The organism is Micromonospora sp. NPDC051925 (genome assembly GCF_044548625.1).
Taxonomy (GTDB): Bacteria; Actinomycetota; Actinomycetes; order Mycobacteriales; family Micromonosporaceae; genus Micromonospora.
Map to the genome: position 1 here is coordinate 1 of NZ_JBIUCH010000031.1, position 57671 is coordinate 57671.

50 protein-coding genes, 4 pseudogenes and 1 riboswitch (1 of these 55 running past the window's edge) are annotated in these 57671 nt (G+C 72.6%); of the genes and pseudogenes, 31 read left to right on the plus strand and 23 right to left on the minus strand.

The window, feature by feature from the left end; all coding sequences use genetic code 11:
- From ACIG87_RS29835 to ACIG87_RS29845, 3 genes are all read left to right on the plus strand, one after another.
- The coding region (locus tag ACIG87_RS29835) for an ABC transporter ATP-binding protein (RefSeq protein ID WP_396854954.1) at positions 1-830 on the plus strand (830 nt) is incomplete at its 5' end.
- Positions 831-976: 146 nt separating this feature from the next.
- The gene (locus ACIG87_RS29840; protein WP_396854955.1) at positions 977-1240 is read left to right on the plus strand and encodes a hypothetical protein; all 264 of its coding nucleotides are present in this window, start codon (positions 977-979) and stop codon (positions 1238-1240) included.
- Between the two features lie 181 nt (positions 1241-1421).
- A complete protein-coding gene (locus ACIG87_RS29845) occupies positions 1422-1637 on the plus strand; it encodes a hypothetical protein (RefSeq protein ID WP_396854956.1) in 216 nt (71 codons plus the stop codon).
- Between the two features lie 17 nt (positions 1638-1654).
- On the opposite strand, the gene ACIG87_RS29850 is transcribed toward ACIG87_RS29845, so the two are convergent.
- Complete coding sequence (locus ACIG87_RS29850; RefSeq protein ID WP_396855006.1) at positions 1655-2695, minus strand: App1 family protein; 1041 nt, start codon at positions 2693-2695, stop codon at positions 1655-1657.
- A 226-nt stretch (positions 2696-2921) separates the two neighbouring features.
- Here ACIG87_RS29850 and ACIG87_RS29855 point away from each other — a divergent pair, with 226 nt between their 5' ends.
- From ACIG87_RS29855 to ACIG87_RS29870, 4 genes are all read left to right on the plus strand, one after another.
- A complete protein-coding gene (locus tag ACIG87_RS29855) occupies positions 2922-4529 on the plus strand; it encodes a hypothetical protein (RefSeq protein WP_396854957.1) in 1608 nt (535 codons plus the stop codon).
- Between the two features lie 22 nt (positions 4530-4551).
- Positions 4552-5340, plus strand: coding sequence for a peroxide stress protein YaaA (yaaA, locus tag ACIG87_RS29860; RefSeq protein WP_396854958.1), 789 nt, complete (start codon positions 4552-4554; stop codon positions 5338-5340).
- Positions 5341-5437: 97 nt separating this feature from the next.
- Positions 5438-6106 carry a hypothetical protein gene (locus tag ACIG87_RS29865; protein ID WP_396854959.1) on the plus strand — a complete coding sequence of 223 codons (669 nt, stop codon included), beginning with the start codon at positions 5438-5440 and terminating at the stop codon, positions 6104-6106.
- A 167-nt stretch (positions 6107-6273) separates the two neighbouring features.
- On the plus strand, positions 6274-7176 hold the full coding sequence (locus ACIG87_RS29870) for a TAXI family TRAP transporter solute-binding subunit (protein ID WP_396855007.1): 903 nt from the start codon (positions 6274-6276) through the stop codon (positions 7174-7176).
- Between the two features lie 3 nt (positions 7177-7179).
- Here the strand turns inward: ACIG87_RS29870 and ACIG87_RS29875 are convergent, their stop codons facing one another.
- From ACIG87_RS29875 to ACIG87_RS29885, 3 genes are all read right to left on the minus strand, one after another.
- Entirely contained in the window at positions 7180-8628 is a 1449-nt protein-coding gene (locus ACIG87_RS29875) for an ATP-binding protein (RefSeq protein WP_396854960.1), read from the minus strand.
- A 10-nt stretch (positions 8629-8638) separates the two neighbouring features.
- A complete protein-coding gene (locus ACIG87_RS29880) occupies positions 8639-9295 on the minus strand; it encodes a response regulator transcription factor (RefSeq protein ID WP_396854961.1) in 657 nt (218 codons plus the stop codon).
- 184 nt (positions 9296-9479) lie between these two features.
- A complete protein-coding gene (locus ACIG87_RS29885) occupies positions 9480-11234 on the minus strand; it encodes a CDP-glycerol glycerophosphotransferase family protein (RefSeq protein ID WP_396854962.1) in 1755 nt (584 codons plus the stop codon).
- Positions 11235-11687: 453 nt separating this feature from the next.
- On the opposite strand from ACIG87_RS29885, the pseudogene ACIG87_RS29890 reads away from it, so the two are divergent.
- A pseudogene (locus tag ACIG87_RS29890) lies at positions 11688-11780 on the plus strand (IS3 family transposase); the annotation flags it as partial.
- Between the two features lie 24 nt (positions 11781-11804).
- On the opposite strand, the gene ACIG87_RS29895 reads toward ACIG87_RS29890, so the two are convergent.
- Together ACIG87_RS29895 and ACIG87_RS29900 are read right to left on the minus strand one after the other, a co-directional pair.
- Complete coding sequence (locus ACIG87_RS29895) at positions 11805-13787, minus strand: DUF6077 domain-containing protein (RefSeq protein ID WP_396854963.1); 1983 nt, start codon at positions 13785-13787, stop codon at positions 11805-11807.
- Between the two features lie 233 nt (positions 13788-14020).
- Complete coding sequence (locus ACIG87_RS29900) at positions 14021-14656, minus strand: TetR/AcrR family transcriptional regulator (protein WP_396854964.1); 636 nt, start codon at positions 14654-14656, stop codon at positions 14021-14023.
- A 168-nt stretch (positions 14657-14824) separates the two neighbouring features.
- On the opposite strand from ACIG87_RS29900, the gene ACIG87_RS29905 reads away from it, so the two are divergent.
- The 4 genes from ACIG87_RS29905 (at position 14825) to ACIG87_RS29920 (ending at position 19945) form a co-directional block, all read left to right on the plus strand.
- Positions 14825-15718: an ABC transporter permease gene (locus tag ACIG87_RS29905; protein ID WP_396854965.1), complete on the plus strand. Its 894-nt coding sequence runs from the start codon at positions 14825-14827 to the stop codon at positions 15716-15718.
- On the plus strand, positions 15711-16529 hold the full coding sequence (locus tag ACIG87_RS29910; protein WP_396854966.1) for an ABC transporter ATP-binding protein: 819 nt from the start codon (positions 15711-15713) through the stop codon (positions 16527-16529). The genes ACIG87_RS29905 and ACIG87_RS29910 overlap by 8 nt, the downstream gene beginning before the upstream one ends.
- A gap of 169 nt (positions 16530-16698) precedes the next feature.
- Positions 16699-18207, plus strand: coding sequence for a D-ribitol-5-phosphate cytidylyltransferase (locus tag ACIG87_RS29915; protein WP_396854967.1), 1509 nt, complete (start codon positions 16699-16701; stop codon positions 18205-18207).
- A 25-nt stretch (positions 18208-18232) separates the two neighbouring features.
- The gene (locus ACIG87_RS29920) at positions 18233-19945 is read left to right on the plus strand and encodes a CDP-glycerol glycerophosphotransferase family protein (protein WP_396854968.1); all 1713 of its coding nucleotides are present in this window, start codon (positions 18233-18235) and stop codon (positions 19943-19945) included.
- Between the two features lie 527 nt (positions 19946-20472).
- Here ACIG87_RS29920 and ACIG87_RS29925 read toward each other — a convergent pair.
- Positions 20473-20664 carry a hypothetical protein gene (locus ACIG87_RS29925; RefSeq protein WP_396854969.1) on the minus strand — a complete coding sequence of 64 codons (192 nt, stop codon included), beginning with the start codon at positions 20662-20664 and terminating at the stop codon, positions 20473-20475.
- Between the two features lie 101 nt (positions 20665-20765).
- Entirely contained in the window at positions 20766-20981 is a 216-nt protein-coding gene (locus ACIG87_RS29930) for a winged helix-turn-helix domain-containing protein (RefSeq protein ID WP_396854970.1), read from the minus strand.
- Positions 20982-21427: 446 nt separating this feature from the next.
- Here ACIG87_RS29930 and ACIG87_RS29935 point away from each other — a divergent pair, with 446 nt between their 5' ends.
- Positions 21428-21718, plus strand: coding sequence for a hypothetical protein (locus tag ACIG87_RS29935; RefSeq protein ID WP_396855008.1), 291 nt, complete (start codon positions 21428-21430; stop codon positions 21716-21718).
- Here the strand turns inward: ACIG87_RS29935 and ACIG87_RS29940 are convergent.
- The 4 genes from ACIG87_RS29940 to ACIG87_RS29955 all read right to left on the minus strand — a co-directional run bounded on the left by ACIG87_RS29940 (position 21706) and on the right by ACIG87_RS29955 (position 25984).
- Positions 21706-22581: a C39 family peptidase gene (locus ACIG87_RS29940; RefSeq protein ID WP_396854971.1), complete on the minus strand. Its 876-nt coding sequence runs from the start codon at positions 22579-22581 to the stop codon at positions 21706-21708. The genes ACIG87_RS29935 and ACIG87_RS29940 overlap by 13 nt on opposite strands.
- Positions 22582-22815: 234 nt before the next feature.
- Positions 22816-22956, minus strand: a riboswitch (cyclic di-AMP (ydaO/yuaA leader).
- 328 nt (positions 22957-23284) lie between these two features.
- Positions 23285-24061: a hypothetical protein gene (locus tag ACIG87_RS29945; RefSeq protein ID WP_396854972.1), complete on the minus strand. Its 777-nt coding sequence runs from the start codon at positions 24059-24061 to the stop codon at positions 23285-23287.
- Between the two features lie 144 nt (positions 24062-24205).
- The gene (locus ACIG87_RS29950; protein ID WP_396854973.1) at positions 24206-24661 is read right to left on the minus strand and encodes a hypothetical protein; all 456 of its coding nucleotides are present in this window, start codon (positions 24659-24661) and stop codon (positions 24206-24208) included.
- 9 nt (positions 24662-24670) lie between these two features.
- Entirely contained in the window at positions 24671-25984 is a 1314-nt protein-coding gene (locus tag ACIG87_RS29955; protein WP_396854974.1) for an acyltransferase family protein, read from the minus strand.
- A gap of 181 nt (positions 25985-26165) precedes the next feature.
- On the opposite strand from ACIG87_RS29955, the gene ACIG87_RS29960 reads away from it, so the two are divergent.
- From ACIG87_RS29960 to pseI, 3 genes are all read left to right on the plus strand, one after another.
- Positions 26166-27491: a polysaccharide pyruvyl transferase family protein gene (locus tag ACIG87_RS29960; protein ID WP_396854975.1), complete on the plus strand. Its 1326-nt coding sequence runs from the start codon at positions 26166-26168 to the stop codon at positions 27489-27491.
- An 89-nt stretch (positions 27492-27580) separates the two neighbouring features.
- On the plus strand, positions 27581-28705 hold the full coding sequence (locus ACIG87_RS29965) for a glycosyltransferase family 2 protein (protein WP_396854976.1): 1125 nt from the start codon (positions 27581-27583) through the stop codon (positions 28703-28705).
- A 59-nt stretch (positions 28706-28764) separates the two neighbouring features.
- A complete protein-coding gene (pseI, locus tag ACIG87_RS29970) occupies positions 28765-29817 on the plus strand; it encodes a pseudaminic acid synthase (RefSeq protein ID WP_396854977.1) in 1053 nt (350 codons plus the stop codon).
- A gap of 159 nt (positions 29818-29976) precedes the next feature.
- On the opposite strand, the gene ACIG87_RS29975 is transcribed toward pseI, so the two are convergent.
- The 4 genes from ACIG87_RS29975 to ACIG87_RS29990 form a co-directional block, all read right to left on the minus strand.
- Complete coding sequence (locus ACIG87_RS29975; protein WP_396854978.1) at positions 29977-30351, minus strand: hypothetical protein; 375 nt, start codon at positions 30349-30351, stop codon at positions 29977-29979.
- Positions 30352-30571: 220 nt separating this feature from the next.
- The gene (locus ACIG87_RS29980) at positions 30572-31318 is read right to left on the minus strand and encodes an SDR family NAD(P)-dependent oxidoreductase (protein ID WP_396854979.1); all 747 of its coding nucleotides are present in this window, start codon (positions 31316-31318) and stop codon (positions 30572-30574) included.
- Entirely contained in the window at positions 31311-32657 is a 1347-nt protein-coding gene (locus ACIG87_RS29985; protein ID WP_396854980.1) for an AMP-binding protein, read from the minus strand. Before ACIG87_RS29985 ends, ACIG87_RS29980 begins: the two co-directional genes overlap by 8 nt.
- Complete coding sequence (locus tag ACIG87_RS29990) at positions 32654-32905, minus strand: phosphopantetheine-binding protein (RefSeq protein ID WP_396854981.1); 252 nt, start codon at positions 32903-32905, stop codon at positions 32654-32656. The genes ACIG87_RS29985 and ACIG87_RS29990 overlap by 4 nt, the downstream gene beginning before the upstream one ends.
- A gap of 88 nt (positions 32906-32993) precedes the next feature.
- On the opposite strand from ACIG87_RS29990, the gene ACIG87_RS29995 reads away from it, so the two are divergent.
- Positions 32994-33503: a GNAT family N-acetyltransferase gene (locus ACIG87_RS29995; protein ID WP_396854982.1), complete on the plus strand. Its 510-nt coding sequence runs from the start codon at positions 32994-32996 to the stop codon at positions 33501-33503.
- 60 nt (positions 33504-33563) lie between these two features.
- Here ACIG87_RS29995 and ACIG87_RS30000 read toward each other — a convergent pair whose 3' ends face one another.
- On the minus strand, positions 33564-35342 hold the full coding sequence (locus ACIG87_RS30000; RefSeq protein ID WP_396854983.1) for a hypothetical protein: 1779 nt from the start codon (positions 35340-35342) through the stop codon (positions 33564-33566).
- A 247-nt stretch (positions 35343-35589) separates the two neighbouring features.
- Between ACIG87_RS30000 and pseB the strand changes: the two genes are divergently transcribed.
- The 8 genes from pseB (at position 35590) to ACIG87_RS30040 (ending at position 44665) form a co-directional block, all read left to right on the plus strand.
- Complete coding sequence (gene pseB, locus ACIG87_RS30005) at positions 35590-36573, plus strand: UDP-N-acetylglucosamine 4,6-dehydratase (inverting) (protein WP_396854984.1); 984 nt, start codon at positions 35590-35592, stop codon at positions 36571-36573.
- On the plus strand, positions 36570-37727 hold the full coding sequence (locus tag ACIG87_RS30010; RefSeq protein WP_396854985.1) for a DegT/DnrJ/EryC1/StrS family aminotransferase: 1158 nt from the start codon (positions 36570-36572) through the stop codon (positions 37725-37727). The genes pseB and ACIG87_RS30010 overlap by 4 nt, the downstream gene beginning before the upstream one ends.
- 13 nt (positions 37728-37740) lie before the next feature.
- A complete protein-coding gene (locus ACIG87_RS30015; RefSeq protein ID WP_396854986.1) occupies positions 37741-38577 on the plus strand; it encodes a hypothetical protein in 837 nt (278 codons plus the stop codon).
- Complete coding sequence (locus ACIG87_RS30020; RefSeq protein ID WP_396854987.1) at positions 38574-40496, plus strand: class I SAM-dependent methyltransferase; 1923 nt, start codon at positions 38574-38576, stop codon at positions 40494-40496. The genes ACIG87_RS30015 and ACIG87_RS30020 overlap by 4 nt, the downstream gene beginning before the upstream one ends.
- Before the next feature lie 77 nt (positions 40497-40573).
- On the plus strand, positions 40574-41317 hold the full coding sequence (locus tag ACIG87_RS30025; protein WP_396855009.1) for a cytidylyltransferase domain-containing protein: 744 nt from the start codon (positions 40574-40576) through the stop codon (positions 41315-41317).
- The gene (locus ACIG87_RS30030) at positions 41314-42507 is read left to right on the plus strand and encodes a PseG/SpsG family protein (protein ID WP_396855010.1); all 1194 of its coding nucleotides are present in this window, start codon (positions 41314-41316) and stop codon (positions 42505-42507) included. The genes ACIG87_RS30025 and ACIG87_RS30030 overlap by 4 nt, the downstream gene beginning before the upstream one ends.
- 40 nt (positions 42508-42547) lie before the next feature.
- A complete protein-coding gene (locus ACIG87_RS30035; protein ID WP_396855011.1) occupies positions 42548-43153 on the plus strand; it encodes an alpha-ketoglutarate-dependent dioxygenase AlkB in 606 nt (201 codons plus the stop codon).
- A 183-nt stretch (positions 43154-43336) separates the two neighbouring features.
- Positions 43337-44665 (plus strand): uracil-xanthine permease family protein, encoded by a 1329-nt coding sequence (locus tag ACIG87_RS30040; RefSeq protein ID WP_396854988.1) that lies wholly within the window; start codon positions 43337-43339, stop codon positions 44663-44665.
- A gap of 156 nt (positions 44666-44821) precedes the next feature.
- Here the strand turns inward: ACIG87_RS30040 and ACIG87_RS30045 are convergent, their stop codons facing one another.
- The 4 genes and pseudogenes from ACIG87_RS30045 to ACIG87_RS30060 form a co-directional block, all read right to left on the minus strand.
- Positions 44822-47311, minus strand: coding sequence for a DNA topoisomerase (ATP-hydrolyzing) subunit A (locus ACIG87_RS30045; protein WP_396854989.1), 2490 nt, complete (start codon positions 47309-47311; stop codon positions 44822-44824).
- A 38-nt stretch (positions 47312-47349) separates the two neighbouring features.
- Positions 47350-47988: pseudogene (locus ACIG87_RS30050) on the minus strand (toprim domain-containing protein); the annotation flags it as partial.
- A gap of 6 nt (positions 47989-47994) precedes the next feature.
- Positions 47995-49464 (minus strand): annotated as a pseudogene (locus ACIG87_RS30055) (DNA topoisomerase); the annotation flags it as partial.
- Positions 49441-50886, minus strand: a pseudogene (locus tag ACIG87_RS30060) (ATP-binding protein); the annotation flags it as partial. The pseudogenes ACIG87_RS30055 and ACIG87_RS30060, both read right to left, overlap by 24 nt.
- Before the next feature lie 284 nt (positions 50887-51170).
- On the opposite strand from ACIG87_RS30060, the gene ACIG87_RS30065 reads away from it, so the two are divergent.
- Positions 51171-52427, plus strand: coding sequence for a hypothetical protein (locus tag ACIG87_RS30065; RefSeq protein WP_396854990.1), 1257 nt, complete (start codon positions 51171-51173; stop codon positions 52425-52427).
- A gap of 79 nt (positions 52428-52506) precedes the next feature.
- Here ACIG87_RS30065 and ACIG87_RS30070 read toward each other — a convergent pair whose 3' ends face one another.
- The gene (locus tag ACIG87_RS30070) at positions 52507-52722 is read right to left on the minus strand and encodes a hypothetical protein (protein ID WP_396854991.1); all 216 of its coding nucleotides are present in this window, start codon (positions 52720-52722) and stop codon (positions 52507-52509) included.
- Between the two features lie 9 nt (positions 52723-52731).
- Here ACIG87_RS30070 and ACIG87_RS30075 point away from each other — a divergent pair, with 9 nt between their 5' ends.
- The 4 genes from ACIG87_RS30075 to ACIG87_RS30090 all read left to right on the plus strand — a co-directional run bounded on the left by ACIG87_RS30075 (position 52732) and on the right by ACIG87_RS30090 (position 56145).
- Positions 52732-53952, plus strand: a complete 1221-nt coding sequence (locus tag ACIG87_RS30075) for a globin domain-containing protein (RefSeq protein WP_396854992.1) — start codon at positions 52732-52734, stop codon at positions 53950-53952.
- A gap of 55 nt (positions 53953-54007) precedes the next feature.
- Positions 54008-54871, plus strand: coding sequence for an alpha/beta fold hydrolase (locus tag ACIG87_RS30080; RefSeq protein WP_396854993.1), 864 nt, complete (start codon positions 54008-54010; stop codon positions 54869-54871).
- A gap of 101 nt (positions 54872-54972) precedes the next feature.
- Complete coding sequence (locus ACIG87_RS30085) at positions 54973-55596, plus strand: hypothetical protein (RefSeq protein WP_396854994.1); 624 nt, start codon at positions 54973-54975, stop codon at positions 55594-55596.
- A gap of 225 nt (positions 55597-55821) precedes the next feature.
- Positions 55822-56145: a hypothetical protein gene (locus ACIG87_RS30090; RefSeq protein WP_396854995.1), complete on the plus strand. Its 324-nt coding sequence runs from the start codon at positions 55822-55824 to the stop codon at positions 56143-56145.
- Between the two features lie 94 nt (positions 56146-56239).
- On the opposite strand, the gene ACIG87_RS30095 is transcribed toward ACIG87_RS30090, so the two are convergent.
- The gene (locus tag ACIG87_RS30095) at positions 56240-57136 is read right to left on the minus strand and encodes a DUF72 domain-containing protein (RefSeq protein WP_396854996.1); all 897 of its coding nucleotides are present in this window, start codon (positions 57134-57136) and stop codon (positions 56240-56242) included.
- Positions 57137-57262: 126 nt separating this feature from the next.
- Between ACIG87_RS30095 and ACIG87_RS30100 the strand changes: the two genes are divergently transcribed.
- Positions 57263-57671, plus strand: the 5' portion of a protein-coding gene (locus ACIG87_RS30100; RefSeq protein WP_396854997.1) for a DinB family protein. The gene runs 98 nt beyond the window's last position; the window shows 409 of its 507 coding nt (coding positions 1-409); it begins with the start codon at positions 57263-57265; its stop codon lies beyond the right edge, outside the window.

The window sequence follows — 57671 nt, forward strand, 5'->3', positions numbered from 1 at the left end:
CTTTTCCTTGCACCGCAACGGGTTCGGGCGTGTCCGCACCGACCACCACGGCGACCACCCACCGCACTCACGCCGTTACGCGGAAAGGCTCACTGGAGGAGAGCAGAGAAGGGGAGCAGAGTATGGTACCTGTGCAGGAAGGTTCATCTGTGGCCCTCGCCAAGGTGTCCAAGAGCTTCGTCTCCCACGGCGAACGCATCACGGTGCTAGACGAGGTGACTTACACGTTTGATGCCAGCACTCCGAGCTGTGTCGCAGGCCCGAGTGGATCCGGGAAATCCACCCTGCTGAACGTGATCGCTGGGCTACTCAAGCCAGATTCCGGCGTCGTAGCGGTCGATGGACGACCGGTAGACAGGCTTTCCTCTCGGGATCTGGTCGAGTACCGACGGCACGTCGGTCTGCTCTTCCAGGAGTTCCACCTCCTTCCGTCATTGACGGCACTGGAGAATGTCATGGTTCCCACAGTCCCCTATCGACGTCAACAATCCGACGTTCGGCAGCAAGCCCTGGCGTTACTGGACAGCGTCGACATGGCCCGCAAGGCCAACTCACGGCCATCGGAGCTCTCTGGCGGCCAGCAGCAACGGGTAGCCATCGCTCGCGCACTCATCGCCAGCCCTCGGTTGATCCTGGCAGACGAGCCGACCGGTAGCCTCGATCGCGCGAATGCCGAACTGGTCGCAGACCTATTGATCGAAAGCGCGGCGAAAGAGGCAGTCACGCTGATCATCGCGACCCACGACCCGTTATTGGTGGCGCGGTGTGGCCGGTCATTGGAGTTGCCCGACCGAACGGCAACTACCAGGGCAGCGGAGTCGCGGCGATGAGTTTCGGGGCAGCGCTGCACGGAAACACCGAGGTGAGTTCCTACCGGTGATAGAGCACCGTTCGACGGCTCCTGGGGCTACGGGGTCACCAGCCACGACTCGCCCGCCTCCGGGTTCGGCGACCCGGACGACTTCCGGCACCCCCGGTGAACCGACCATACGCCGCCGACATCGCCGGCGCTCCTCAGCGAGGAGGGAGCCTGGACTGGTATCTGCTGCACGATCCGGCTCAGGCCGGGGTGCAGCGGCCGACCTCACCGCCGCCTACGGGATGCCCCCGCGCTGTCGGTCAGGACACCAGCCCCGCCAGCTTCTGCTGGATCGCCGGCGTGGACGTCGACGTCGCCAAGAACACCGTCTCCTTCGTCCGGATCGTCCCAGACGGTGCTCTGGCTCCGTCGCGCGACTGAGTCCAGCCCGAAAGGCCCTTGTCGCGCATCTTCTCCTGTCGATACTCTGCACGCCGCACGCGGGGAGGAACAACGAGTGCAGGCGCCGCTGCGGGCGTGCTCTGCCTGGCCCTGCTCATCGGCTGACCCCGGATGTCGAGGACGACGAACGCCCTCCAGGCGTTGACGGTGGCCTTCGAGGGTGCGGTGGAGGCTGCGGCTGTCGACTCCACCGCCGCCTCGTGGCGGCATTCCTGGCCCGGTCCCCCCCGAACTGTTCACCACGACGGGCGAACCGCTGCCCCTCGGCGAACTGGTGGACCTGGCGGCCGCCCCCGCGACCGTGCCCGCCGCTCGGGAACGACTCGCCGGTCTCGGGATCCGGACGACCGCCGCCACCGCCGCGCCCACCAGCTGATCATCGACCGGAGCGGCTCAGACCAGGCCGGCGTCGCGGAGCAGCTTCCACAGGCCCGCGCCGTCGGGCGCGGAGAGCCACTTCTGCCCCACCGGCCCCGCCGACGACGGGCGGTCGGGCGGTACGGGCAGGCTGCCGGCGAGCACCGACTGGGTCGGGGAGAGCCGGCGGATCGCCACCCCGGCCACGTTCTCCGGGTGGGCGGCGGCGAACTCGCGGTAGATCTCCTGGTCGTGCTGACCGTCGTCGCCGATCAGCAGCCACCGGACGTCGGGGAACTCGGCGGCCAGCCGGGCCAGGGTGGCCCGCTTGTGCTCCCGGCCGCTGCGGAACCAGCGGTCGGCCGTCGGCCCCCAGTCGGTGAGCAGCAGCGGGCCGGCCGGATAGAGGTGCCGGGACAGGAACCGGGTCAGCGTCGGCGCGACGTTCCACGCGCCGGTGGACAGGTAGAACACCGGGCTGCCCGGGTGGGCGGTGACCAGGCGTTCGTAGAGCACCGCCATGCCGGGCACCGCCGTGCGGGCGTGCTCGTCGAGCACGAAGGTGTTCCACGCGGCCAGCATGGGCCGGGGCAGCGCGGTCACCATGACGGTGTCGTCGATGTCGGAGAGGATGCCCAGGCGGACCTCCGGGTCGATGACCCGGATCAGCGCCTCGACCGGTTCGGCGTCGGCGACCCGCAGCCGCACCGAGGCCCAGCCGGGGGTGAAGTCGGCCTTGACGACGGTGTCGACGAAGCCGCTGCGGTCGGCGTGGGCGGTGTGCACGCCGTCGCCGGCCTCGATGGTGATCTCGACGTGCTTGGCGGGCAGGGTGGCGAAGCTGCGCCAGCCCCGGACCTTCTCCGACCGGCCCGGCCGCCGGTCGGGGCGGCTGAGCAGCACCCGGCACAGCACCCGGGCCCAGCCGGGGGCGCCGTACCCGGCGTACGCGACGATGTTGGGCTGCCATCCGGTGCGCCGCAGCCGACGCTCCAGCAACTGGTGCAGGGCGTCCTCGATCCGCGCGGCCCGGTGCAGGGTGGGTACGGCCAGCTGGCTCGCGGTGGTGGATGGCACGGTGCAACCCTGCCACAGGTGCACGGCAGCGGCCAGGCGAGCGGCCCAGCTGGGCAGCAGGGTAAGCAGGCCGGGCGGACAGCCGGGCGGGCGGGTGGACGGCAACGGCAGCGACCGGGCGGGCGTCGAGCGAGCGGACACGTGGGGAGTCGACGGCCCCGATCCGGCCCGGGAGTCCCGGCCGGCGTGGCACACTCCGGTCGGGACGACGACGGGGGCGCTGGTCGTGTCGACACCTGTACCGCCCGACCGCGCGCGGCTCGACCGTCCGGCGCTGGTCGCGCTGCTGCTCGGGCTGGCCGGGGTGGGTTACCGGCTGGTCCTGACCCTGTTGACGGTGCCCGCCGCGAACAGCGACGAGGCGACCTTCGGGCTGGCCGCGATGCACATCGCCGCCGGTCGGGAACACCCGGTCTTCCTCTACGGGCAGCACTACATGGGCATGGTCGAGTCGTACCTGGCGGCACCGCTGGTGGCGGTGGCCGGGCCGGGTTGGCCGGTGCTGCGGCTGCCGCTGGTGGCGCTGTACGCGGTCTTCCTCTGGTTGTCGTACCGGCTGAGCCGGCAGCTCTACCGGCCCTGGTTCGCCACCTTCACCGTCGGGCTGCTGGTGCTCGGCACCGAACGGGTGGTCCGCGACCAGCTCACCGTGGTCGGCGGGCGGCCCGAGGTGAAACCGGCGGTGCTGGCGATCCTGCTGATCGCGCTCGGGCTGGCGGGGCGGCGGGTCCGCCTGCGACGGGCGGCGGTGGCACTGGCCGGGTTCCTCGCCGGGGCGGCGCTCTGGTCGGACTGGCTGATCGCGCCCTACCTGGCGGTCGCCGGCCTGCTGCTGCTCCATGCCGTCCGCCGGGAGCTGCTGGGCTGGTCGGGGCTGCTGCTGGTGGCCGGTTTCGCGGTCGGGGTGACGCCGCTGGTGTGGGACAACCTGGTCGCCCCGCCCGGCGCGGACTCGCTGTCGGTGCTGCGTCAGCTCAGTGCCGGCACCGGCCCCACTCCGCCGCTGGTGGACCGGGTGCGCGGCGGGCTGCTGGAGGGGGTGCCGCTGGCCACCGGCCTCTGCCCGGTCACCGGCTGCGCCCGCTGGCAGGAGTGGTTCGGGCTGCTCTACCCGGTGCTGCTGGCCGCCGCCGCCGGGCTCGCGCTGGTCGGCTACCGCCGGACCGCGGGCCGGCCGACGGCCGTGCGGGTCCGGCCGGTCACCCAGCTCACCCTGGTCGCCGGTGCCGCGTTGACCCTGCTGGCGTACGTCCGCAGCCCGCCCGCCGCGACCGATCCGCTGGCCAACGCCCGCTACCTGTCGGTGTTGCAGATCTCCCTGCCGGCGGTGCTCTGGCCGCTCTGGCTGGCGGCGGTGGCCTGCTGGCGGGGCACCGCCGGGGTGGTCGGCCGGCTGGTCGGGGCGAGCGCCACGGCGGTGCTGGCCGGGTTGACCACCACCGCCCTGGTGGCGACCGGGTTGTTCCTGACGGCGCTGGACCCGCCCATGGCCGACCAGCGGCGGGCCCGGGAACTGGCCGACGCGGTACGCCGCACCGGCCTGCGGGAGGTCTACGGGGACTACTGGACCTGCAACCGGTTGACCTTCGACACCGGCGAGCGGGTGGTCTGCGCGGTGCTCGACGGGCAGCTCACCCCGGGGCAGAACCGGTACGGGCCGTACTGGCGGCGGGTGGAGCAGGCGGGGCGGCCCGGGTACGTGCTGCCGGTCGACTCCCCGGCCGAGCGCCGGCTGCGGGGTCTGCTCGGTGACCGGGCGGACGCCGCCCGGCTGGTCGAGGTGGCCGGGTATCGCGTGTACCACCCGACGAGTGCCGTCCGGCCGTGGCGCTGATCCCGGCCCGTAGGCTTTCCGGGTGCTCATCCTGCTGCCGCCCTCCGAGGGGAAGGCCGACGCCGGCACCGGTCGTCGGCTCGACCTGTCCCGGCTCTCCCTGCCCGAGCTGAACCCGGCCCGGGAGGAGGTGCTGGCCGCGCTGATGGCGCTCGGCGCGTCCGAGGCCGAGGACGCCGCCCTGGCCGCCCTCGGGTTGACCGTCGGTCAGCGTGGCGAGCTGGCCCGCAACGCCCGGCTGGACCGGGCCGCCACCGCACCGGCGGGGCAGGTCTACACCGGGGTGCTCTACGAGGCGCTCGGTCTGGCCACCCTGCCACCGGGGGCGCTGCGGGCGGCCCGCCGCTCGGTGCTGGTCAGCTCGGGCCTGTGGGGCGCGGTACGACTCACCGACCGGATTCCGCCGTACCGCTGCCCGATCGGGGCGCGGTTGCCGGGGGTGGGGGCGCTGTCGGCGTACTGGCGCAGGGTGTTGTCGCCGGTGCTGACCGCGGCGGCCGGCGGCGGCCCGGTGCTGGACCTGCGCTCCGGCGCGTACGCGGCGACCTGGACGCCACCGGCGGAGCTGGCCGGCCGGACGGTCACCGTGCGGGTGCTGCACGAACGCCGGCCGGGGGAACGGACGGTGGTGAGCCACTTCAACAAGGCGACCAAGGGGCGGCTGGTCCGCGACCTGCTGGTCGCCGGTGCCCGGCCGCGCACCGCTCCCGCCCTGATCGGCACCCTGCGTGACCTGAAGTATCCGATCGAGGAGCAGCCGGTGACGGCGGGGCGACCCCGGCAGGTCGACGTCGTGGTGACCGAACTGTAGGAACGCAAGATTTCCTCAATTCCGGTGCCGATGGCTGGAGGCAGGGGGACCAGCAGGCGACGGTAAGGGAACCCCGATGCCGAGGAGAAGCGGTCCGATGACCCCCGAACCCTGCCTGCTCGACCGGCCACGCCTCCCGTCGTCCCCGCCGCCGCTGGACTGGTTGACCCTGGCCGACGCGTTCGAGGTGGCCTGCCTGGTGCGCTGCACCCCGGCACCGGCGGTCGCCACGCACGGCCCGACGCCGCCACCGCACCGGGGGGTGGTGGAGTTCAACCGGGAGGACGCGGCGCTGCGGATGCGGCAACTGCTCGCCCGGCTCGACGTGCCGGTCGAGCACGAGGTGGTCACCGGAGGTCTGCGCCGCCGGTACGAACTGCACCGGTTGCACGTGCCGGCGGGTCACCGCACCGGGTACGTGGCGTTGCGCGAGGCGGGCTGGCGGCAGGGGCGTCGGGAACTGCTCGGGCCGGCCGTCGGTTCCTCGACACCCCGGGCCGCCTGGCGGACCCGGCTCGCCTCGGCGGCCTGGCGCTCGGCGCTGCTGGCCGGCGGCCGGCACGTCCGCCGGCACATCCTCGGCATCCGGCTGGCCGACCGGGAGTTGGCCGCCGTGCTGGTCCGGTCGGCGTCCCTGCTGGAGGTGTCGGCGCTGCTGCGGCCGGGTGCCGGCTGTCTGGTGGTGAGCGTCGCGGACGGCCCGGACCGACTGCGGATCATGGAACGGGCCGCGTTGGCCCCCGCCCGGCTGCCCACCGGGGCGTGACGACCGACGACGTCGACCAGGGCACCGACCCGGGAGCCGGGCCCGACACCGGCCGTCCCTGACGCCGAGGTTGCGCCGAGGGCGGTGCACGGCGCAGAGTGCACCGGGTGAGCCGTAGCTGGACCGCGCGTAGCCGGCGGCCCGCCGTCGCCGGCACGGTGCTGCTGATGCTGCTGGTCGTCGCGCTCGGCGGGCTCGGGGCCTGCCAGGACTCCCCCGACGAGCCGGTCCGGATCCGGATCGCCACCGGCAGCCCGACCGCCGTCTACCATGCCTTCGGCCAGTCGCTGGCCACCGTCCTCAACCGCGAGCTACCCGGCGTGCGAGCAAGCGTGGTGGTCACCGCCGCCTCCGCCGAGAACGTCCGGCTGGTCGGCTCCGGCGCCGCCGAACTGGGCTTCACCCAGGCCGACGTGCTCGACACCAGCCCGACCAACCCACCGAAGGTGCTCGCGGTGGCCCGCGTCTACGACGACCTGCTGCACCTGGTCACCGCCGCCGGCGGCCCGGTCCGGGAACTCGCCGACCTGCGGGGAAGGCGGGTCTCGGTGGGTGCCTCCGGCTCCGGCACCGAGGTCACCTCGACCCGCCTGCTGGAGGTGGCCCGACTCGGTGGTGAGCGGGTCCACCAGGAACACCTCGGCCTGGACGCGTCGGTGACGGCGCTGCGGGCCGGCCGGATCGATGCCTTCTTCTTCTCCGGCGGCCTGCCGGTGCGCGGGGTGGAGGAGCTGGCCGACGCCACCTCGATCCGGCTCGTGGACCTGGGCGAGTGGACCGAGCCGCTGCGCCGCAACTACCGCGAGGTGTACGTCTCCCGGGACATCCCCCGCTCGGTGTACGAGGTGGAACCGGTCACCACTGTCGCCAACCCCAACTATCTGATCGTCCGGGCGGACCTGCCGAAGTCACTGGTGCGTGAGGTGACCCGGTTGTTGATGGAGCGCCGGGAGGAGTTGGCCGCCGCGCATCCGGCGGCCGGCCGGATGAGTCCCCGCTCGGCGATCGCCACCACCCCGCTGCCGCTACATCCCGGCGCGGCCGACTGGTACCGGTCCGCGAAGCCCTGACCCTCAGCCCGCCCCGGTGGGTTCGGAGGTCTCCGGGCCGTCGGCATCGGGCGGCTCCGCGCCGGTTGCGGGCAGGGCATCGGCAGCGGGCGGGGCGGGGAACCACAGCTCGGCGACCAGACCGCACGGTTCGGCGGGGTGCATGGTGAGCCGGCCGTCGGAGGCGTCCACCAGCACCGCCACGATGGTCAGGCCGAGGCCGGCACCCTCGATGTTCTGCGCGTCGGGGGCCCGCCAGAACCGCTCGGTGGCCTGGTCGAGCTGGCCCGAGGTCATCCCCGGGCCGGTGTCGCGCACCTCCAGCGCGGTGCCCCCGTCGAGGTGCCGGACCGCCACCGTCACCTGCCCGCCCTCCCCGCTGAACTTGATCGCGTTGTCGATCAGCGCGTCCAACGCCTGGTCGACGGCGGTCGGCACGGTGCACGCGTACGTCGGGCCGGAGACCAGCAGGCGCAGGGTGACCGACCGGTGCCGGGCCAGCGGCTCCCACGCGGCGACCCGGGACGCGGCCACCGCCGCCGCGTCCACGGTGACCCGCTCGTTCTGCTCACGCTCGGTGCGGGCCAGGGTGAGCAGCCCGTCGAGCACCAGCGCCAACCGGTCGGTCTCCTCCAGGGCCAGCCGGTGCTCGGCCCGGCCCTCCTGGTCGATCACGCTCGGCCCGAGTTCCTCGACCCGCAGCCGCAGCGCGGTCAGCGGGTTGCGCAACTGGTGGCTGGCGTGCGCGACGAAGGCCCGTTGCCGGTCCATCACGTCGGAGACCACCGCCGCCATGTGGTTGAAGCTGGCCGCCAGCCGACGCAGCTCGGGCGGGCCCCACCGGTCCTGCACCCGGGCGCCCCGGTCCCCCTCGGCGATCTCATGGGTCACCGCGTCCAGCTCGGTCACCGGGCGCAACACCCAACCGGCCAGCCCGAACGCGGTGGAGATGCAGGCCAGCACGGCGAGCAGGCCGATCCCGGCGAGCAGCAGCCACCAGGCGGTGACCGTGCGGCGGACCTTCGCCACCGGCGTGGCGGTGACCACCGCGCCGAGCACCTCACCGCCGTCGTTGATCGGCACCGCCACCACCAGCGGCTCGTCCACCCACGGCCAGACCGAATCCGGACCGTTGAACTGCTGCCCGGCCAGCGCACTGTCCAGTGCCGCCCGGGTGTCCCGGCCCGCGCTCCAACTGGTCGACACCACGAGCGTCCGGCCGTCCCGGTCGACGACCGCGGCCCCGATGCCGTACAGCTGGTCGTAGCTGACGAGTTCGCCGGTCAACGGTCCAGCGCCGCCGCCACGTAACGCCGGCCCGGCCAGCGAGGCGAACCGGGTCGCGTCGGCGAGCCGGTCGGCGCGGACCCGGTCGGTCTCCCGGGACGCCAGGGTCGCCGCGAGCGGGGTCTCCAACGCCAGGAGCACCAGCACCATCAACAGCAGGTAGCTGATCACCAGTCGACGACGCACCGGCCGCCCCTCACTCGCTCCGGAGCCGGTAGCCGACCCCGCGTACGGTCTCCACCAGCCGGGGGTCGCCGAGCTTGCCGCGCAGCGAGCCGACGTGCACCTCGACGGTGTGCCGGTCCGCCCAGGTGGTGCCCCAGACGTCGAGCAGGATCCGGTCCCGGGGCACCGCCGTTCCGGGCTGGCGGGCCAGCGAGAGCAGGATGTCGAACTCCTTCCGGGTCAGCGCCACCGGTTGGCCGTCGACGGTGACCGTCCGGGCGGACACGTCGATCCGGACCACGCCGACCTCGATCAGGTCCCGCGCCGGCACCGCGTTCGCCGCCCGCCGCAGCACCGCCTCGATCCGGGCCTGCAACTCCACCATCGAGAACGGCTTCACCACGTAGTCGTCGGCGCCGAGCCGCAACCCGAGCACCCGGTCGCGCTCCTCGCCCCGGGCGGTGACCGCGATGATCCCGAGCTGGCTGCTGCGCCGCCGCAGCTCCCGGCACACCTCGGTGCCGTCCCCGTCGGGCAGGGTGAGGTCGAGCAGGACCAGGTCGCAGGGGGCTGCGGAGAGCGCGGCGGCGACGGTGGCCGCGTGCTCGACCTCGTACCCACGTCGGGTCAGCGCCGAGGCGAGGGCGGCGGCCACCCGTCGGTCGTCCTCGACCAGCAGGATGCGCACCGGTGACCCCCTGTTCGTCGTACGGATGACGAGCGAATCGTGGCAGAAGCACCGGGCCGGAGGGAACGGCGGGGAGCCCCGGGCCGGCGGTGGCCGTCGACCTGACCGCCGATCCGGTGCCGTCGACCGGAAACGGTGCGGGGCCCGGGACGAGTGGCAGTCCCGGGCCCCGCACCGTGGTCGGTCAGCGGCAGAGCCGGCCGATCTCCTCCTGGAACCGGTCCATCGGGTTGGCCTCGGCCGGGCCGAGCAGGTACGTCTTCAGGTCCCGTCGGGCGTCGGTCATCGGGTCGTCGCCGGCCCGGGTCAAGGCGAGGATCTTCTCCAGCTCGCCGCAGTCCACCGAGAGCAGGTACGCCCCCCGGGAGGTGGGGAACTCACGCCGGAACTCGTCCTCCGGCAGCCCGCTCGGGTTGGCCACCACGTACGGCCGCTGGCTCTGCACGAAGTCGGAGACCACACTGGAGATGTCGCTGATCAGCAGGTCGGTCTGGTTGAAGCAGTCGAACAGCGCGGGCACCCGGCCGGTGACCACCCGGTGTCCGGGTCCGTCCAGCGAACCGGCGTCCGGATCGCCACCGGCGGCCCGGATCAACGACACCAGCCGCTCGTGCACCGCCTTGGCCTCCTTGGACCGGGAGCCGGTCAGCGGGTGCGGCTTGTAGACCAGTCGCACCTGCGGCGAGGCCAGCACACCCCTGACGATCCGTTCCCCCATCAGCACCAGCGAGGTGTGGTACGGGTCGTCCTCCAGCCACCCCTCCCAGGTGGGGGCGTAGAGGACGGTGAACGGACGGCCGGGGGCCGTGGAGCCGAAGGTGTGCACCCCGGCGAGCTGTGGCCGGCCGATCTCGACGATGTCGTCGTCGCGTACGCCCACCGCGGCCCGCGCGTACCGCTCCCGGCCGGCCAGGCCGGCGACCCAGACCTCGTCGTACACCTTGCTGTACGGGTTGACGCTGGCCTGCTTGTCGCTGTCGCCGTGGCCGACGAAGACGTGCTTCATGCCCGGCTCCCGCAGCATGTGGATGTTCGCGCCGACGTTCGCCGCGTACAGGGCGGCCCGTACCGTGCCCAGCTCGAGGTTCATGAAATCCGGCCCGGTCGGTACGCAGATCACCGGCAGCCGGGTGTCGGCCAGCTCGAAGAACGCCTCCTTGCTGCGCATCAGCACGACCGCCCGTTGGTGCAGCGCCTCGGTCGGGGCCAGCCACATGTTGGCCTGGTAGACGTCCTTGGCGGGGCCGGCGAAGTAGAGCGCGACCTCGGGCCGGTAACCGTCGAGCCAGCGCTGGAGCACCGGCAGCACCGGGCTCTTGCCGGTGCCCCGGCCCCGCAGCCAGGTCACCGCGACCACCGCGCCGATCAGGGCGGCGAGCCCCGCGGCCAGCGCGGCGACCGCCAGGACGGGAACGGCGTCGGCGCGGACCGCCGCGACCACGGCGGCCGGGATCAGCAGCACGTTGAGCACCGCGAGCTGGACGCCGGCCAGGTTGGCGATCCACTCCGGCGGGCGGGGCGCCGAGCGGATCGGGCCCAGCTCGATGTTGCGGACCAGCGCGGAGACCGGGTTCCGCCGCTCGATCATGGTGTTCAGGGCGCCCGCGAAGACCGCGATCACCCAGACCGCCGCCGGGAGCACCAGCAGCCAGGTCAACTCGACCCCGGTGAGCGGGACCGTGGCGGCGACCAGCAGCACGGTCGCCAGGTCGCGGCTCAGCTGCCGGTAGCCCCGGTTGAGGCCGACCTTCTCCAGCAGCGTCTCCGAGGGCGGCGACCAGCGGGTGACGGCGAATTCACCGACGACGGCGGCCAGTCCGGCCACGGCGAACAGGACCACCCATCCGAAGACGCCCGCGACGAGCATGACCAGGTAGGACAGCACCAGCAGCGCGCCTCGGGCGGCGGTGCCGGTGCGTTCCAGTAACGTGCCGAACAAGGAGGACGCTCCCTACGAATTGATGACCGGCCGAGAATTGGTCTCCGACGTGAACGCCGGACGGATCCGGCCGTCGGTTGGGGCACGGGGGACGCACCAGGTACACCATCCGTACCCGTAGCGCCACCGATCTTCGTGCATGCCACGTCCCCTGTCCGAATTCCTTGCACTGCTATGACGGGCGTGGCGGCCCGAAGTCCACGTGGCGGACGGCCAGCGGGTGACATCGACCCTAACGCGAGAGGACGTGGTTGCGTCGGCCGGGTATCGGGGGCCGGTACGGTCCAACCTCAGCCAGCAGGCGCGACCAGCGAGGACTACGTCCGGGACATGATCTTATCCAGGCGTCCGACGGGTGGGGGGCTCGACGCACGAGATCCAGAGCTGGCGGGCCGTACCTGGGAAGGTGCGGGCTGGGCCGCGGGTACGGGTGGCAGGTGGGCGCGGTGCAACTCCAGGATCGAGTTGGCCAACGCGATCTTCGAATACCTCGGGATCTTCCACAACCGGCAACGCCGCCACAGCTCACTGGGCATGCTCAGCCCGATCGAGGGGGAACATCACCTGCGGTCAGCCCGCAATGGTGCGATAACAGTACATACCGCCCGGGGACTTCCTGGAGGCGAACCTCTCGAGTCCCAAGTCGGGCGCGGCATCGGCGACGGCGACGTTGCTCTTCCACACGCAGACCACGCTGACGCCCACCCGGTGCATGGCATCCTTCACATCGGACACCGACACCGCCTCGGTGCCGTCCGCGAACTTGCCGAGCAGCAGTCGGTCCTGCGAGAACTGGCTCTCCATGTCGTAGTCGGTGAGGTAGAGATCGCGCGCCATCACCACTCGAACCCGCGTGGTGACCTGCGGCAGCGCCCGCATGACCGGCGTGGGGGCGAGGACCAGGCCCGGCGGACGGTCGAGTCTGACGATCCAGAAGGCCACGTTCTTCCGCGTCTCGGGCATCCGCCAACTCGGCTCGCTCTGCAGGATGTTCGCGGTCCACATCGGTACCCCCAGAGTGGCGAAGGCGAGCACCAATGCGGCGGGAAGACCGAAGGCGAGCACTCGATTCGTCACGTTCAGCCGGGGTAGCCGGATCACCGCCAGGATGCCGACGAGCGCCGGAACAGGCACGATCCACGGCACCCGCCACAGCACCGCCGTCAACCCGGTCAGGCCACCCGCCGTAGCCGCTACCCCGGGGATGAGCATGAGCGTGACGGTCAGGACCGCGCCGGCAACCAGCAACCGTGGGACACCACGACGAAGCAGGAGCGGAGCGCACCACATGGCGATGCCGCCGATGACGCCGAGAACACCCAACCACAGGGTGAGTTCGTAGATGGTTCGGGGCGGCCGGAGCTCGATGTAGGTCGCCACCGTCTCGTCGAGGCCACCGGTGGCGAACCTCGCGCCGACACCGACCAGGAGCGGGTACGCCGACGCGGCGGCGAAGCACAGCGCCGCGTCACGCAGCCGCCGGGTGACCAGAAGCACCAGCGCCGCCGCCACTGCCAGGCCGGGCAGCAGGATGACCGCAGTGGTGGTCAGCCCGACAGCGGCGACCGAGAGCAGGCCCAGCAGCACCAGCACCCGCCGTGAGCGGGTCTCGAGGAAGTCGGTGAGGTACACCCAGGCGAGTGGGATGAGCGCATGGACGAAGACGCTCTTGCCCTGGGTCAGCCGCGGTAGGTGGTAGGTGTTCAGCACGTCCGGATAGCCGGCCACCAGCACGATGTACGTCAGCGCCACACCGAACACCAGCAACGGGCGTCGCGGAGCCCAACGTTGCACCAGCCGCCACAGGGCGAAGATCGCGACGACGGCCAGCAGCGGCAGGATGAGGTACCAGGTGGTCGACGCCGCGTGCACGTGCAGGACCCGGGCCAGCGCCCCGATGAACACCTCGAAGGATGGGACCGGGGGGTTCGCCGATCCCGCCGGGAGAACGCCCTCGGTGAACAGGAAGTCGCGGTAGGGGATCTGGTCCCGTTCGGCCACCCAGACCGACTTGCCGACGTAGAAGACGTCGTCGAGGGACACCCGGGCGATGAAGGTCGAGAACACCGCGGCCGCCAGTGCGGCGAGACCGACCACGTATCCCTGGACGGGGGTGGTTCCTTCCGACCGCACCGGGGTGGTCGAGCGGTCGCTCACCGGCAGGGCCACCCATGCCGAGACGATCGCCACCAGCCCGAGACCCACTGCCAGCCACCAGCTCAACGGCCCGGTGCCGAGTGCGGCGAACAGTGCGGCACCGGCAGCGGCACCGACCGGAACGCCGTAACGACGAATCAGCTCCGCCCAGTCGGCCCCCACCGGCGTGCCGGGAGACGCCCCGGCCTCGTCCCCGCCTCCCCGCGCGACCTGGTCGCTCGTCCGGCGAGAGCCGACCCGCCAGCCCACGTGCGCCGCGAGCGGCAAGGTGACGACCCAGGCGGCGAACACGACGGACGGACGGAGGCCGAGGACGAGGTTGAGGTGATAGAGCAGCGTCCACAGGGCGAAGCTGACGACCGCCGCGTCGGTGATGAACACGGGCGCAGCCGCCACCGAGACGTTGATCCGACGCACGGCATTCGACGTGGATCTCTTCGCTCGGTCGGTTGGCACAGGCGCCACCACAGCGACTTCGGCTTCCGTCACGAGTTGTCCTTGTCGTCGTTCCGCACACGCACCGGATGGCGGTACCGGCATCCGCGCGGAAGGTGTCCGGATGGGCGGGGCAGCCTGTCGGGCGCTCCCTGAGGTCATCTCCGGCGGTGTTGCCCGGGGAATGTGGTCACTCACCCTACCGAAGGCTGCCGCTGGCGGGGCAGCGTGCCCTCGGCGGCCAGGCCGGTCGCCACCGACTCCACCAGCAGGTCCAGGTAGGTCGGCGTGAGCGGGGTACGGGCGATGGCCAGCCGCCAGTAGAGCGGCCCCACGATCAGGTCGACCGCCGCGTCGGCGTCGGTGTCGGCGGGCAGTTCGCCGCGCTCCACCGCCCGGACGATCAGCCGCCCGCCGATCTCCTGCTGTTTGACGCGCAGCAACTGCTGGAGGGTCTCGTCGATGGTCGGGTTACGGGCCGCCTCGGCGAGCAGGTCGGGGATGATCTGCGAGGCCAGCGGGTGGCTCAACGCGTGGGCGACCACCTGGAACAGCAGGGTCAGGTCGCCGCGCAGGCTGCCGGTGTCCAGCGCCGGCAGTTTGCTGCCGGCGGCGGCGACCACGGTCTCGATCACCAGGTCGAGCTTGGAGCTCCACCGTCGGTAGATCGCGGTCTTGCTCACCCCGGCCCGCCGGGCCACCGCCTCGATGGAGAGCCGCCCGTATCCGACCGCGGCGAGTTCCTGCATCAGCGCACGGCGGATGGCTCTGGTGATGTCGCCCCTCAGCACTGCGGCGCCAGCCGGGGCACGCCTCTTGTCGCTGGTCATCGGGGCCTCTTCGCACCTGTCACGTGGGCCAATGTAGCGCAACGACGGTACGGTTGCGTCCCGACGTGTTTTGGACTACCGTCCACGCAGCGACGAGGCTAACAGCCAGCCCACAGATTTCATCGTCGCGCGCATCCCGTTGGTACGAAAGATCGGAGCGCCCTACCCATGGCCACCACCGCGCTGGTCGACCCCGAAACGGGCCTGACCCAGGCGCAGCTGGCCGCTCGGCACGGATTGCGGGTCGCCGGCGAGCGCCCCTCCCTGGCCGAGTACAGCCGCAGACTGTGGGCCTACCGGCACTTCACCGCCGCGTACGCCAACGCCAAACTGGTCGCTTCGTACAGCAACGCCAAGCTGGGCCAGATCTGGCAGGTGCTCACCCCGCTGACCAATGCCGCGGTCTACTACCTGATCTTCGGCGTGGTGCTCGGGCAGGACACCATCCCGAACTTCATCGCGTACCTGACCACCGGGTTGTTCATCTTCAACTTCACCCAGAGCGCGGTGCTGGCCGGCACCCAGTCGATCAGCGGCAACCTGGGGTTGATCCGGGCGCTGCACTTCCCCCGGGCCTGTCTGCCGCTGGCCGCCACGCTGACCCAGTTCCAGCAGTTGCTGGCCTCGATGATCGTGCTGATCGGCATCGTGCTGGTGACCGGCGAGCCGCTCACCCTCGCCTGGCTGATGCTGCCCCCGGCGCTGCTGCTCCAGGCGTTCTTCAACGCCGGGGTCGTCATGGTGGTCGCCCGGCTGGGTTCCAAGGCCAGCGACCTCAAGCAGGTCATGCCGTTCATCCTGCGCACCTGGATGTACGGCTCCGGTGTGCTCTACAGCGTCAAGCTCTTCGACCGGCTGCCGGACTGGGCCTCGACGATCATCCAGTTCAACCCGGTCCTGGTCTACATCGAGCTGGCCCGGTACGCGCTGCTGGAACAGGCGCCGCTGCTCAACGAGTCACTGACCCAGCTCTGGCTGGTGGCGGCCGGCTGGGCCGTGCTGGGCGGGGTCGCGGGCTTCATCTACTTCTGGCGCGGCGAACAGGAGTACGGCCGTGGATGATCGGTTCGAGACGTCCAACGACGTCACGGTGACCATTCCCCGGGTCGTCGAACGGATTCCCACAGTGGTGGTCGACGACGCGCACGTGATCTACCGGGTGCACAAGGGCGCCGGCGGCGGGAGCACACCGGTGGCCGCGCTGCGCCGGCTGGTCAAGCGCTCCTCCGCGCCGAACATCCAGGAGGTGCACGCGGTCAAGGGGGTCTCCTTCACCGCGTACCGGGGTGAGGCGATCGGCCTGATCGGCAGCAACGGCTCCGGCAAGTCCACCCTGCTGCGGACCATCGCCGGGCTGCTCCCGGTCAACCGGGGTGCGGTCTACACCCAGGGCCAGCCGTCCCTGCTCGGGGTGAACGCCGCCCTGCTCAACGACCTGTCGGGCGAGCGGAACGTCACGCTGGGCTGCCTGGCGATGGGCATGCAGCCCGACGACGTGGCCCGGATGACGCCGGAGATCATCGAGTTCTCCGGGATCAACCAGCGGGGCGACTTCGCCAGCCTGCCGATGCGGACGTACTCCTCGGGCATGGCGGCCCGGCTGCGGTTCTCCATCGCCGCCGCCAAGAAGCACGACGTGCTGCTGGTCGACGAGGCGCTCGCCACCGGTGACAAGGGCTTCCGCAAGCGCAGCGAGCAGCGGGTCCGGGAGCTGCGCGAGGGGGCCGGCACGGTCTTCCTGGTCAGCCACCAGCTCTCCTCGGTCCGGGACACCTGCGAACGGACGATCTGGCTGGAGTCCGGCCTGATCCGGATGGACGGACCCACCGACGAGGTGATCCGGGCGTACGAGGCATTCGCCAACGGCAAGTAGTATTCCGGGCGCACGTACGGCATCGAACCGACGCCCGACGGACCGCGTCGTCCCGTTGGGGCGGCGCGGTCCGCGCGTTAAGGTTCATCCCGTCGCCATGCTGGCGCAATCTTCCGTTCAGGGCGACCCCCGGAACGCGTGCAGACATCCCCGAGAGTGAGGATCGGCAATGACGCAGGACCACACCACTGGCCCGGACGCCACACCGGAGACCCCGGCGCCGTGGCGGCCCTCGCGGACGGTGGCGGTGGTGCTCGCCGGAGGCACCGGGACCAGGTTGGGCCTGGGCATCCCGAAGCAGTTGCTGAAGATCGCCGGCAAGCCGATCATCGAGCACACCCTGGCCGTCTTCGAGGCCGCCCCGGAGATCGACGAGATCATCGTGCTGATGGCCACCGGCCACGTCGACGACGCCCAGCGGATCGTCGACAAGGCCGGCTTCCGCAAGGTCAGCAAGGTCATCTCCGGCGGCGAGACCCGTAACGCCACCACCCGGATCGCCCTGGACGCGGTCGGCGGGGGCGACGTCAACATCCTCTTCCACGACGCGGTCCGCCCGCTGGTCAGCGCCCGGATCGTGCGCGAGTGCGTGAACGCGCTGTGGAGCTACAGCGCCGTCGACGTGGCCATCCCCTCGGCCGACACGATCATCCAGGTCGACGAGGACGAGTGCATCACCGACATCCCGGTCCGGTCCCGGCTGCGCCGTGGCCAGACCCCGCAGGCGTTCCGGTCGGGCACCATCCGGGAGGCGTACCGGCGGGCCGAGGGTGACCCGGACTTCGCCGCCACCGACGACTGCGGCGTGGTGCTGCGCTACCTGCCCGGCACGCCGATCAAGGTGATCGACGGGTCGGACGAGAACATCAAGGTCACCCACCCGGTCGACGTGCACCTCGCCGACAAGCTCTTCCAGCTCGCCGCCGCCCAGGCCCCCCGGCTGTCGCACCGCAGCTACACCGAGGAACTGGCCGGTCGGACGATCGTCATCTTCGGCGGCAGCTACGGCATCGGTCACGACCTGGCCGAGCTGGCCCGTGGCTACGGGGCGCAGGTCTTCCCGTTCAGCCGCTCCAGCACCGGCACCCACGTCGAGCAGACCGGCGACGTCGAGGCCGCGCTGAAGACCGCCTTCGAGGCCACCGGCCGGATCGACCACGTGGTGGTCACCGCCGGCATCCTGGAGAAGGGCGCGCTGGCCGAGATGGACGAGGAGACGATGGACCGGGTGCTCCAGGTCAACTTCGTCGGGCCGGTCATCGCCGCCCGGCAGTCCCTGCCGTACCTCCAGCAGACCAAGGGTCAGCTGCTGCTCTACACGTCCAGCTCGTACACCCGGGGCCGGGCCCAGTACGCGCTCTACTCGTCGACCAAGGCGGCGCTTGTCAACCTGACCCAGGCGCTCTCCGACGAGTGGGCCGAGTTCGGGGTACGGGTCAACTGCATCAACCCGGAGCGCACCGCCACCCCGATGCGCACCAAGGCGTTCGGCGAGGAGCCGGAGCACACCCTGCTGGCCGCCGAGACGGTCGCCCAGTCCTCGCTCGACGTGCTGATCTCCGACCTCACCGGCCAGGTGATCGACGTACGGCGGGCCCCCGGCGAGCCTGCCCCGGTGCCGGCGCAGCCGACGGCAGCCGAGCAGGACCGGCTGCCCAGCGGCGTCGACGCCGGCTGACCCCACCTCCCGGAGACGGTACGACATGCGTGGTGACCTGGTCAGGAAACTGATCGCGCGATGCCTGACCACCGGCCTGGCCGTGGTCGCCTTCCTGGTGCTGGCGCTCACCGGCGTCACCGGCTGGGGCCTGGCCCTGGCGGTGGCCGCGCTGGTCGCGGCTGCCGCCGAGCGTCGGGTCCGCCCCGACGCCGACATCGTCGCCGAGACGGTGCTGCTGGCCGCCGGCATCCTGGTCGGCTACGCCCGCCGGCTCGACGCCGGGTTCGACCCGGTGCTGGCGTCGACCGCGCTGGTGCTGCTGGGACTGGTGCTGCTGGTCGGGCCGCTGCGCGACGCCGGCAACCTGGAGATCCGGGCGGCGAACCTGCCGGTGCGGGCGTGGACCCCGCTGGTGGCCGCCCGGCTCGACGGCGTACTGCTGGGGCTGCTGGCCGTCGTCGCGGTGGCCGCCGCGTTCGCCCTGCCCGCCGTGGTCGCGCTGGTCGCCGCCCTGGTGGTGGCCGCCGGCTGCGGCGCGGTCGGCCTGGACCTGGCCCGGCGGCGGTTCCGGCCGTCCGGCGGGGGCAGCCCGGTGACCCGGGCCCTGCGGGCGCACCAGCCGGAGTTCCTGCTCTACTTCTCCGCCCCGCCGGGCTCGGAGTACCAGGTCACCATGTGGCTGCCCTACCTGGAGCGGCTCGGACGGCCCTTCCTGGTCCTGCTGCGGGAGCCGGAGTTCCTGGCCACGGTCGCCGCCGCGACCCGCGCCCCGGTGGTCTACTGCCCCACCCTCAAGGCGATGGACGAGGTGCTGATGCCCAGCCTGCGGGTGGCGTTCTACGTCAACCACGGCGCGAAGAACAGCCACTGCATCCGGTTCACCCAGCTCACCCACGTGCAGCTGCACCACGGCGACAGCGACAAGGCCCCCAGCGCCAACCCGGTCTCGGCCATCTTCGACAAGATCTTCGTGGCCGGTTCGGCGGCGATCGAGCGGTACGCGCGGGCCGGCGTGGAGATCCCCGCCGAGAAGTTCGTCGTGGTCGGCCGCCCGCAGGTCGAGGCCATCGAGGTACGCCAGGCAGCCCGCCCGCTGACCGCCCCGACGGTGCTCTACACCCCCACCTGGACCGGCCACCACGCCGACGCCAACTACTGCTCGCTGCCGGTGGCCGAGCCGCTGCTGCGCCGGCTGCTCGACCGGGGTGCCACGGTGATCCTGCGGGCCCACCCGTACACCGGGCAGAACCCGGCCTCGGCCCGGCAGTTGGCCCGGCTCACCGAGCTGCTGGCCGCCGACCGGGCCCGCACCGGCCGGCAACACCTGTGGGGCGCGGCGGCCAGCCGCGAGCTGACCCTGACCGACTGCGTCAACCGCTCCGACGCGCTGGTCTCCGACGTCTCCGGAGTCATCTCCGACTACCTCTACTCGGGCAAGCCGTACGCGGTGACCGACCTGGGCGTCGACGGCGACGAGTTCGTGGCCCGTTTCCCGCTGGCCGCCTCCGGCTACGTGCTGCGCCGGGACATGTCCAACCTCGACGAGGTGTTGGCCGGGCTGCTGGACACCGACCCGTTGATGGCGGCCCGCTGGCAGACCCGCCGCCGCTACCTGGGCGACTTCCCCGCCGACTCGTACGCCGACGGTTTCCTCGACGCCGCCCGGCGGGAGCTGGAGCCGGACTGGAACCCGCCGGCCCCGCGTACCGCCGGCACCGCCACCTGGGACGACGCTTCGGTGTCCCCGCGCGGCTGAACCCGGAGTCGACCCAGGCCGGGGTGGTGGCGTGGTTCGCCACTCGGGCCCGACCCGGGTCGCCCGGTCCTCCACGGGCATCTGGTCGGCCCTGCTCGTCATCGCCTGCTGGACGTGGGCTGCCGCCCCTCGGCATGGGCTGGCGGTACGGTCGTCCCCTCGGCGTGGGCTGGCGTGCACGGACGCCCCCTCCGCGTGGGCTGGCGTGCACGGACGCCCCCTCCGCGTGGGCTGGCGTGCACGGACGCCCCCTCCGCGTGGGCTGGCGTGCACGGACCCCCCTCATAGGTGCCGTCTGCTGCCTATGGACCTGATGACGTAAACGAATCACGCCGCGAGTGCCCTCGCCTGACCGGGTGCCGGGCAACCATCGGCTCCGCCTGGAAGTACGTGCGGCGTCGGCACTGAGTCGTTGCCGTCATCAGCTCCGTAGGGAGCGAGGGTGGTATATGCACTCCCCGGACGATGCAGGCGTGGATGGTCCGGGGCGCGCCGAGTGGCACACGGCATTGGTGGTGCCGATGCCGTCAGTCCTCGTCGGCCGGGCCGCGGCGGTTCTCGGCGATCCAGGCCCGGACGGCCTTACCGTCCCAGACGCGACCCATCTTCAGGGTGACGAAGGGGTCAGGGAAGCCCTTGCGGCCCACGATAATCGTGGCGCGCTGCTTGCTGATCCCGCCAAGCAGATCACGGATCTCATCCAAACCCAGCAGTTCCACGATCCGACGGTACGACCCCAGCGCAGCGGGGCCTGGAGTTGCCCTGGCCCGGTCCCACCGCCGCCGCACGCTACTGGTCGAGCACGCCGCGCCCCGGTCCTTCAGTCCTTCTTGACGTACACGCCTCGGCCGGGCTGGCCGTACACCAGACCGCGAGCCTTGAGCTGGATCATCGTGAACCGGATGACGGTCTCGCTGACCTCGTAGATGTCGCAGAGCTGGCGCGTACTGGGCAGGCGGTCACCGGGCTTGAGTACGCCCGACTCGATCTGCCGCGTGAGGTCGTCGGCGATCTGTTGATACAGCGGCTCGGCCATCGGTTGCCCTCCCTGCAATGAGAAAACACGCAGGGGGACATCAGGCGCGACACGGGGTATCGTCAGTACACCCAGAGTACTGGGTAACGTAGGTTGGTGAAGGGAACTCTGATGGTCAGCTACGACGAACGCCTGATCGCCGCAGCACTCACCCTGGCCCGCCGGCATCGGCCGGTGTGGTCGTGGGTCAGGTGGCGGAAGGTCTGCCGGTGTGGCAGCGAACTCCCCTGCCGGTCGGCACGCCGCATCCCGGACAATCGGGGCTCCTGGCGCACGCCGACTGTCCGCGAGATGCCGTTGCTGGTGCGGTCGGCGTGGTGCTGCCTGGATCACCACCGGCACGATCGCTGCGGGAAGTGCACCGGGACCGGCTTCTGCCCGAGGGTGGAGGCCGCCCGCGCCCGGATCAGGGCGTGGCGCAGGTACCGCACCGTGTTCGGGTGGCGATGACCGCGCCGAGGGCGGGTGACCTGCTCCAGGTGACCCGGGCGGCCAGCGTGCAGTTCATCAGGCCGATCATGTTCCGGGTCATCCGGATACTGGACTGGCCCACGTACGACGGCTGGATCTGGTTGGAGGGCTACCAGCTCAACGCCAGGGGTGACGCCGTCGCGCGCCGGACGATCTTCGTACAGCCGGCGGGGTTGATCTTTCGACAGCGGACCGCCCCGGTGCCCGTGGTCAGGCAACCGAGGCGGTCCGGATCGCATTCGAGAGCAACGGGTCAGGCGGAATAGCCCCGGGTGGCGATCCAGTTCGCCAGGGTGGTCGTGCTGACCCAGTACGCCGGCAGCGACGCATCGGCCGAGTCGGCGATCCGTACGGTGCGACCGTCGTTCTGGTAGCCCACGACGGCGATGTAGTGGCCGCCGGGGAAGGAGTGCCACCCGCCGTCGGTGTCGGTGGCGTCCCCGACGACGTTCGCGACCACGGCCCGCTTGTCGGTGACCGCCGCGACCACGTCGGCCCGCAGCCGGTCGATCTGCGCGTCACTCGGCGTGCCAACGAACATCCGGGTGCGGTACGGGTCGCCCTTCACCACGGCGTTGAGCACCCGGGTGGTGTCCTCGGCCGAGTTGGTGCCCATCTCGGTGGTGCCCAACTGGGCGGCGAGGCTGTCCTGATCACGCTCGATGCCGGCCGCGCTGAGAGCGTTGCGCACCGCTGCCGGCCCGCAGTAGTAGTAGGTGCTCTGGGCCTGGTACTCGTAGCGGAGGACCTTCGACGACGGTGGCTTCGGCGTCGCCTTGCGGGTCAGGTCCGGGTTGACCGTGGCCTTGGCCGCGACCTTCGCCGTGGTCTTCGCCCTGGTGACGCTCGGCGACGGGCTCACCGGCGCACTGGTCGAAGGGCTTGCCGACGGGCTGGTCGGTGCGGGGGTGGCGACCCGGGCCTGGGCGCGGCTGGCCACGTCGTCGAGGCGGGGGCCGGTCTCGGCCACGGCGGCCGAACGCTGCTGGCCGGTCGCTGCGTCGTCGACGCCGGCAGCCAGCGCGGCGGCACCGGCGGCCAGGACCAGGACCGCCGCCGATCCGGCGGCCATCTGGTACGGGCGGTGGGTGGTCAGTCGTCGGAGTTGTCGCTTCAGGTGATGCTGCACGGGGTGTTCCTCCACGGGGCGAGGGTGGACGGGCACGCCGGACCGGCACGCGGCGGCACACCGCGCGCACAGCGGAATGGATCAGCGGCCCGTTCGTCGGGAGACCGCCCGGACAGACCGGGCGGCGGGGCGGACGGCCGGAGTCAGCGCGTCAGGCGCGACGTCCGGCGACGGCACCCCGGCACCGAGGTGGGGGAACTACCGAGGGGGTCGGGTCATGCTGCACGAGGATGGAACTCCTTCCGGCACCGCCGACCGGGTTAGCTGACGGATTCGGGCGGGAAGATCGCCCTACCACGGGCCGTGGCCCGTGGATTCACCCCAGATGCAGTGGGTCCCCGGTTCGTGACTCGCACGATTGAGCGGGTCGGCGCGGCGTCGCCTCTTGCGATCGGAAACCGCACCGGACGCAGCGACACTACTGGCCGCCTTTTCCCTCGCCAAGCCCCCTGAGCTGCGCAAACTCGCTCAGCACTGGCAACTTCCCGGTGCAGTCCGGCACTGACCTCCCGGACCGGGACGAGCGGTCGTCCGACCTCGTCCGGGCGACATCCGGACGGGCCGGCACCAACCACCGATGATCGTCACAGTCGATGTGACCGGGTGTGACCAGATGACCGTTTCCCCACCGGGGGTGACCCCCCTCACACCCGCCCAGATAACAATTCGGCCCCGAGGCACCGCCGGGCGGGCGTTCGTCCCACTACGGGGTGGGTGCGGCGGTCCTCACCCGGGCCGGTCGCCAGCGGGTGGCGAGCCTCGGGCGGGCCGCCGACATCGCGGGGCGGGGCAGCGGGAGCCGGCCTGGCCGCAGCCGCTCCGCCGCCGCGTACGCCTCGGCGGCCAGGGAACGGGCCGCCTCGGCGGCCAGCTCGGCGTCCCGCCACGCCGCCCGTTCCCGCCCGGCCGCGGCCCGGTACGTCGTACGCCGGTCCTCGCGGACCGCTCGGGCGAGCATCACCTCGTGCTCGACCGGGTGCCGACGCGGATCCCAGCCGTCGCGGTGACCGAAGACGTCCCGCAGCCGCTCCACCGACAACTCCCCCCGCCAGTGCGCCGCCACGGCGGCCTGGTGCAGCCACCGCTCCCGGCTGGCGTACTCGGCGGGGGTGCGGGGAGTGCGTGGGCTGGGCAGCGTGCCGGCGTCGGAGAACCGACGGGCCGCCGTCTCCGCCTCGTCGTACGCCTGCCAGGCCCGCTCCAGGTCGTCCTGAGCGGCCAACCAGGCGGTACGGCGACGGCGGGCGGTCTGGGCGGCACCGGACGCGGCCACGGCCACCTCCTCGGCGTACCGGCGCAGATCGGCGACCGGGGGTGGGGCGTCAGGCATCGGCTCGACGGCGGTGACGTCGGGCGGATGGTCCCGGTCGGGCCGGGCCACCAGCACGGTGAGCCCGGTCAGCGCGAGGACGAGCAGCGCGGACCAGATGGCGGTGGCGGTCGGGACCTCGATCAGGAACTGGTAGAGCACGGTGTTCACGGTCGACACCTCGCGGGCGGGATGCGGAAGCGGAGACCGTACCGGCGGCGGGTGGTCCGTGCCGGGGAACGTCCGGCCGGGCGGTACGGGAGTGAGGTTCGTCGCAGCAGCGGTCGCGGGTGGAATCGGCCCCCGCGTGGGCGGTCAGCCCTGCGGAGGTGCCCGGGAACCGGCGGCAGCGGGCGTCCGACCGGCCGGAGCCGTGGCAGGCGCAGCCGGGACGATCCGGGCGGCGTCGACCGCTGCCGGAAACTGGTCGGACCGCTGCGGCGCGGCGAACGCGGCGGCGTCGACCCGACCTGCGGCCACGACGCCGACCGGAGCGACGCCGACCGGTGCGAACCCCCGGTCGGCGGTGCGCACGTCGTCGGGGTTGCCGCTCGCCGGATCGAGGACCGGCGGGACACCGAACGACAGCGACCAGTCGATCGGCCGCGCGGCGGGCGGCCCTGGGTCGGGCAGCGCGGCGCCGGGCAGTGCGGGGTCGGACAGTGCCGGGCCGGCGAGAGAGAGGGCGATCGCGACCGCGAGGCCGGTCAGCAGCCGGGTGATCCCGCGCGCCACCCACCACAGGGGACTGGTGAGCGCAACCGGGAGCACGTGTCCACGCTACCCGCCGACGCGACCGGCCCGCAGTGCCCCCGGGCGTGTCGCCGCGCCGGCCACCGTGGACCCCGCTCCCGGCGCAGCGCCACCATGAACTCCCTGGTCGGATGGGGTCACCTGGCGGGGCCCGCTCAGGTGACCGGTGGATGGGAGTCCACCGGAAACAGGGTCGCCGGAAGCAGCGCCACCGGGCACAGCGGCTACGGGAGCAGCGCCACCGGGCACAGCGGGGACGGGCGGGGTGCGGCGGCGGGGGGCGAGGCGGCGCATCATCGGGGTCTCCACCCAGCGGTGCAGCGCGGCGGCCAGCGCCAGGTTGACCACCAGGAAGCCGAGCACGGCCAGCGGCCCCGACCAGCCGGGCAGTCCCACGCCCAGGCGACCGGTGAGCCGCAGCACGGTCACCATCACCAGCACGTGCACCAGGTAGAAGGCGAACGAGACCTCGCCGAGCCAGACCAGGGTGCGGTGTCGCCACGGTGACCAGCGGCCCTGCACGTCCGCGCGGGCCGCCGCCGGGATGACCAGGATGTACGCGGCCGACAGCAGCGCCGCCCACATCTCGGCCGGAATCCAGTGCGCCGCCACCCAGGTCGCCACGAAGATCAGGCTGGCCAACGGCAGGCCGGGGCCCCGCCAGTGACCACGGCGCAGCAGCTCGGCGGCGGCGACACCCAGCCAGAACTCGGTGGAGCGGACCAGCGGGAAGACCTGGGTGAACCACCAGTTGCTGCCCTCGGGCACCAGCTCCTGGCCGGGCCAGAGCGCCAGGATCACCAGCGGCACCGCCAGCACCACGGCCCAGAGCAGGCCGGAGCGGGCCCGCCGGATCGCCGGCAGCACCAGCGGCAGGCAGAGGTAGAAGAACAGCTCGCAGGAGAGCGACCAGCTCACCGTGTTGATGCTGTAGAAGTAGCCGGGGGTGGGATCCCACGCCTGGACGAGGAAGAGGTTCTCCAGCGCGGCGCGGGGCACCACCGGGTCGGCGAACCACCACATCACCAGCAGCGCCGCCGCCCAGGTCAGCACGTGGTTGGGGTAGATCTTGGCGAGTCGGCGACGCCAGAAGTCCCGCCGCCGGTCGCCGTCGCGGGCCGACCAGACCAGCACGAATCCGCTGAGGATGAAGAAGAACTGCACCCCGGACAGGCCGAGGGTGAACAACCAGTCGACCACCGCCTTGGCGTCCGGCTGGCCGACGATCCGCATGGTGCCGGCGTGGTAGCCGAAGACCAGCATGGCGGCGATCCAGCGCAGCCCGGTCAGCGACGGCAGCCGGCTCAGCGCGGGTGATGCGGTGGTGGGCACGCTGGTCACGCCGGGCACCCTACCGGCTCCCCCGGCCCCCGGTGACGAGCCGGGGTGGTGCGGATGTGAGGAAGGTGTACGAAATCCCTCCACTGCCCTAACATCGCGGGACCTGTCGGTGCCGACGCGCACCCGGGGGAGACCGGCGGCCCGTCGGAGGCGTCGGCGAACGAGGAACGGAGCGGAACTGGTGCACCAGCGGATCCTGATGCGGGCGAAGAAGGACCCGTTCGACGTACGCACCCCCGAGGAGGCGTACGAGGGGAACTGGATCGGGGAGAACAACGGCAACCTGGTCTTCAGTCACGCCGCCCACAAGCTGCTGCGCACCTCCACCGCGCGGATCACCTCCACCGAGTTCAAGGTCGACCTGCGCGACGTCGACCGGATCAACGAGCAGTACGACGTGTACGTCATCCCGCTGGCCAACGCCTTCCGGCGCAGCTACGCCCACCGCATCGAGGTGATGACGAAGCTGGTCGAGCGGCTGCGGATCCCGGTGGTGGTGTTCGGGGTCGGCGTACAGACCGATGTCACCGGCGATCGGGAGTACCTGCGTCCGATCGACGACGTGGTCACCCGGTTCGTGCGGGCGGCGCTCGACCGGGGGCCGAGCATCGGGGTCCGGGGCGAGATCACCAAGGAGTACCTGAACACCCTCGGCTTCTCCGCCGTCGACGTGATCGGCTGCCCGTCGATGTTCCTGCACGGCGACCAGCTCCGGGTGGAGAAGTCCGCGCCGACCCTCACGCCCGACGCCCGGGTGGCGCTGACCGTCTCCCCGTACGTCAAATCGATGGCGAAGATCATCGCCTCGCACCAGGCCCGCTACCCGAACCTGCGTTACCTTCCGCAGGACCTCAAGACGCTGGGCACCCTGCTCTACGGCGACGCCCCCGAGGACCGGGGCAAGACCAGCGCCATCCCGATCCACACCTCCCACCCGCTGTTCACCGAGGACAAGGTGCGGATGTTCCTCGACCCGTGGACGTGGATGGACTACCTCGCCGGGTTCGACTTCGCCTTCGGCACCCGCATCCACGGCACCATCACCGCGCTGGTCTCCGGCACCCCCGGCTACCTGTTCGCGCACGACTCGCGCACCCTGGAGCTGGCCCGCTACTTCGACATCCCGCACCGGCTGATGAAGGACGTGCCGGCCGACGTGGACGCCGCGCAGCTCTACGCCGAGGCCGACTACACCGCCCTGAACGCCGGGCACCGGGCCCGCTACGAGGTGATGCGGGCCTTCCTGGCCCGGCACGACCTGGGCAACGCGTTCGACGACGGGGACAGCGCCGCCCGCTTCGACGCACAGGTCCGCGAGACGGTCTTCCCCCCGGCGGTCCGGCCGGCCGGGGCCAGCTCCCCCGAGGTGCTGCTGGCCCGCATCCAGTGGCTGCGGGACCGTAACGCGGCGCTCGGCGGCGACGTGCGGGAGTTGCGGGAGCAGCGGCTGCGGGCCCGGGTCAAGCGGGCGGTCGGCGCACCGGTACGGCGGATTCTGAACCGTTAACCTGCCGCTCGGCCGCTGTTCAGGAACTCCATCTCCACCGGATACGTAAGGTTCCGTACCCGTCCATACCGGTGCACCAGGGTGGCGGGGTGGTCAACCCGCCCGCGCCCGCCCCGCTGCTCAGCGTCGTCGTCCCCGTCCACGGGGTGGAGGCGTACCTGCACCAGTGCCTCGACTCGGTGCGCACAGACGTGCCCGCCGACGCGGCGGGCCAGGTCGAGATCGTCGCCGTCGACGACGCCTCGCCGGACCGGTGCGGGGAACTGCTGCGCGCGTACGCGGCCACCCATCCGGGCGTACGCACGGTGCACCTGGACCGCAACGTCGGGCTGGGGCCCGCCCGCAACGCCGGGCTGGAGGTGGCCACCGGCGACTACGTCTGGTTCGTCGACAGCGACGACTGGTTGCCGCCGGGGACCATCCCGGCGGTGCTGGACCGGCTCCGTGCGCACCGCCCCGACGTGCTGATGCTCGACCACCTGCGGGTGCGCGACGACGGCCGGCGGGAGGTGGACGCGAGCAGTCACCTGCTGCGCGGGACCGCCGAGGTGGTCCGCCTCGCCGACCGCCCCGGGCTGCTGCGGGTACAGCACACCGCGTGGAACAAGGTGGTCCGCCGCGAGTACCTGGACGAGCTGGAGCTGCGCTTCCACCCCGGCTGGTACGAGGACATCCCGTTCAGCAACCCGCTGCTCATCGGCGCGGAGCGGATCTCCGTGCTGGACCGGGTCTGCTACCTCTACCGGCAGGGTCGGCAGGGCGCGATCACCTCCACCCGCAGCGGTCGCCACTTCGACGCCTTCGACCAGTACGACCGGCTGTTCGACTGGGTCGCCCGCCGGTACCCGGACGAGCGGCTGCGCGGCGAGCTGTTCGCGCTGATGGTCAGCCACATGCTGGTGGTGGTCGGCAACGACGGCCGGCTCCATCCGCACCTGCGCCGGGACTTCTTCCACCGGGTGGCCGCGCACTACCGCCGGCACCTGCCGCCGGGCGGCTACCCGCGGCCGGGCGGGGTGGCCGGGCTCAAGCACCGGCTGGTCGGCCGGGACAACTATCTCGCGTACGCGGTGCTGCGCCAGGCGCACCGGCTGGCCGGCTTGCTGCGCCGCCCGGCCGCCGTGCCGGAACCGGTGCCGCCGGTCGCCGGCCCGGCCCGCCCGGCGGACTCCCCCACCGGCCGGGACGCGCTGGCGGGTCGCGGCAGCCGGTGACCGGGCGACGCCCCGACGACCGGGTACGAGCAGGAACGCACAGGAAACAGGGGTCGGAGATGACGACGACAGTGAAGATCGGGCCGCACCTGGTGGGGGCCGGGGAACAGCCGTTCGTGGTGGCGGAGATGTCCGGCAACCACAACGGCGACCTGGGCCGGGCGCTGGCGATCGTGGACGCGGTGGCGGCCAGCGGGGCGCACGCGCTGAAGCTGCAGACGTACCGGCCGGACACCATCACCATCGACGTGGACACCCCGGCGTTCCGCATCTCGGGCGGACACGAGCTGTGGGGCGGGCAGAACCTGTACCGGCTCTACGAGCGGGCGCACACCCCGTACGAGTGGCACGAGCCGATCTTCGACCGGGCCCGGGAGCGGGGGTTGACCGTCTTCTCGTCCCCGTTCGACCCGTCGGCGGTGGAGCTGCTGGAGGGGCTGGACGTCCCGGCGTACAAGATCGCCTCGTCGGAGCTGGTCGACCTGCCGCTGATCCGGCTGGTCGCGGGCACCGGCAAGCCCCTGGTCATCTCCACCGGGATGGCCACGGTCGCCGAGATCGACGCCGCGGTGCGCACCGCCCGCGACGGCGGCGCCGGTGGCATCGTGCTGCTGGCCTGCACCGCCTCGTACCCGGCCCCACCGGCGGACAGCAACCTGCGCCGGATCCCGGTGCTGGCCGACGCGTTCGGGGTGCCGGTCGGGCTCTCCGACCACACCCCCGGCATCGGGGTGCCGGTCGCCGCGGTCGCCCTGGGCGCCTGCTTCATCGAGAAGCACGTCACCCTCGACCGGACCGACGGCGGGGTCGACTCCGACTTCTCGCTCAATCCCGAGGAGCTGGCCGCCCTGGTGGTCGAGTCGGCGCGGGCGCACGCGGCGCTCGGCGGCACCGCCATCGGGCCGACCCCGGCCGAGCGGGAGGGGCTGCGCTTCCGCCGGTCCCTGTTCGTGGTCACCGACGTGCGGGCCGGTGACGAGGTGACCACTGCCAACGTCCGGTCGATCCGCCCGGCCGGTGGCCTGCCCCCGGTGGAGATCGACCGGGTGCTCGGCCGCACCTTCACCACCGACGTCCCCCGGGGCACCCCGCTGGCCTGGGACCTCATCTAACGCAACCCCCTCCACACCCACACCGCCCGCCGCAGCTCCTCATGATCAGATGATGGAAATGCACACGACACGCCGGGAGAAATAGCCAGAATCGCAATCTGATCATGGCACCCGCCCACTGGGCGGCGGGGCGGGCGTCCGGGCGGGACGGGGTGACGCTCAGGGGGCGAAGGCGACCGTGACCACCAGGTCGGCCAGGCGCAGGGTGCGCCACACCGCGCGGGTGTGCGGGGGTACGGCCAGACCGTGCCGCCGCCACCAGCCGGCCACCGGCACGTCGGCCAGCTTGCACAGGCTCTCCGCCCGGGTCCAGCGGGCCCAGAAGTCGACCGGGCCGAAGCGCGCGGCCAGCGCGGGCGGGACGTCGGCGGCGGCCCGTTCGGCGTCGATCGCCACCCGCCAGCCCGGGGTGGCCGGGCCGTACCAGCCCACACAGCGCCCGTCGTCGAGGTGGCTGCGGGTCACCGCGTACCGCAGCTCGGCGGGGGTGCCGACGCGCAGGTGCCGTTCGGCGACGCCCAGCAGCGCCGGCACCGGACGCGGCCCTACGGGCCCGGCCCCGCCGCTCCTGTCGGTCCCACTCACCCCGGCACGGCCCGGCTCGAAACCGGCCGGCCCTCCGCCGGCCGCCACGAACCCCGCCGGACCGCACCCGGCCGGACCGCACCCGGCCGGGGCGCTGCCGGCCGCCACCCAACCGGGTGGACCGCCGCCGGGCAGCACGCCGCCGGGTCGGTGGTCGGCGCGGGTCAGGTCAGATCGAGGCGGCACCGTCGACCACGATGACCTGGCCGTTGATGTTCGTGTGGTCGCGCAGCAGCATGCGCACCACCGGCACCACCTCGGCCGGTTCGGTCAGGTGCCCGGTCGGGGTCCGGCGGACGATCTGGTCGAGCTGGGTGCTGCCCAGCACGGCGGACATCTCCGAGGCGAAGAAGCCCGGCGCGACGGCGTTGACCAGCATCCGCCCGCCCAACTCCCGGGCCAGCGACCGGGTCGCCGCGTCCATGCCGCCCTTGGTGGCCGAGTACGCGACCAGGCCGGGGAAGCCCCGCTGCGCGCAGATCGAGGTGACGTTGACGATCCGACCGCGCCGGCCCTGGCCGAGCATCCGCCGGATCACCAGGCGGGTGAGCTGCAACGGCGCGGTCAGGTTGGTCTCGACGATCCGGGCGATGTCGCCGGCGGCGGTGTGCGTGTGCATCGAGTCCTGCCCGACGGCGGCGTTGTTGACCAGGCCGTCGATCGGACCGAACCGCGCCTCGACCGCCCGGACGAAGCCCTGCGCGGCGGGGAGGTCGGTGACGTCCACCGCGCCGACGTGCACCCGGTCGGGGTGCTCGGCGGCCAGCTTCTCCAGTTCGGGGGTGACGGTACGGGCGAAGGCGGCCACCGTGAGCCCGGCGTCGAGCAGGTCGGTGACGATGGCCAGGCCCAGCCCCCGGGATCCGCCGGAGACGAGGACGACGGTGCTGGGTGGGACGAGCGGGGAGTCAGACATCGCTCTTCAGGGTCTCCTTGACGGGGATCTCGGTCAGCAGGCGGATCCGGCGCGGCACCGCGTACTCGGGGAGCCGATCGGCGCACCAACGCACCAGCGCGGCCTCGTCGAGCGGCGCAGCCGCCGCCCCGGAGTCGGCCGGCGCAACCGCCGAGACGGGGCCGACGCCGGTCGGGGCGACCGGGTGGGCGGCGGTCGGGTGGGCGGCGGTCGGGTGGACGGCGGTCGGGTGGACGGCGGTCGGGACGACCTCGGCGACCACCATCCGGCCGAGCACCGGCGCGCGGCGACCGGTCACCCGGGCCCAGGCCACCCGGGGGTGGGCGGTGAGCACGTCCCGCACCAGACCGGCGGAGACCTTGCTGCCACCGACGTTGATCTCGTCGGAGTCCCGCCGGCCGGTGATCAGGACCCGGTCGTCGACCACCTGCACCCGGTCGCCGGTGCGTACCGGCCCGTCGAGCCCGACCCCGTGGTGCGGCGAGGTGACCACCAGTTCGTCGTCGCGCACCGAGAGGACGGGCCGCCCGGGGGTCACCCGGTCGAGCCAGCCGACCGGGAAGCCGGCCCGCCCGTCGTGCACCACGATCGCCGCGCCCACCTCGGAGGAGGCATAGATCCAGGAGATCCGGGCGGCCGGGAAGAGCGCCCGGAGCCGGTCCAGGACGGCCTGGTCGACGGGTTCGCCGCCGAGGGTGAGCTGACGCAGCGGCACCCGGGCCAGCGCCTCCGGATCGCGGTGCAGGGTGCGCCGCCAGAAGGTGGGGGTGCCGGAGACGGCGTCCACCCCGTGCGCGGCGGCGATCGCCGGCCAGTCGTCCAGTTCGTCCGGGTCGACCACCACCAGGTGTTGACCGGGTTGGGTAAGCGACAGGGTGACCACCTGCCACCAGGCGTAACTGCCGGGGGCGTACGGGCAGAGCCAGGTCCGCTCCGGCTGGGCGTCGCGCACCGTGGTCAACGAGTCGAGGGTGTGCCCGACCCGCTTGGGGCGGCCGGTCGAGCCGGAGGTGAGCAGCCAGAGCCGGCCGGATTCCGGGGCCCGGAGCACGTCCGGTGCGACGGTCTGCGGCACCCCGTCGGCGAGCACGGTGACGGCGAAGCCGGCGGCGCGCAACTCGTCCCGCATCGTCGCGTCGACCCGGGCGGGACCGGCGAGCAGCAGTTCGCTGCCGTGTGCGGCGTGCTGCCGGGCGACGGCCAGCGCGTCGGCGGCACCGGCGACGAGGACCGCGCCGGGTGACGGCAGCGTCGGGGCGGGCAGATCCCGCCAACTCCGGGCCACCCCGGCGACGACGACCCGGTTGTCCAGCCCGGCCGGCGAGGTTGCGACGGTCACTGCCGCTGAAGTTCGGCGAGGAAGTCGAGGACGTCCCCGACGGTGGCGATCCGGCGCAGGCCGGGGGCGTCGAAGTTCAGCTCCTCCCCGGTGGCGTCCTCCACCCGCAGGGCCAGCTCCGAGAAGTCCAGGGACCGGAAGCCGATCTCCCGCAGGTCGGCGGAGTCGTCGTCGGGCAGGGCCCGGCCCTGGTTCTGCAACACCTGCGCCATGAGGTCGCGGATCTGCGCGCGACTCAATTCTTCCATGCGCCGCAGTGTACAGCCCGACAATTACCCGGCCCATTTACCCGGGTAGGGTCCGCAGGGTCCACCGGACGAATACAAAGGGGTACGAGTGCTGCGCGAGGCCACTGCGGACGACGTTAACCTGATGTTGTCCTGGCGTAATCAGGAAACCAACCGGCAGGTCAGCAAGACCAGTCACGAGATCACCGCCGCCGAGCACGCGGCGTGGTGGTCGCGGGTGCGCGTCGACCCGTCCCACCGACTCCTGATGTACGTCCACGACGACCTGCCGGTCGGCGTGGTGACCTTCTTCGACCTGCGCCTGAGCGGGCCACGCACCGGTTCCTGGGGGTTCTACCTGGACGCCGACGGGTTGGCCGACCGGGGGCTCACCCTGCCCGCCTGGCTGGGCGTGATGCGGGCGGCGGTGGACTACGCCTTCGACGTGCTCGCGCTGGACCGACTCGACGGCGAGGTGTTGGCGCACAACACCGTCGTCCGGCAGATGAACCGTCGTTTCCGGTTCGTCGAGGGCACCGAGCGGCGGGAGACGTACGGCGGTCAGGAAGTCACCGTCATCCCCATTTCCCTGGCTCGGGAGAACCGCCGCCGTCGATAATTTCGACAATTGTCCGGCAGCCATTCACATACCGGCCACCCCACGTTAACCGACCTCGGATCAGGTCCGCCGCCAGGCGGCCCAGTGCTGCTCCGGATTGCCGCCCAGCCGGACGAAACCGTGCCGGGCACCGTCCCAGTCGTCCGGCTCGCCGGGTGCCCACCGCACGAAGACCACGTCGGCGTCGGCCGGCGGGTTGTCCCGGAACCACCGCACGTCCGCCCAGGTGACCTGGTGGCTGAGGTTGAACCGCAGCACCCACTGCACACCGAGCGACGCCCAGACCCGGTCGTCGGGGCGTACCCCGAGGTCGGCCACCCGGGGGGTCGGCGCGGTCGCCGCGACCATCGGCCGGACCAGCCGGTCGGTGATCACCTGCATGATGGCGAGGTTCACCACCACCAGCACGGCGAGCACCGGCACCCGCAGCCGGGGCGACCGCACGGCGGCGACCAGCAGCAGGCAGCCGACCACCCCGACGGCCGCCCCGGTGAACGGCCGGAACTCCCGCCAACCACCGGTCAGCGCCATCAGGTCCGGAGCGCCGAACCCGCCGTAGCGCAGCTCGTGCCCCCGACTGGCCACCCAGGCCAGCCGGGCGGCGATCAGCGTCGCACCGGCCAGCAGCACGCCCACCGCGACCGCCGCCCGTCGCCACCGCACCCGAGGCGTCGCGGTCACCAGCATCCCCACCCCGACCAGCAGCCAGAACGGGGCGAGCATCTGCACGTACCGGCCGTAGATGGCGTCCAGCGGTTTGCTGGTGATCCCGGCCAGGATCACCGACGCGCCGGCGGCCACCCCGACGCTGGTCACCAGCGCCACGCCGAAGGTCCAGCGGGTCGCCTCGACCTCCGTCGCCGGCCGGTCCACCTCGGCGTCCGACGATGCGGGGACGGGGGTGGGGGCGCGACGGAACAGGACGCGGACCGCCCCGGCCCAGGCGACACCGGCCAGCCCGAAGGTGATGACCACCAGGTACCAGAGCTGGGTGGCGACCGCCGCGCCGACCCGCAGCAGCCCCGGCCCGGAGGCGACGGCCCGGACGGTGCCGTCGCCGGGCGGATCGCCCAGCAGGTAGACCCGGTCGCCGAGCAGCCGGATGACCGCCTCGTTGAGCAGCGCCAGCGCCAGCACCGGCAGCACCGCGGCGAGCACCTGCGCCGGGGTGATCCGACGCCGCAGGAACAGCAGCAGCACCAGCCCGGCGTGCACTCCCACGATCACCAGGCCCCGGGAGTGCAGCAGGTGGAACGCCCCGACCAGGGCACCGGCCCCGGCGGCGGCCAGCGGGCCGGGCCGGCGTACCCAGCGGTGCACGGCGAGCAGCCAGGCCAGCACCAACGGCGCCAGCACCGCGTCGATCATCGCCACCCCGGCGTAGAAGACGGTCGCCGGCAGGGTGGCCGCGACGGCGGCGGCGGCCAGGGCGGTCGCCCGGCGCACCGGCACCAGCCGACGGACCAGCAGGTACGCCAGCGGCAGCACCGTCGCGTTCACCGCCGCATTGATCAACTGCACCAGGCGGTAGCTGTCGGCGAAGTCCCGCTCACCGAGGAACGCCGGGGAGATCAGCAGTGGGTAGCCGACCCGACGCAGCGGGCCGTTCTCGCTGCTGAAGCCACCCGGACCACCGGCCAACGCGCGGGCGGTGTGCAGATAGCTGTCCTCGTCGGTGTGCGCGATGGGCAGCGGCACGTGCCGGGACAACCACATCCGCCAGCCGACGCCCAGCAGCCAGCCCACCGCCAGCAGCGCCGGCACCAGCCAGCGACGCGGGGACGCCGGCTGCCCGGTCGCCTCGACGACCCGAATTCTCACGTCGGTGCCGGACGCCATCGTCGTCTCCTGCTTCGTCTGGTGCTTCCCGGGGCCGCGCCGGGCCACTGTAGTCAGCGCCGTACCCGCAGGTCAGCCGGCAGTGGCCGGGGTGGTAAGTGTTCGCCTGCCGGGGGTCCGGCATTCACGGGAGCAGCGCGGGCGGTTAACCCGTGGGCGTCGGGGTGTTAACCCGACCTGGTTAGCGTCCGTCCGGTCGCCTGGCCCCGAGCCGGTGGCGCACAACCACGAGCTGGGGAGCACCAAATTGAGTGAGTTGAATGGGTCCTCCATTCTGATCACCGGCGGGACGGGGTCCTTCGGGAAGACCTTCCTCCGGCACGTCCTCAACGCGGCCGACCCGGCCCGGGTGGTGGTGTTCTCCCGCGACGAACTCAAGCAGTACGAGCTGCGCCAGCAGCTCGGCGAGGATCCCCGGCTGCGCTGGTTCATCGGCGACGTACGGGACCGGCACCGGCTCACCCGGGCCATGCACGGGGTGGACCACGTGGTGCACGCCGCCGCCCTCAAGCAGGTGGACACCGCCGAGTACAACCCATCGGAGTTCATCGCCACCAACATCACCGGCTCGCAGCACGTGGTCGACGCGGCCATCGAGGCCGGCGTCAAGAAGGTCATCGCGCTCTCCACCGACAAGGCGTCCAGCCCGATCAACCTGTACGGCGCGACCAAGCTCGTCGGTGACAAGCTGTTCGTCTCGGCCAACCACTACGCCGCCCAGCACCCCACCCGCTTCGCCGTGGTCCGCTACGGCAACGTGGTGGGCAGCCGGGGCTCGGTGGTGCCGCTGTTCCGGCGGCTCGCCGACGCGGGCAAGAGCCTGCCGATCACCGACAAGCGGATGACCCGCTTCTGGATCACCCTGGACCAGGCCGTGCAGTTCGTCCTGGACAGCTTCGACCAGATGCAGGGCGGCGAGCTGTTCGTGCCGCGCATACCCAGCATGCGCATCCTCGACCTGGTCGAGGCGGTCGCCCCGGAGGCCACCACCCACGAGATCGGCATCCGGCCGGGCGAGAAGCTGCACGAGGAGATGATCGCGCCGGACGACAGCCGCCGGACGCTGCGCGCGAAGGACCGGTTCATCGTCCAGCCGACGATCGCCACCTGGGGCTACCGGCCGCCGGTCGACTGCGAGCCGGTGCCGGACGGCTTCGCCTACCAGTCCGACGGCAACGACGAGTGGTTGAGCGTCCCGCAACTGCGCGACATGCTCGGCATCGCCGCATGACGGCGATGCTCCCGTACGGCCGGCAGTCGGTCACCGAGGACGACGTCGACGCCGTGGTCGCCACCCTGCGCAGCGACTGGCTCACCACCGGCCCCCAGGTCGACGGCTTCGAGGCGGACCTGGCGGCCTGGACCGGCGGGGCCGGCTGCGCGGCCGTGTCCAACGGCACGGCGGCGCTGCACGTGGCGTACGCGGCGGCCGGGGTGGGGCCCGGCGACGAGGTGGTGGTGCCGCCGATGACGTTCGTGGCGACCGCCAGCAGCGCGGTCGCCCTCGGCGCGACGATCGTCTTCGCCGACGTCGAGGAGGAGACGTACACCCTGGACCCGGCGGCGGCAGCCGCTGCGACCACCGCCCGGACGAAGGTCGTCGCCGCCGTCGACTACGCCGGCCACCCGGCCGACTACGACGCCCTGCGTACCGCCCTGGCCGGCACCGACGCGCTGCTGCTGGCCGATGCCGCGCACTCCATCGGCGCCACCTACCGGGGCCGCCCGGTCGGTTCGCTGGCCGACCTGACCACCTTCTCGTTCTTTCCCACCAAGAACCTGACCACCGCCGAGGGCGGCGCGGTCGCCACCGTCGACCCGGAGCTGCTCAAGCGGGCCCGCCGGTTCCGCAACATCGGGCTGGTCCGGGAACGCGACGAGCTGCGCGCACCGGACGAGGGCGGCTGGCACCAGGAGGTGCACTCCTTCGGGCTGAACTACCGACTGCCGGACGTGCTCTGCGCGCTGGGCCGCAGCCAACTGCGCCGGCTCGGTGACTTCCTCGCCGCCCGCGCCCGACTGGTGGCCCGTTACGACGAGGCGCTGGCCGACCTGGACGGGGTGCGCACCCCGTCCCGCCGGTCGTGGGCCGCCCCCGCCTGGCACCTCTACCCGATCCGGGTCCTCGACGGCCGCCGCCGCGAGGTGTACGACCGGATGCGCGCCGCCGGCATCGGCGTACAGGTCAACTACCTGCCGGTGCACTGGCACCCGGCCTTCGCGGACCTCGGCTACCGGCGCGGGTCCTGCCCGGTGGCCGAGTCGTTCTACGGTCAGCAGCTCTCGCTGCCGCTGTACCCGGGCCTCACCGACGCCGACCAGGACCGGGTGATCGACGCGCTCGGCGCGGCGCTACGCGGCGTCACGGCGCACACCGCCGCCTGACCGGGGGAACCTGATGCACCACGCGAACCATTTCTACGGGCACGCCCACGTGCTGGCCCGCTACTGCGGGCTGGGCGACGACCACCCGCCCCGGATCAACGGGTACGTCCAGCACGGCTGGAACATCGGCGACGGGCTCGCCCCCGGCCACCCGTACGCCGAGCGCACCCCCAGCCTGCTCTGGTCGGAGCAGACCCGGCGACGGGCCTGGTCGGTGGGGCGCCGCAACGTGGTCGTCACCGGTGCGCCCTTCGCCTACCTGCTCGACCTGCGCGCCGACGACCCGCCGGAGACCACCCGGGAGGGCACCATCTGGTACCCCTTCCACGGCTGGGAGGGCCAGCACGTCAAGGGCGACCACAAGGAACTGATCGCCCGGATCCGGGACACCGAACCCGGCCCGGTCACCGTCTGCCTCTACTGGCACGAGTACGGCATGCGCCGGGTACGGCGGCTCTACGAGAACGCCGGCTTCCGGGTGATCTGCCACGGCTACCGGGGTCACTGGTGGCGGGACACCGACCCGCTCTTCCTGGACAAGCAGCTCACCGAGCTGCGCCGGCACGCCCGGGTGGCGTCCAACCGGCTGACCAGCGCCATCTTCTACGGCATCGCCGCCGGCTGTGAGCCGGCCGTCTACGGCGACCCGATGATCCTGGCCAAGGAGGACCCCACCTTCGGCGGCACCGCCCGGATCCGCCGGCAGTGGCCGGAGCTGCACGGGGAGTCGGTGGACCTGCCGACCGCCGTCGACATCGCCCGCGCCGAGCTGGGCACCGACCACCGCTGTACGCCGGCCGAGCTGCGTGAACTGCTCGGCTGGGCGCATCCCGCAGGAGGAACGAGTTGACCACTGGAACCGCCGCCCCCGTCGTCCTGCCCGGTGGGGAGATGCTGGCCTGGTCCGACCTGCCGAAGCGGCGGCTGGCCGCCGGTGGGCCGCTGGGCGCGCTGGCCGCCCGGGTCGTACCGGCCGGGGCGCGGGTGCTGCTGGCCGGGCCGCACGACCCGGCGTTGCTGGACCGGCTCGGCCACGCCGAGGTGACCTGCCTGCTGCGCAGCCACCCCGACGCGGTGGCGCTGGCCGACCGGGCCGCCCGGGTGATCGTCGGCGGGCCGGCCGGGCTCGACCCGACCGACACCTTCGACGTGGTGCTGGCCGGGGCCGGGCTGGACGCCGTCGAGTCGGTGGAGGGCGTCCGGCTGGGCTGGGCAGGGGTGCTGGGCCGGCTGGCCGCCGCCCTGCGCCCCGGCGGCACGCTGCTGCTGCGGCTGGACAACCCGCTGGGGGTGTCCCGGCTGGTCGCCACCTCACCCTGGTACGCCGACCGGGCCGACGCGGCCTGGACCATCGGCGGGGTGCTGGACGCCGGCCGCCCGGCCAACCGGGAGCAGCTATGCGCCCGGCTGACCGAGGTGGGGCTGACGGCGGGCACCGGTTACGCCGCGTACCCCGATCCGGGGGCCGCCACGGCGCTGGTCGACCTCGACGCGCTGGCCGAACGGCCCACCTCCGGCCTGCTCGACGCGGTGCTGCACGGCGCCGCCGGCGGTTTCACCGCCGGCACGGTGCTCCAGGACCCGGCCCGGCTGGCGGTCGACGCGCTGCACGCCGGGCTCGGTGCGACGCTGGCCCCGGGCTGGCTGGTGCTGGCCCGCAAGGCCGCCGACACCGCACGGCCGGACGCCCACCCGGCCGCCGACACCGCACCGCCGGACGCCCACCCGGACGTCGACGCCGCCCGGCCGATGGTCGCGCCCGCCGACACCCGGGCCGGTCAGCCCCGCACACCGGGGGACGGCGGGACGCCGCTGCCGGTGGTGCTGGTGCAGACCGGGCCGCCCGGGGTAGGTGTGGTCGAGGTGGCCGACGGGCCGGACGGCTGGTGCTGGGCGGTCACCGGCGGCGGGGCCGCCCGGGGTCGACCGGCGCCCTTCGCCAGCCGGGAGGCGGCGCACCGCGACCCGGCCGCGCTCACCGGGCCGGTGCCCCCGGGGCGGCTGCTGCGTACCCTGCTACTCGACGGCTGTCTGCGCCGCGACCTGGACGCCCTGCGCCGCCTGCTGCGCGGCTACGCGGATTGGCTCGCCGGGCAGGCCGACCCGGACGGGCGGCTCACCGGCACGGTGGCGCTGGCCGACCCGGACAACGTGGTGGTCGACGGGGACGCCTTCGCCGTGCTCGACCCGAGCTGGCGGGCCGCCGCACCGCTCACCGTCGAGGTGACGCTGGCCCGGGGGTTGTGGCGGTTCGCCGTCGCCCTGCTCACCGGCGGATACGCCCACCCGTGGCCGTCCACCCTGGACGTGGCCGGGTTGACCGTGGTCCTCGGCGGCGTCGCCGGGCACGACCTGGACCGGGCCACCGTCGACGCGGCCGTCGAGACCGAGGCGGCGGTCGCCGCCGCCCTGCGCGGCCTGGACGCCGACGGGCGGGGGGCACTCGCCACCGAACTGCGCACGGTCACCCCCACCGACCCGCCCGTCGGGCCGCGCAGCTACCAGCAGTTGCGTGAGGCCTGGGTACGCCAGCGGGAGGAACTGACCCGGCTCGCCGCGCTGCTGAAGTGGACCGAGGAGCTGCTCACCTCGCGGGAGCGGGCGCTGCGCCGGGCCGACGCCACGATCAACCTGCTCAGCGGCTCCCTGAGCTACCGGGTGGGCCGGCTCGCCATCACCCCCGCCCGGTTGGCGAAGCGGGGCGCTCGGGCCGCCAAGCGTCGGGCCCGCGAGGCGCTCGGCCCGAAGCCGCAGGAGGAACAGCAGTGACCGGCCCGGGTGCCCCGGGGACGGGCCGGCCCGGCTGCACCGGCACCCCCGCACGCGGCGGGGTCGCACCGACCGGGCTGCCCGGTGCCGACCTCCGGATCACCGGGGTCGTGCAGGCCCGGATGGGGTCGTCCCGGCTACCCGGCAAGGTGCTGCGCCCGCTGGCCGGGCGCAGCGTCCTCGGCCGGGTGGTCCGGGCCGCCCGGGACAGCGGGGTCCTCACCGACCTGGTCGTCGCCACCAGCGTCGACCCGGTCGACGACGCGGTGGTCACCGAGTGCGGGCGGCTCGACGTCCCGGTCCACCGGGGCCCGGTGGACGACGTGCTGAGCCGGTTCGTGGGCGCGCTCGACGCCCACCCGGGGGACGCCGTCATGCGGTTCACCGCGGACTGCCCACTGCTCGACCCGGAGATCGTCACCCTGGTGGCGGCGGTGTACCGGGCGGTCCCCGGCCTCGACTACGCCAGCACCTCGATCGCCCGTACCCTGCCCCGGGGGCTGGACGTCGAGATCATCCGGGCGGACACCCTGCGTACCCTGGACCGGCTCGCCACCGACCACCACCGGGTGCACGTCACCTCGTACGCGTACACCCATCCGGAGCTGTTCCGGGTGCTCGGGGTGACCCTCACCCCGGACCGGTCGGCGCTGCGGCTCACCCTCGACACCGAGCAGGACTGGGCGCTGGTCAGCGCGGTCGTCGACCACTTCGGCGACGCGAGCGTGCCGCTGGCCAAGCTCGCCGACTGGTTGGACGGCCGGCCCGCCCTGCGTACCCTCAACTCCTCGGTACGCCAGAAGCGGCTGGAGGAGTCCTGAACCCGCCACGGATCGGGTTGCGCTGCGACGCCGGGCCCCGCACCGGCGTCGGGCACCTGGTCCGGTGTCTGGCCCTCGGCGAGGAGTTCCTGGCCCGGGGCGTCCGGGTCGAACTGTTCGGCACGGTGCAGCGGGTCGGCTGGGCCGCCGCCCAACTGGCCGCGTGCGGCATCCCGCTCCACCCCGGTCCGGACACCCCCGCCGGGCTGGTCGAGGCGGCCCACCGGCACGCCCTGGACGCGCTGGTGCTCGACTCGTACGAGCTGGACCCGGCCGGGGCCGGCGCGCTGCGGGCGGCCGGCGTGGTCACCCTGGCCATCGTCGACGGCGACACCCGAAGCCAGGACGCCGACCTCTACCTGGACCAGAATTTCGGTGCGGACACCCCCGCGCCGGCAGACCAGGACGTCGGCGGCACCGCCGACACCCCACCCACCGGTGGCGCACCCGACGGCCACCCGCCCACTGCCAGCACACCCGCCGACATCGCGCCCACCGGTGGCACACCTGACGCCGAAGCGCCCCCTGGACGGTTGCTGGCCGGGGTCCGGTACGCGCTGCTGCGCGGCTCGGTGACCGCCGCCCGGCCGGCCACCCCGCCCCCGGCCACCCCGACGAGCCGGCCCCGGGTGCTGGCCTTCTTCGGCGGCACCGACGCGGTCGGTGCGGCCCCGGTGCTGGCCCGGGTGCTGTTCGCCACCGGTCACCCGATGGAGCTGACCGTGGTGGTCGGGCGACCGGAGATCGAGGCCGAGCTGACGCAGGTCACCCCGGGGCGGGGGCAGTCCCTGCACCTCGTCGCGCCGACCGACGCCCTGCCCGCGCTGATCGGCGCGGCCGACCTGGTGGTCAGCGCCGCCGGCACCTCCACCTGGGAGCTGTGCTGTCTGGGTGCGCCCGCCGCGCTGGTCTGCGTGGTGGACAACCAGCGCGACTCGTACCGCCGGGTGGTGGCGCACGGGCTCGCCGCCGGGCTCGGTGAGCTGCCGGAGCTGGTCGCGCCGGGGCTGGCCGGCCGGACCGCCCGGACGGACGCGGCCCGGACGTTGCACGCGCTGCTGGCGTCGCCGGCTCGACGGGCGACGCTCGCGGCCCGAGCCTGGGCCACCGTCGACGGGCACGGCCGGGCCCGGGTCGCCGATGCCGTCCTCACCCTGATCGCCGATCGTACGCGTGTACTAAAACCCTGATAGGGTGCGGGATGTGCCGCAGGCCGCCTACCAACCATCGATGCTCGACCTCGACGACGCCGGCCCGACGCTGACGCCGCTGTCCGGGCTGCGTCGACAGGTGCTCGCCCGGGGCGCCTGGGTGGACCATCTGCCCGGTTGGGTGCACGGCTCCGACGCGGTGCTCGACACCCTGCTCACCGAGGTGCCCTGGCGGGCCGAGCGCCGCACCATGTACGACACCGAGGTCGACGTCCCCCGCCTGCTCTGCTGGTACGGCGAAGGTCGCCCGCTGCCGCACCCGCTGCTCACCGACGCGCGCACGACGCTGACCCGGCACTACGCGGCCGAGCTGGGCGAACCGTTCGTCACCGCCGGCATGTGCCGCTACCGCGACGGGCGGGACAGCGTCGCCTGGCACGGCGACACCCTCGGCCGCTCCGCGCACACCGACACCATGGTGGCGATCGTGTCCTTCGGGGCTCCCCGCCCGCTGGTGCTACGTCCCCGCGGTGGCGGCGAGACGCTGCGCTTCCCGCTGGGCCACGGCGACCTGGTGGTGATGGGCGGTTCCTGCCAACGCACCTGGGAGCACGCCGTCCCCAAGACCACCCGGCCGGTCGGCCCCCGGGTCAGCGTCCAGTTCCGCCCCGTCGACGTCGCTTGACAACCCTTCCCGCACTCCGGATCCACCGCGCGGGGCCGCTACCCGTCCAGGCCTGCCGTCTGAATCCACCGACGGCAGTCGTCCCCGGGGCGGCAGGGGGCATGGTGGGCGGGGTGGGGGCGTGCTAGAAACAGTTCCCAGGGTCGATCGGATCCCCGTCGGGCGAGGGCGTGGAGGCGCGGCATGATCGGTTCTCGCTGGTCGCCGTGGGTGGTGCACGGGGACGGTCGGACGGTCGGCCCCGGCGACGTGGTGCACCCCGGTGAGCGACTGTCCTGGCCCCGGACGGTCGGCGTCGGCGTGCAGCACGTGGTGGCGATGTTCGGCGCCACCTTCACGGTGCCGCTGATCACCGGTTTCCCACCCGCCACCACGCTCTTCTTCTCCGGCCTCGGCACGCTGCTGTTCCTGCTGATCACCGGCAACCGGTTGCCCTCTTACCTGGGGTCGTCGTTCGCCTTCATCGCCCCCGTGCTGGCGGCGAAGGCCGGTGGGGACATCGGCCCGGCGCTCGGCGGGATCGTCGTCGCCGGTGTCGCGCTGGCCCTTGTCGGGCTGGTGGTGCAGCTCGCCGGGGCGGGCTGGATCGACGCGCTGATGCCGCCCGTGGTGACCGGCGCGATCGTCGCGCTGATCGGCCTCAACCTGGCCCCGGTGGCCTGGGACGGTAACGGCAGCGGCACCGGCGTCAAGGCCCAGCCGTTGATCGCCGTGGTCACCCTGGCCGCGATCCTGCTCGCCACGGTCGCCTTCCGGGGCTTCCTGGCCCGGCTGTCCATCCTGCTCGGCGTGGGGGTCGGCTGGCTGTTCGCCGCGCTGGTCGGCGGCCTCGACCCGAAGACGGTCGACGGGCTGCGCGACGCCGCCTGGGTAGGGCTGCCGCAGTTGCACGCGCCGAGCTTCAGTCTCCGGGCGGTGGTGCTGGTCATCCCGGTGATCCTGGTGCTGATCGCGGAGAACGCCGGCCACGTCAAGGCGGTCGCGACGATGACCGGCCGCAACCTCGACCGCGATCTGGGCCGGGCGTTCATCGGCGACGGCCTGGCCACCGTGCTGGCCGGCTCCGGCGGTGGCTCCGGCACCACCACGTACGCGGAGAACATCGGGGTGATGGCGGCGACCCGGGTCTACTCGACCGCCGCGTACTGGGTGGCCGGGCTGGCGGCGGTGCTGCTCGGGCTCAGCCCGAAGTTCGGCGCGCTGATCCTCACCGTGCCGGCCGGTGTGCTCGGCGGTGCCACCACCGCGCTCTACGGCCTGATCGCCGTCCTCGGCGCCCGGATCTGGATCGAGAACCGGGTCGACTTCCACGACCCGGTCAACCTGCTGACCGCCGCCGTCGGGGTGATCATCGGCGCGGCCGACTACACCCTCACCGTCGGCGATCTCGCCTTCAGCGGCATCGCCCTGGGCACCACCGCCGCCCTGGTCATCTACCACACCATGCGGCTGGTGGCCCGGCTGCGCGGCACCACCCCGCCCACCCGCCCGGCCCCCGAACCCGAGCTCTGACCCACGGGCTTCCCGGCGCTCCCCCGATCACGCCGGGACCACCAACCATGATCGTCTACGCCACACCGTGGGCTACCCCGGCGTGTCGAGTCCCTACCACGTAGACGATCTTCGGCCTGGCCTGGCCTGGCCCTGGCCGGGCCAGGCCGGGCTTGGTCAGTCGCGTTCGATGAGGTGGCCGACGACGGTGGGGCCGAGCATGACGGCGAAGCCGGAGCCGTCGCGGCGCGGATCGGCCGGCGGCAGCTCCACCGGGTCACCGGTCGCGGTCGCCCCGACCGGCCGCGCGCCGATCCAGGCCACCACCAGGTCCGTCTCGCCCTTGAGGAACCGCTGCGCACGCACCCCGCCGGTCGCCCTCCCCTTCGCCGGGTACGACGCGAACGGCGTCACCTTGACCGTCGCCCCGGTCGAGGTGACCACCATCGGCTCCCCGTGTGCCGCATCGTCGGTGCGGATCCCGCCGAAGAACACCACCCGCGCCCCCGCAGGCAGGTTGACCCCGGCCATCCCACCGCCCTTGAGCCCCTGCGGGCGGACCAGCGAGACGGCGAACCGCAGCAGCGCCGCCTCGCTGGTGACGAAGGCCAGCGTCTCGGCGTCGTCGGCGAGCCAGGTGGCTCCGACCACCTCGTCGCCCGTCCGTAGCGAGATCACCTCGAACTCGTCCGAGCGGACCGGCCACTCCGGCGTGCAGACCTTCACCACACCCTGCCGGGTGCCCAGCGCCAGGCCGGGGGAGCCCTGCGCGGTCGGCCCGAGCGGGGCCAGGCCGATCACCGTCTCCCCCGGTTCCAGCGGGACCAGCTCGGCAGCGGCCATGCCCCCGCGCAGCGACACCGTGCCGGCCTGCTCGGGCAGCACCGGCAGCGGCAACACGTCGACCTTGAAGGCCCGGCCGGCGCTGGTGACCAGGAGCACCCGCCCCCGGGCGGTGGTGTGCGCGACCGCGCGTACCGTGTCGTGTTTGACCCGGCCGTTGCGCCGACGCCCCTCGGACGCCTCCTCCGACTCGGCCGCGGTGCGGGCGACCAACCCGGTCGCGGAGAGGATCACCTGGCACGGGTCGTCGGCCACCTCCAGCGGGCCGGCCGGCACGGACGCGGCGAGCACCTCCTTGAGGTCACCGTCGACCAGGGTGGTACGACGCGGCGCGGCGAACTGCTTCACCACTGCGGCCAGCTCGTCGGAGACGACCTTCCTGAGCACCTTGGGATCGTCGAGGATCTTGGACAGCTCGGCGATCTCCCCGCGCAGCTTCTCCTGCTCGGCCTCCAGCTCGAACCGGTCGTACTTCGTCAGTCGGCGCAGCGGGGTGTCCAGGATGTAGGTGGCCTGGATCTCGGAGAGCTTGAACTTCTGCATCAGGCCGTCCTTGGCCGCCTGGGCGTCCTCGCTGGCCCGGATCAGCTTGACCACCCGGTCGATGTCGAGCAGGGCGATCAGCAGGCCGTCGACCAGGTGCAGCCGCTCCTCCCGCTTGCGCCTGCGGTACGCGCTGCGCCGGGTCACCACGTCGTAGCGGTGGGCCAGGAAGACCTCCAGCAGCGCCTTCAACCCGAGGGTGCGCGGCTGGCCGTCGACCAGCACCAGGTTGTTGATGCCGAAGGACTGCTCCAGCGGGGTGAGCCGGTAGAGGTCGGCCAGCAACGCCTGCGGGTTGACCCCGACCTTGCACTCGACGACCAGCCGGGTGCCGCTCTCCCGGTCGGTGAGGTCCTTGACGTCGGCGATGCCGGTGAGCCGCTTGGTCTTGGTGACCTCGTTGGTGATCGCCGCGATGACCTTCTCCGCGCCGACGCCGTAGGGCAGCTCGACCACGGTGATCGCCTGCCGGCCCCGGCTGCCCTCCAGTGGGCCGATCTCGACCCGGCCGCGCATCCGCACCACGCCCCGCCCGGTCTCGTACGCCCGGCGCACCTCGTCCAGCCCGAGCAGCAGACCGCCGGTGGGCAGGTCGGGGCCGGGGATGTACTCCATCAGCTTGTCGAGGTCGGCGTCCGGGTGGTTGATCAGCCAGCGGGCGGCGGAGACCACCTCGCCGAGGTTGTGCGGAATCATGTTGGTCGCCATCCCGACCGCGATCCCGGACGCCCCGTTGACCAGCAGGTTCGGGAAGGCAGCGGGCAGCACGGTCGGCTGGGTCAGCGAGCCGTCGTAGTTGGGCTCGACGTCGACGGTGTCCTCGCCCAGCTCCCCGACGAGCAGCATCGCCTCCCGGGCGAGCCGGGCCTCGGTGTAGCGCGCCGCAGCCGGGCCATCGTCTGGGGATCCAAAATTTCCATGTCCGTCGATGAGAGGCGCGTTCAGCGAGAAGTCCTGGGCGAGCCGGACCATCGCGTCGTAGATCGCCGTATCGCCGTGCGGATGGTACTTTCCCATCACATCGCCGACAATCCGGGCCGACTTTACGTGCCCCCGGTCGGGGCGGTGACCCTGCTCGTGCATCGAGTACAGGATGCGGCGGTGCACCGGCTTGAGTCCGTCCCGGGCGTCGGGCAGGGCGCGGGAGTGGATGACCGAGAAGGCGTACTCCAGGTAGGAGTCGGAGACCTCGGTGACCAGTGGGTTGTCGAAGACCCGCGCGCCGGCCTGGTCGAAGGCGGACAGGTCCACCTTGGCGCGGTCGTCCTTACGGCGTGCCATCGTTCAGCTCTCTTCCGGGTCTGCGGCGGCCACGGTGCTCATGCGTCGATCGCCTCGCGGTCGACGCGGTCGGAGGAGTCGATCAGCCAGTTGCGGCGCGGTTCGACCTTCTCCCCCATCAGGAGTTCGAGGATGCGCTCGGCGGCGTCGACGTCGTCGAGGGTGATCCGGCGGACCGCCCGGGTGGCCGGGTTCATGGTGGTCTCCCACAGCTCGTCGGCGTCCATCTCACCGAGGCCCTTGAAGCGCGGGATCGGGGTGACGATCTGCTTGCCGGCCTTCTCCAGCTTGCGGACCGTCGCTTCCATCTCGGCCTGGGTGTAGGTGTAGATGGTCTGCGGACTGCGCCCCCTGGTGGTGATCTTGTGCAGCGGGGGCATCGCGGCGAAGAGCCGGCCGGCCTCGATCAGCGGTCGCATGTAGCGGGCGAAGAGGGTGATCAGCAGGGTCCGGATGTGCGCGCCGTCCACGTCGGCGTCCGCCATGATCAACACCCTGCCGTAGCGCAGCGACGACAGGTCGAAGGTACGCCCCGAGCCGGCCCCGAGCACCTGCACGATCGCCGCGCACTCGACGTTGTCCAACACCTGCTGGAGGTTCGCCTTCTGCACGTTGAGGATCTTGCCGCGGATCGGCAGTAGCGCCTGGTACTCGGAGGTACGAGCGACCCGTGCACTGTTGTGGACGAAGACTCCGGCTTCGAGGGCAAAATTGTGGTAGCCGTCAACCGTCAGGTCGTAGACGTCCGCTGTCTCGTCAAGCGGCTCGACAGACACGACACGGTGGTTCACCAGATTGACCGCCTCCCGGAGGCGGGCGTAATCGCTGTCGTAGAACGCCAGGAGTCGATCGAACCGGAGTCCTGTGCGTGCGGACCTCAGACGCTCGGCTTCGTACGCCGCGGCAAGCTCCGCATCCGTTAGCACCAGCAGCGGAGCGAGCCGCTTGAGCGCGGCCCGCCGCCTGCCCTCCTGTTGGCGACCGACCCGCTCGCCCTTTGGCACGTTGGCCACGTAGGCCGCCCGACCAGCCTGCGCCTTGGCAAGGTGACCGGTGTCCGGGTCCGCCAACCGCTGCTTCATCAAACGTGAGTGACGGGCCCCGAATTCAGGATTCTCCTCGTGCCAGGCCCGCACCGCGTTGCGCTGGCGTTCCCGCTCGGCAGGATCACCGAACTGTTCGATGGTCTTTCGCGACCGCCAGGCACGCAGCTCGGAGTTGTCCCACTGCCGCACCGAACGCGCCCGCCAGGCGGAACGACGAGCAGGGTCCGCGAAGTAGTTCCGGACGCGCTCCGCAGCGGCCTCACGGTGCTCGGGCTGTGACCAGTACTGGGCCTGCCGGTCCCGCATCCGATCGGCGTAAGCGGCCTTTTCCTCGTCATCGAGCGCGTCGTACCAGTCCTGAAATCCCTTGTTCAGCTTGGCCCGAAATTCGGGTGACTCGTTGAGCGCGAACAGCCGAGCGAGGCACGCCTCACGGAATGCGGGATCGCGCCACTGCGCACTGAGCATGGCCGACTTGAACTCCCGGCCGCCGTTGGCAAACCACTCCCGCCAGCCCGCGTGGACGTGTTCGCCCATCATCGCGGCGTGCAGTGCTGAGTGATCGGCCCAGGTCATCCGTTGAATGTTTCGCGGATCGTTGTTGCGCTTGTTGATGTCGATGTGGTGACGGACGTTGCCGTTGGTGGCGCTGTCACGATCGTGACGAGGATTCCAGGCGTCGGCGAGGTAGTGGGTGTAGACCCACTCCTCCCGGTCGTTCATCCAGATCCGTTCGTATCCGTGCAGCTTATGCCCCTCGGATTTACTGGAAACGCTCCGGTACAAGGGCATGAGCGATTCACCGGGGACCAGGGCATCGGCCCGTCGGTAGGAACCGTCACGCAGCCGGAAGAGGTGATCCGGTGTGCAACGCACCGACGCGCCGTTGTCGAGCTGCACCCGGACCAGCCGGGCAGCTCTCTTGGTGAGGCGTGGCTCCACCAGAGGAGCGACCACCACGCGCCCCGCCTTGTTGGTGGTATAGCCGAAATGGGTCACCCCCCGCTGCCAGTCCGCTGCCAGATCGGCAAAGGACCGGGCCTCGCCGGAGGCGAGCGCAACCATGGTGTCGCCGGTGAAACACCCCAGGGCGCTGTCCCCCTCCACGATGAACAGCTCGCTGCGGTCCACCCCGGTGGCGCGGCAGTCGACCAGCTTGGCCGGCATCGACGCGCCCTCCAGGGCGGTCTTGCGCCGGGCCGCGTCCTTCTGCTGCTTCTGGGTCAGCCGCACCCGGGCCGCGTCGACGATCTTCTGGAGCACCGTGCGCGCCTCGGCCTTGCTGCGCCGGTCCTCCAGCCACGCCTTGACGTGCTGCTCGACCAGGGTCTGCAGCACCTTGGTGATGCCGGCGGTGGACAGCTCGTCCTTGGTCTGCGAGGTGAACTGCGGCTCGGGGATGCGCACGTGCAGCACCGCCGTCATCCCCTCCAGGACGTCGTCCAGGGTGGGCGGGTCCTCCTTGGGCTTGAGCAGGCCCCGGGTGTTGCGGACGGCATCGGCCAGGGTACGGGTCAGCGCCCGCTCGAAGCCCTTGCGGTGGGTGCCGCCGTGCGCGTTGCGGATGGTGTTGGTGAAGCACTCGACGGTGCGCTCGTAGCCGGTGCCCCAGCGGAAGGCGATCTCGACCTCGGCCCGGCGCTGCACGTTGGACTGCATCACCCCGTTGGCGTCGGCGGCGTTCTCCCGGTACGTCCCCTCGCCGGTGACCAGCAGGGTGCCGGAGACCGGCCGGTCGCCGGCCGGGGCCAGGAACTCCACCATGTCGGTGAGCCCGTTGGGGAAGTGGAACCGCTCCTCGACCGGCTCCTCGGCGGTCTCGTCGCGCAGCCGGTAGTCGACCCCGGGGACCAGGAAGGCGGTGTTGCGTAGCTTCATCCGGACCGCGTCGACGTCCAGCCGCGCGCCGGTCTCGAAGTAGCGGGCGTCGTGCCAGTACCGGATCGACGTGCCGGTGCGCTGACCCCGCTTCATCACCCCGACGACCTGGAGGCCGGGCCCGGGGGTGAACGGGGCCTCCGGGCCCTCGCCGTCGAAGACGCCGGGCACGCCGTGGCGGAACGACATCGCGTGCACCTTGCCGCCGCGCCGGACGGTCACGTCGAACCGGCGGGACAGCGCGTTGACCGCGGAGGCGCCCACGCCGTGCAGGCCGCCGGAGGTCTTGTAGCCGGAGCCGCCGAACTTGCCGCCGGCGTGCAGCCGGGTGAGCACCAACTCGACGCCGGAGATGCCCGACTTGGCGTGCACGTCGGTCGGGATGCCCCGGCCGTCGTCGTCGACCCGTACCGAGCCGTCGGCGTGCAGGACCACCTCGACCGTGCTGGCGTGACCCGCGACACCCTCGTCGGTGGAGTTGTCCAGGATCTCGTTGACGAGGTGACCCACGCCACGACTGTCGGTGGAGCCGATGTACATGCCGGGACGCTTGCGGACGGCGTCCAGGCCCTCCAGGTGGGTGAGGTCGTCTGCCCCGTAGAGGGCGTCAGGCTGTGCGGTCAACTGGTCGTACTCCCCGGTCTCGGCGATGTGGTGCCGCTCACCGCCTCGATCTCCACGCGGCGTGCCGCAGCGAGCGTAGCCGTACGCCCCGACAGCGGCATGCAGCCCTGCGTCGGACGCCGACTGCGCGTCTCCGGGTGACAACACCGCCGACCACCGGAGCCTTCCCTGGCCGAGCGAGCGCCGAGCCGGAAACGACAGTTTCCGTCATTCGACGATCGTGTTAAGAGGCATTGACGCCCATCTCGCCAAGTGATCTGATCGCGGCCGTGAAGGATCTTTCACATTTCCATGGACAGATGGGGGACGTCATGTCCAGGTTCCGTCGGACCGCCCTCGCGGCGGCCCTCACCGTCGCCACGGCCGCCCTGCCGATCGCCGCCGGCCCGCCCGCACCGGCCGCCGCCGCCCTGCCCACCGCCGCGGTCGCCCTCGGCGACAGCTTCATCAGCGGCGAGGGTGCCGGGTCGTACGCGCCGGTGACCGACCTCAACGGGGTGGCCCAGCCCTTCCCGGGCTGGTCGGCGCCGAACAACAACGCCTACTTCTGCCACCGCTCGCCGAACGCCTCGCTGTTCAAGGCGGAGCTGCCGGGGATCACCGACCGGTTCAACCTCGCCTGCTCCGGCGGCCAGCCCTACGACATCGCCAACGCCTCGGCCAGCCGGGCCAAGGGTCGGCAGGTCGCCGCCCAGCTCGACCAGCTCCGCGCGGTCGGGCAGACCCACGACATCGACCTGGTGCTGGTCGGCCTCGGATCGAACAACAGCTCCTTCACCTTCGGCAGCGTGGCCGAGAAGTGCGCCAATCGGTTCATCGCCGACGCCTGGACCGGCTGGTGGGAGTTCTGGGCGTACCTGGGCGGGCCGGTCGAGCAGGAACCCTGCTCGGACGCTGACCTGGCCACTGCCGCCCAGGTCAGCGCGGCCACCGCGGAGACCACGGCGGCGGTCCGGCAGATCCTGACCACGCTCGACCAGATCGACGCCGATGGCCAGCACCGGATCGTCTTCCAGGACTACACCAACCCGCTGCCGCCGGAGCTGGCCTCGACCTACTGGGAGGAGGACAGCCGGGACGACACCCGGGACAAGTTCCGCGACCTGGGTGCCGAGCGGTACGCCGCCGGCTGCCCGATCCACCGGGCCAGCCTCGCCCCCGGCCAGCGCTTCTCCCAGGGCCTGGGCACCCTGGTGAACTCGGTGCGCAGCACCCTGTCCGCCGAGTTCCCCGCCGCTGACCTGGTCTACCTCAACGTGCAGCGGGCCTTCGACGGCGCCCGGCTCTGCGAGTCGGCGGGCAGCCCCGGCAACGCGCTGGCCACCCCGATCCGGCTCCAGGACGGCACCTCGGGCGTCTTCGTGACCAGCCTCTCCGGCTACGACAAGCTGGACATCCAGCGGATCGCCAACACCTGCGGGACGTACTTCCAGACCTGCCAGGAGTCCTGGCACCCGAGCGCGGCCGGGCACCAGGTGCTCGGCCGGTGTCTGACCGGGGCGGCGGCGACCGCCGCCCGCGCGGTCTCCTGCGTCCGGTCGGCGGACGGCACGGTCCGGATCAGCTGAACCGACAGCCGGTGGGGGCGACCAGCCGGGTCGCTCCCACCGGCCGGTCCGCCCGGAGCACCGCTGCCGGCCGGACCGTTCAGGTCGCCCTCGCCGGTCCGGGCGGGGCGGGGGTGAGCAGCAGCAGCGGGGCCGCCGGGCCGTCGACCAGATCGCCCAGGGGCACCTCGTCGAGGACGGCGAGGAAGGCCGCCTGGGCACGGCGGAGCTGGACCCGCAGCCGGCAACCGGCGCGCAGGGCACGGCCGGACTCCTCGCAGGAGACCACCTCGCCCTCCCCCTCGAAGGCGCGCACGACCCGCCCGTGCTCTCGGAGTCGTCAGCCACCGTCGTCACCGCCACCCTGCCCGTGGTCCGGGCGCACGCCGACCAGATCACCGGGCGGTTCTACGCCCGGATGTTCGCCGCCCACCCGGAGCTGCTCAACCTGTTCAACCGGGGCAACCAGGCGACCGGCCGGCAGCAGGCGGCCCTGGCCGCCTCCGTCGTCGCGTACGCCGGGCACCTCACCGGCGACGACGCGTCGGCGTGGGAGGCGATCCTGGACCGGATCGCGCACAAGCACGCCTCGCTCGGCATCGCCGCCAGCCAGTACCCGCTGGTGGGTCGGCACCTGATGGCCGCCGTCGGCGAGGTGCTCGGCACGGCGGTCACCCCGCAGGTCGCCGCCGCCTGGGACGAGGTGTACTGGCTGATGGCCTGCGAACTCGTCGCCCGGGAGGCCCGCCTGTACACGACCTCGGGGCTACCCGGGAACGGTTCGGTGTGGCGCGACTGGCGGGTCGCCGGGGTGACGCCGGAAGCCACCGACACCGTCTCGTTCACCCTCGTCCCGGCCGACGGCGGTCCGGTGCCGGGCTTCGTCCCCGGGCAGTACGTCTCGGTCGCGGTGGACCTCGACGGTGGGCGCGGCCAGCAGATCCGCCAGTACAGCCTCTCCGGCCGCCCCGACGCCGATCACTGGCGGATCACCGTGAAGCGGGTACGCGGCACCGGCGGATCCCCGGACGGGCTGGTCTCCACCGCCCTGCACGAGCGCGTCGGCCCCGGCGACACCCTGCGGCTGAGCCCGCCCTTCGGCGAGGTCAGCGCGGTCGCCGGCGACGGGCCGCTGCTGCTGGTCAGCGCCGGGATCGGCCTCACCCCGGCGATGTCCGCCCTGGAACACCTGGCGGCCACCGCACCGGACCGGCCGGTGGTGCTGGCCCACGCCGACCGGGACGGCGCGGCCCACGCCCACCGGGCCGAACTGGCCGCACCGCACGCCCGGCTGCCCCGACTGCAGCTGCGACTCTGGTACGAGGAGACCACCGACGGCGACGACAGCCCGGCACTGATCGCCGAGGTGGCCCGGGGACGTATCGACCCGGAGCTGATCCCGCTCTCCCCCGACGCACACGTGCACCTCTGTGGGCCGCTGCCGTTCATGAACCAGGTCCGGGGCGGACTGCTGCGCCGGGGCGTACCGGTGGAACGGATCGCCTACGAGGTGTTCGGACCGGGGATGCTGCCGAGGGAGAGCTGAGCGGCCACCCCGCCCACCACCCGGGGCCGTTATTACCAGCCGGTAGGCTAGGGCGGTGAGCGGGGAAGCGGAGTACGCGCAGGAGTTCGTTGACGTCGACCGGGCCCGGCTCGGCATCCAGGTCTACCCGGAACCCGACGGGGCACCCGGTGGCCCGGTGGTGGTGATCTGGCCGGCGATGGGGGTCCGGGCCCGCTACTACCGCCCGTTCGCCACCGCGCTGCGCGACGCCGGGCTCGCCGTGGTCGTCGCCGACCTGCGCGGCACCGGCCTCAGCACTCCCCCACCGTCGCGTTCCTGCCGTTACGGCTACCGCGAGCTGGCCGCCGACGTCGGCGCTGTCCTCGAAGCGCTGAAGCCCCGGCTGGACGGCCGCCCGAGGCTGCTGCTCGGGCACTCCCTCGGCGGGCAGGCGGCCCTGCTGCACCTGGCCCTGCACGGTGCCGACCCGGTCGACGGGCTAGCCCTGCTCGCCGTCGGCGTGCCGTACTGGCGCAGCTACCCCGGCCTCCGGGGGTACGGCGTGCTGCCGTACACCCAGGGGATCGGGGCGGTCGCCGGGGCGCTCGGGGTCTGGCCGGGGTGGGGGTTCGGCGGCCGGCAGGCGCGCGGGGTGATCCGGGACTGGGCGCGCACCGCCCGGACCGGCCGCTTCCCCACGCTGGACGGGGTGGACAGCGAGGCGGCCGTGGGCCGGCTGACCGTCCCGGTGCTCGCGGTCAGCGTCGACGACGACCAGTACACCCCGCACCCGACCGTCGACCACCTCTGCGCCAAGCTGACCGCCGCGCCGGTCACCCGGCACCGGTACACCGTGGCCGAGGCGGGGGCCCCGCTGGACCACTTCCGCTGGGTCCGGGCCGGGCTGCCGCTCACCCGGCGGGTGGCCGACTTCGCGGCGGGCCTGCCGCGCCGCTGACCCCGACTCCTCGAATTTCCACCGGCCAGCGCGGAAACGGGCGCGTAGCCGCCGCCACGACGGGTATGCCGCTGCGCCCGAACACGGTGGAGGGGGATCAGATGTCGGAACGACACACCGCACTGCGCTCGATGCACGACCTGGGCCTGGCGGCCTGGTTTGGTGGCTCCCTGATGGGAGCGCTGGGCGTGAACGGGGCGGCGGCAAAGATCAGCGACTCGACCCAACGACTCCCGGTGGCCTCGGCCGGGTGGGCCCGGTGGACCCCGGTCAACGCGGCGGCGATCGGCGCCCACCTGGCCGGCGCGGTGGGGGAACTGGCCACCGAGAGCCCGCGCATGATGGCGCAGGCCGGCGTGGGCCGGATGAGCGCGGTGAAGACCGCGCTCACCGTCGGCGCGCTCGCGGCGACCGGATACAGCCGGTTGGTCGGCATGAAGTTGCAGAACGCCGGCAACCCGCCGGTCTCGGGGACCACCGAGCCGAACTACCAGACGCCCACCGAGGTGGCGCACCGGCAGCGGCAGATGAAGGTCCTCCAGTGGACCATCCCGGCGTTGACCGGGGCGCTGGTGGTGGTCACGGCGTACATGGGCGAGCAGCAGAAGCCCGGCCAGGTGTTCCGGGGAATGCTCGGTCGCGCCGGTGGGTTGATGGGCGCCCCGGTGACGATGGGTCGGCTGGCCGCGACGGGGGCCCGTCGGCGGATGGCGATGGCCGGCTGACCGACGGGCCGGAACCGGCCGGTGCGGGGCCTGCCGTCGTGCTGTCGACGGCGGGCCCCGCACCGGCGGGTCGGTGACGACGACCGGGACGACCGACAGCGAGGTGGGCGATGACGGCGAACGATCGACGCGGTGGCGGGCGGGGACCGGAGTCGGCTGCTCCCTGGGGCACCACGGACGGGTGCGACGCGGACCCCGCCGTGGGGCTCGGGCGCGGACGACCCGATGGACGAGGGCAGCGAGGAGACGGCCGTGCCGCCGGGCCGGCGGGGCGAGCGACGGGCCGGCGAACCCTCCCGCGACTCCCGGCCGGCGGGCCGGCGGGGCGAGCGACGGGCCGGCGAACCCTCCCGCGACTCCCGGCCGGCGGGCCGACACGGTTTCGGCCCGGTCGAGCCCACCCCGACGATGCCGGCCGGGCCGGGCGCACCGCCGGACCCGGCACCGCCCCGACGGTCCTTCCCGACCGACACGGCGACCGGCGATCTGCCGGACAACTCCCTCGAGGAGACGACCGGAATGCACCCGGAGGGCATCAGCCGGGAATGACCCGGCCCGCCCCGTCCGGCCCGTCCGGGGGCCGCCAGCGGCGGACCGGTCAGCGGCAGGGCGGTCAGCGAGTCGCCCTCCCGTACGGGACCGGTCAGCGGGTGGCCGCCGCCGGGGTGGGAGTCACCCCGAGCAGCTCCGCCAGCCGGGTGGCGTCCCGCTGTGCCTGCCCCGCGCAGCAGTTGTTGAACAACACGTGCAGTTCCCCGGACCGGGTGGCCAGGTCGGCCAGTAGCTCCGCCCACCGGCGCAGTTCGTCGTCGGCGTAGGCGTACCGGAACCGGTCCTCCTTGCTGCCGTCCGCCCAGTGCGCGCTGTGGCCGTGCATCCGGACCAGCACCGGCTCGGCCGTACCGATCATGATCGGCGGCACCGAGGAGGGGTGCCCCTGCGGCATGTCGACGCAGACCAGGCTGAGGTCGTGGTCGCGCAGGAAGGTCACCGTCTCGGCCGCCGCGACGCCGTCGAACCAGGACCCGTGGCGCAGCTCCACCGCGACCCGCCACGGCCGGCACCGGTCGGCCAGTTCCTCGATCCGCCGCCGGGCGTCCGCACCGCGCACCAGCCACGGCGGAAACTGCAACAGCACCGCGCCGAGCCGGTCGGCCGCCGCGAGCGGTTCCAGCGCCGCCCGGAACCGGTCCCACAGCTCGTCGTACGACACCTCGGGCAGGTCACGGCGGCGGACCCGGGATGGTCCGCTGGCCGGTCGCAGGTCCTTCGGCAGCACCTGCACCGGCGTCGGGTGCCCGGTGAAGAGGCTGAACGCCTTGACGTCGAAGGTGAAGCCCGCCGGGGTGGCCGCCGCCCAACCGCTGGTGGTCTCCGGCGTCGGGATGGCGTAGTACGAGGTGTCCACCTCGACCAGCCCGAACTGCCCGGCGTACCAGCCGAGCCGCTGCGCCGGGGTGCGTGCCGATCGGGGATACCAGCCGGAACGCAGCAGCGTCTGATCCGCCCAGGACGAGGTGCCCACCCTGATCACTCCCATGTGCTCCAGTGCACCGCCCGTCGGCCGGATCGGCAACCGCTGGCCGTCGGGGGTGGCGCACCGGAAGTGTCGGGGGGTGGCCCTAGCGTGGGCCGCGACGACATCGACCACGGAGGGTGGACGGGGATGACCACTTCGGAGCGGGCGCTCACCGGCGAACGGGCCGACCTGGCGCAGGCCGTCAGCCTGCACCGCGGCTTCCTGCGGCACACCGTGCGCGGGCTGACCGACGCGCAGGCGGCAACCCGCAGCACGGTCAGCGAGCTGTGCCTGGGCGGCCTGATCAAGCACGTGACCGTGGTGGAGCAGCGCTGGGCGCGGTTCATGGTCGGCGGGGCCGAGGCGATGCAGAGCGAGCCGGTCGACTGGGCCGACCTGTTCCGGATGTCCGGCGACGACACCCTGGCCGGCCTGCTCGACCGGTACGCCGAGACGTCCGCCCACACCGACGAGCTGATCGCCACCCTCGACCTGGACGCGAGCCACCCGCTGCCGGAGGCGCCCTGGTTCGCGCCGGGCGCGCGCTGGTCGGTGC

Excerpts from the sequence above, each read along its gene's own strand:
- ACIG87_RS29865 (WP_396854959.1), top strand. The coding sequence starts at position 5,438 with ATGACCCCCGAACCCTGCCTGCTCGACCGGCCACGCCTCCCGTCGTCC.
- ACIG87_RS29870 (WP_396855007.1), top strand. The coding sequence starts at position 6,274 with ATGCTGCTGGTCGTCGCGCTCGGCGGGCTCGGGGCCTGCCAGGACTCC.
- ACIG87_RS29900 (WP_396854964.1), bottom strand. The coding sequence starts at position 14,656 with ATGACCAGCGACAAGAGGCGTGCCCCGGCTGGCGCCGCAGTGCTGAGG.
- ACIG87_RS29905 (WP_396854965.1), top strand. The coding sequence starts at position 14,825 with ATGGCCACCACCGCGCTGGTCGACCCCGAAACGGGCCTGACCCAGGCG.
- ACIG87_RS29915 (WP_396854967.1), top strand. The coding sequence starts at position 16,699 with ATGACGCAGGACCACACCACTGGCCCGGACGCCACACCGGAGACCCCG.
- ACIG87_RS29920 (WP_396854968.1), top strand. The coding sequence starts at position 18,233 with ATGCGTGGTGACCTGGTCAGGAAACTGATCGCGCGATGCCTGACCACC.
- ACIG87_RS29930 (WP_396854970.1), bottom strand. The coding sequence starts at position 20,981 with ATGGCCGAGCCGCTGTATCAACAGATCGCCGACGACCTCACGCGGCAG.
- ACIG87_RS29935 (WP_396855008.1), top strand. The coding sequence starts at position 21,428 with ATGACCGCGCCGAGGGCGGGTGACCTGCTCCAGGTGACCCGGGCGGCC.
- pseI (WP_396854977.1), top strand. The coding sequence starts at position 28,765 with ATGACGACGACAGTGAAGATCGGGCCGCACCTGGTGGGGGCCGGGGAA.
- ACIG87_RS29980 (WP_396854979.1), bottom strand. The coding sequence starts at position 31,318 with ATGTCTGACTCCCCGCTCGTCCCACCCAGCACCGTCGTCCTCGTCTCC.
- ACIG87_RS29990 (WP_396854981.1), bottom strand. The coding sequence starts at position 32,905 with ATGGAAGAATTGAGTCGCGCGCAGATCCGCGACCTCATGGCGCAGGTG.
- ACIG87_RS30000 (WP_396854983.1), bottom strand. The coding sequence starts at position 35,342 with ATGGCGTCCGGCACCGACGTGAGAATTCGGGTCGTCGAGGCGACCGGG.
- ACIG87_RS30010 (WP_396854985.1), top strand. The coding sequence starts at position 36,570 with ATGACGGCGATGCTCCCGTACGGCCGGCAGTCGGTCACCGAGGACGAC.
- ACIG87_RS30015 (WP_396854986.1), top strand. The coding sequence starts at position 37,741 with ATGCACCACGCGAACCATTTCTACGGGCACGCCCACGTGCTGGCCCGC.
- ACIG87_RS30035 (WP_396855011.1), top strand. The coding sequence starts at position 42,548 with ATGCTCGACCTCGACGACGCCGGCCCGACGCTGACGCCGCTGTCCGGG.
- ACIG87_RS30040 (WP_396854988.1), top strand. The coding sequence starts at position 43,337 with ATGATCGGTTCTCGCTGGTCGCCGTGGGTGGTGCACGGGGACGGTCGG.
- ACIG87_RS30045 (WP_396854989.1), bottom strand. The coding sequence starts at position 47,311 with ATGGCACGCCGTAAGGACGACCGCGCCAAGGTGGACCTGTCCGCCTTC.
- ACIG87_RS30065 (WP_396854990.1), top strand. The coding sequence starts at position 51,171 with ATGTCCAGGTTCCGTCGGACCGCCCTCGCGGCGGCCCTCACCGTCGCC.
- ACIG87_RS30085 (WP_396854994.1), top strand. The coding sequence starts at position 54,973 with ATGTCGGAACGACACACCGCACTGCGCTCGATGCACGACCTGGGCCTG.
- ACIG87_RS30090 (WP_396854995.1), top strand. The coding sequence starts at position 55,822 with ATGGACGAGGGCAGCGAGGAGACGGCCGTGCCGCCGGGCCGGCGGGGC.
- ACIG87_RS30095 (WP_396854996.1), bottom strand. The coding sequence starts at position 57,136 with ATGGGAGTGATCAGGGTGGGCACCTCGTCCTGGGCGGATCAGACGCTG.